Annotated in this window: 34 protein-coding genes, 1 rRNA gene, 1 pseudogene and 1 riboswitch (1 of these 37 cut by a window edge); of the genes and pseudogenes, 27 read left to right on the top strand and 9 right to left on the bottom strand. The window is 70.1% G+C overall.

All coding sequences use genetic code 11. The features are described from left to right. Positions 1-103 precede the first annotated feature (103 nt). The 3 genes and pseudogenes from ACIBCM_RS31890 (at position 104) to ACIBCM_RS31880 (ending at position 2621) form a co-directional block, all read left to right on the top strand. Positions 104-1627 (top strand): Eco57I restriction-modification methylase domain-containing protein, encoded by a 1524-nt coding sequence (locus ACIBCM_RS31890; protein WP_399249361.1) that lies wholly within the window; start codon positions 104-106, stop codon positions 1625-1627. Between the two features lie 19 nt (positions 1628-1646). After that, positions 1647-2087: pseudogene (locus tag ACIBCM_RS31885) on the top strand (restriction endonuclease); the annotation flags it as partial. A 39-nt stretch (positions 2088-2126) separates the two neighbouring features. Beyond that, on the top strand, positions 2127-2621 hold the full coding sequence (locus ACIBCM_RS31880; RefSeq protein ID WP_399249373.1) for a BsuBI/PstI family type II restriction endonuclease: 495 nt from the start codon (positions 2127-2129) through the stop codon (positions 2619-2621). Between the two features lie 57 nt (positions 2622-2678). Here the strand turns inward: ACIBCM_RS31880 and rrf are convergent. From rrf to gcvT, 5 genes are all read right to left on the bottom strand, one after another. Next, positions 2679-2795: ribosomal RNA gene (gene rrf, locus ACIBCM_RS31875) — 5S ribosomal RNA — on the bottom strand. Positions 2796-3079: 284 nt separating this feature from the next. Then, a complete protein-coding gene (locus ACIBCM_RS31870) occupies positions 3080-4447 on the bottom strand; it encodes an L-serine ammonia-lyase (protein WP_399249359.1) in 1368 nt (455 codons plus the stop codon). A 301-nt stretch (positions 4448-4748) separates the two neighbouring features. Beyond that, positions 4749-6008: a serine hydroxymethyltransferase gene (glyA, locus tag ACIBCM_RS31865; protein WP_399249357.1), complete on the bottom strand. Its 1260-nt coding sequence runs from the start codon at positions 6006-6008 to the stop codon at positions 4749-4751. Positions 6009-6034: 26 nt separating this feature from the next. Continuing rightward, positions 6035-6412 (bottom strand): glycine cleavage system protein GcvH, encoded by a 378-nt coding sequence (gene gcvH, locus ACIBCM_RS31860; RefSeq protein ID WP_399249355.1) that lies wholly within the window; start codon positions 6410-6412, stop codon positions 6035-6037. Positions 6413-6485: 73 nt separating this feature from the next. Beyond that, a complete protein-coding gene (gene gcvT / locus ACIBCM_RS31855; RefSeq protein ID WP_399249353.1) occupies positions 6486-7619 on the bottom strand; it encodes a glycine cleavage system aminomethyltransferase GcvT in 1134 nt (377 codons plus the stop codon). A gap of 151 nt (positions 7620-7770) precedes the next feature. Further along, a riboswitch (glycine riboswitch) is annotated at positions 7771-7864 on the bottom strand. Positions 7865-8093: 229 nt separating this feature from the next. Here gcvT and ACIBCM_RS31850 point away from each other — a divergent pair. From ACIBCM_RS31850 to ACIBCM_RS31805, 10 genes are all read left to right on the top strand, one after another. Further along, positions 8094-8762: an AAA family ATPase gene (locus tag ACIBCM_RS31850; RefSeq protein ID WP_399249351.1), complete on the top strand. Its 669-nt coding sequence runs from the start codon at positions 8094-8096 to the stop codon at positions 8760-8762. A gap of 609 nt (positions 8763-9371) precedes the next feature. Next, a complete protein-coding gene (locus ACIBCM_RS31845; RefSeq protein ID WP_399249349.1) occupies positions 9372-10145 on the top strand; it encodes an enhanced serine sensitivity protein SseB in 774 nt (257 codons plus the stop codon). Between the two features lie 235 nt (positions 10146-10380). Continuing rightward, positions 10381-11163, top strand: a complete 783-nt coding sequence (locus ACIBCM_RS31840; protein ID WP_399249347.1) for an enhanced serine sensitivity protein SseB C-terminal domain-containing protein — start codon at positions 10381-10383, stop codon at positions 11161-11163. A gap of 762 nt (positions 11164-11925) precedes the next feature. Beyond that, the gene (locus ACIBCM_RS31835; RefSeq protein ID WP_399249345.1) at positions 11926-12930 is read left to right on the top strand and encodes an ABC transporter permease; all 1005 of its coding nucleotides are present in this window, start codon (positions 11926-11928) and stop codon (positions 12928-12930) included. A gap of 131 nt (positions 12931-13061) precedes the next feature. Further along, a complete protein-coding gene (locus ACIBCM_RS31830) occupies positions 13062-14834 on the top strand; it encodes an ABC transporter substrate-binding protein (RefSeq protein ID WP_399249343.1) in 1773 nt (590 codons plus the stop codon). A gap of 150 nt (positions 14835-14984) precedes the next feature. Next, positions 14985-15983, top strand: a complete 999-nt coding sequence (locus ACIBCM_RS31825; protein ID WP_399249341.1) for an ABC transporter permease — start codon at positions 14985-14987, stop codon at positions 15981-15983. Then, entirely contained in the window at positions 15980-17323 is a 1344-nt protein-coding gene (locus tag ACIBCM_RS31820; RefSeq protein WP_399249339.1) for an ABC transporter ATP-binding protein, read from the top strand. Before ACIBCM_RS31825 ends, ACIBCM_RS31820 begins: the two co-directional genes overlap by 4 nt. Beyond that, positions 17320-18684 (top strand): ABC transporter ATP-binding protein, encoded by a 1365-nt coding sequence (locus tag ACIBCM_RS31815; RefSeq protein ID WP_399249337.1) that lies wholly within the window; start codon positions 17320-17322, stop codon positions 18682-18684. Before ACIBCM_RS31820 ends, ACIBCM_RS31815 begins: the two co-directional genes overlap by 4 nt. A gap of 76 nt (positions 18685-18760) precedes the next feature. Continuing rightward, complete coding sequence (locus ACIBCM_RS31810) at positions 18761-19420, top strand: trimeric intracellular cation channel family protein (protein ID WP_399249335.1); 660 nt, start codon at positions 18761-18763, stop codon at positions 19418-19420. A 204-nt stretch (positions 19421-19624) separates the two neighbouring features. Next, complete coding sequence (locus ACIBCM_RS31805; protein ID WP_399249333.1) at positions 19625-20470, top strand: thioesterase family protein; 846 nt, start codon at positions 19625-19627, stop codon at positions 20468-20470. Positions 20471-20736: 266 nt separating this feature from the next. On the opposite strand, the gene ACIBCM_RS31800 is transcribed toward ACIBCM_RS31805, so the two are convergent. Next, positions 20737-21306 carry a TIGR03086 family metal-binding protein gene (locus tag ACIBCM_RS31800; RefSeq protein ID WP_399249331.1) on the bottom strand — a complete coding sequence of 190 codons (570 nt, stop codon included), beginning with the start codon at positions 21304-21306 and terminating at the stop codon, positions 20737-20739. A 172-nt stretch (positions 21307-21478) separates the two neighbouring features. Here ACIBCM_RS31800 and ACIBCM_RS31795 point away from each other — a divergent pair, with 172 nt between their 5' ends. Then, positions 21479-22486 (top strand): helix-turn-helix transcriptional regulator, encoded by a 1008-nt coding sequence (locus tag ACIBCM_RS31795; RefSeq protein ID WP_399249329.1) that lies wholly within the window; start codon positions 21479-21481, stop codon positions 22484-22486. 241 nt (positions 22487-22727) lie between these two features. After that, positions 22728-23891 (top strand): cysteine desulfurase family protein, encoded by a 1164-nt coding sequence (locus tag ACIBCM_RS31790; RefSeq protein ID WP_399249327.1) that lies wholly within the window; start codon positions 22728-22730, stop codon positions 23889-23891. 315 nt (positions 23892-24206) lie between these two features. Here ACIBCM_RS31790 and ACIBCM_RS31785 read toward each other — a convergent pair whose 3' ends face one another. Beyond that, on the bottom strand, positions 24207-24908 hold the full coding sequence (locus ACIBCM_RS31785; RefSeq protein WP_399249325.1) for an N-acetylmuramoyl-L-alanine amidase: 702 nt from the start codon (positions 24906-24908) through the stop codon (positions 24207-24209). A gap of 60 nt (positions 24909-24968) precedes the next feature. On the opposite strand from ACIBCM_RS31785, the gene mnmA reads away from it, so the two are divergent. Further along, a complete protein-coding gene (gene mnmA, locus ACIBCM_RS31780) occupies positions 24969-26093 on the top strand; it encodes a tRNA 2-thiouridine(34) synthase MnmA (RefSeq protein WP_399249323.1) in 1125 nt (374 codons plus the stop codon). A 101-nt stretch (positions 26094-26194) separates the two neighbouring features. Here the strand turns inward: mnmA and ACIBCM_RS31775 are convergent, their stop codons facing one another. Next, positions 26195-26992, bottom strand: a complete 798-nt coding sequence (locus tag ACIBCM_RS31775; RefSeq protein ID WP_399249321.1) for an alpha/beta fold hydrolase — start codon at positions 26990-26992, stop codon at positions 26195-26197. A 176-nt stretch (positions 26993-27168) separates the two neighbouring features. Here ACIBCM_RS31775 and ACIBCM_RS31770 point away from each other — a divergent pair, with 176 nt between their 5' ends. The 9 genes from ACIBCM_RS31770 (at position 27169) to gatB (ending at position 38987) form a co-directional block, all read left to right on the top strand. Next, positions 27169-27708, top strand: coding sequence for a TIGR00730 family Rossman fold protein (locus tag ACIBCM_RS31770; RefSeq protein ID WP_399249319.1), 540 nt, complete (start codon positions 27169-27171; stop codon positions 27706-27708). Between the two features lie 60 nt (positions 27709-27768). After that, on the top strand, positions 27769-28458 hold the full coding sequence (locus ACIBCM_RS31765) for an SDR family oxidoreductase (RefSeq protein ID WP_399249371.1): 690 nt from the start codon (positions 27769-27771) through the stop codon (positions 28456-28458). Positions 28459-28740: 282 nt separating this feature from the next. Beyond that, the gene (locus ACIBCM_RS31760; RefSeq protein WP_399249318.1) at positions 28741-29739 is read left to right on the top strand and encodes a methionine synthase; all 999 of its coding nucleotides are present in this window, start codon (positions 28741-28743) and stop codon (positions 29737-29739) included. A gap of 15 nt (positions 29740-29754) precedes the next feature. After that, a complete protein-coding gene (ligA, locus tag ACIBCM_RS31755) occupies positions 29755-31989 on the top strand; it encodes an NAD-dependent DNA ligase LigA (RefSeq protein ID WP_399249316.1) in 2235 nt (744 codons plus the stop codon). A 139-nt stretch (positions 31990-32128) separates the two neighbouring features. Further along, positions 32129-34453, top strand: coding sequence for a putative bifunctional diguanylate cyclase/phosphodiesterase (locus ACIBCM_RS31750; RefSeq protein ID WP_399249314.1), 2325 nt, complete (start codon positions 32129-32131; stop codon positions 34451-34453). Between the two features lie 881 nt (positions 34454-35334). After that, on the top strand, positions 35335-35631 hold the full coding sequence (gene gatC, locus ACIBCM_RS31745; protein ID WP_018845281.1) for an Asp-tRNA(Asn)/Glu-tRNA(Gln) amidotransferase subunit GatC: 297 nt from the start codon (positions 35335-35337) through the stop codon (positions 35629-35631). A gap of 5 nt (positions 35632-35636) precedes the next feature. Then, the gene (gatA, locus tag ACIBCM_RS31740) at positions 35637-37130 is read left to right on the top strand and encodes an Asp-tRNA(Asn)/Glu-tRNA(Gln) amidotransferase subunit GatA (protein WP_399249311.1); all 1494 of its coding nucleotides are present in this window, start codon (positions 35637-35639) and stop codon (positions 37128-37130) included. Between the two features lie 88 nt (positions 37131-37218). Further along, positions 37219-37458 (top strand): hypothetical protein, encoded by a 240-nt coding sequence (locus tag ACIBCM_RS31735; RefSeq protein WP_399249309.1) that lies wholly within the window; start codon positions 37219-37221, stop codon positions 37456-37458. A 17-nt stretch (positions 37459-37475) separates the two neighbouring features. Then, on the top strand, positions 37476-38987 hold the full coding sequence (gene gatB, locus ACIBCM_RS31730; RefSeq protein WP_399249307.1) for an Asp-tRNA(Asn)/Glu-tRNA(Gln) amidotransferase subunit GatB: 1512 nt from the start codon (positions 37476-37478) through the stop codon (positions 38985-38987). A gap of 609 nt (positions 38988-39596) precedes the next feature. Here the strand turns inward: gatB and ACIBCM_RS31725 are convergent. Further along, positions 39597-40505 carry a hypothetical protein gene (locus tag ACIBCM_RS31725; RefSeq protein WP_399249369.1) on the bottom strand — a complete coding sequence of 303 codons (909 nt, stop codon included), beginning with the start codon at positions 40503-40505 and terminating at the stop codon, positions 39597-39599. 409 nt (positions 40506-40914) lie between these two features. On the opposite strand from ACIBCM_RS31725, the gene ACIBCM_RS31720 reads away from it, so the two are divergent. Both ACIBCM_RS31720 and ACIBCM_RS31715 read left to right on the top strand, forming a co-directional pair. Beyond that, positions 40915-43167 (top strand): MMPL family transporter, encoded by a 2253-nt coding sequence (locus tag ACIBCM_RS31720; RefSeq protein WP_399249305.1) that lies wholly within the window; start codon positions 40915-40917, stop codon positions 43165-43167. A gap of 127 nt (positions 43168-43294) precedes the next feature. Then, positions 43295-43818, top strand: the 5' portion of a protein-coding gene (locus ACIBCM_RS31715; RefSeq protein ID WP_399249303.1) for a GNAT family N-acetyltransferase. It continues 76 nt past the right edge of the window; the window shows 524 of its 600 coding nt (coding positions 1-524); the start codon lies at positions 43295-43297; its stop codon lies beyond the right edge, outside the window.

The following is a 43818-nucleotide window of genomic DNA, read 5'->3' as shown; positions in this document are numbered from 1 at the left end:
GCACAACCTCAATCTCGCCGGATAGACGAACAGCCGGACGGGCCACCGACCACGTCCACACCCAACCAGAGATCATTTACGGGACAAGCCTTAGGCTGTGCCTATGGCAACAGAGGCACCAGCAGCGTCAGAGGATCTTGTGACGCGGACAGAAGCACGGAGGCAAGAGTCGTCCGCGTCGCTTGATTCCAAGGAGCGCGCGAAGCTCGGTCAGTACTTCACACCAGCCCCCGCTGCGGACTTCATTGCCTCCCTGGCCAGGCTGGAGGGCGCGGATCCGATACGAGTTTTGGACCCCGGGGCCGGAGCCGGTTCTCTCACCGCGTCTGTGGTGACACGGATTCTTCGACTTCGTCCTAGAGCTCGGATTAGTGTCACCGCCTGTGAGATCGACCCCCAACTCCACGGTGCCTTGGCGGCCACGCTTGCAGACTGCGTCAGCACGGCCCAGGCAGTTGGAGGCCATGTCGAGACGAACCTGGTGCAGGATGACTTCATCACGTGGGCCACTCAGGCTGATGGCTTTTTCGCCGAGACACCTGGCCCGTTCGACCTAGTGGTCATGAACCCTCCATACAAGAAGCTCGCTGCTGGCTCGCGCGCACGCAAGGCAGTTACGGCGGCATGCGCGGAGACCTCCAATCTCTACTCGGCGTTCTTGGCCCTCGGCGTTCATCTTCTCGCGCCAGGTGGGCAGCTTGCGGCTATCACGCCTCGCAGTTTTGCTAATGGTCCTTACTTTCGACCGTTCCGAAGGTATTTTCTGGATCACATGCAAATTGACCACATGCATGTCTTCGAAGCCAGAAATAAAGTGTTCGCAGACACGGATGTACTCCAGGAAAACGTGATCTTGTCGGCGACAAGAACGGACTCACCGAGCCGTGCGCCGGTGACGATTTCGACGAGCCGTAGCTACTCAGAAGATGTGCGCAGTCGAGTCGTCCCGTATGAAGAGATGGTTCACCCGGCCGATCCTGAGCATTTTATTCACATCAGTGCCGACGAGGAAAGTGATCAGTTGGCCGCAGCGCATTCGAATCTCCCGTCTACGCTGTCTGGGATCGGCCTTCAAGTTTCGACAGGACGTGTGGTTGACTTTCGAAGCAAAGATCATTTGCGACCCGACCCGGTAGAGGGCTCGGTTCCTCTGATCTACCCTCTCCATATGAGGGAAGGGGGGATTCTCTGGCCTGTTCCTGGTGCGAAAAAGAACAATGCCATCATGCTTAACGGTGATACCAGGAAGATGACATTCCCGGCTGGGAACTATGTCGTCGTTAAGCGTCTCTCCTCCAAGGAGGAGAAGCGTCGAGTGGTCGCCGTTGTGTTTGACTCGGGTGTCACCGAATGTGAGCGGATCGGCTTCGAGAATCATGTGAACGTATTCCATGCCGATGGGCAAGGTTTCTCGAGAGAGGTGGCTCGCGGACTCTGCCTTTGGCTGAATTCTACGTTGCTTGATCGATTCATTCGACGGTTCAGTGGACACACGCAGGTGAATGCCACCGACCTGCGAAACCTCCGTTATCCAAGCCGCGAGCAGCTGTCCAAGATGGGGCAGTGCTGGGACGGTACATGGCCGGATCAGGAAATGCTCGACAAGATTGTTGAGCAGAACATCTAGAATCGGAGTCGACAACTAAATGGCCGAGCAGACAGTCGAAATTTATGAAGAGGGACGCGAGGAAAAGCTCACGGAGGCGCGCCAGCTCCTCCAGCTGCTTGGGTTCGACTCTGAGCGATCCAATGAACGTTCGGCCTACGTCCTTCTAGCCCTTCTTGAGCTCGAGCCGAACCAGGACTGGACGCAAGCCGAGAGGTCAATGCTCCGAACCGTCCAGATTATGCAGTGGCTGCGGGAAGTCTACGAAAAAGATTACGCGGCAAATAGCCGAGAGACCATCCGCAGGTTCACGCTGCATCAGTTTGTCGATGCTGGTCTGGTTGTTTAGAATCCCGACCAGCCAGACCGTCCAGTAAACTCGCCTAAGTGGTGCTATCAGATAGAGCCCGCAGCGTTTGGTCTCATTACATCATTCGGGCAAGAGGGGTTTGATGAGAGGCTCGCGGAGTATCTTGAAGAGCGCCCCGGTCTCCAGGCGATGTACGTGCGTGAGCGTGAAATGAACAGGATTCCGGTTCAGCTCCCCGGGGGCAAGGAGATCGCCCTCAGTCCCGGCGGCCAGAACACCTTGATCGTCCAGATCATTAGAGAGTTCTGTGAGCGTTACACGCCGAGGGGTGAGGTGCTTTATATCGGTGACGCCGATAAAAAGTGGGCCATCTTCGAAGAGGAAGCGCTTGCGCAGCTCGGTGTCACGGTAGACTCACATGGCAAAATGCCGGATGTCGTCGTTTTTCTCCGGGAGAAGAATTGGCTTGTCCTCATCGAGGCGGCGTCCTCTCATGGTCCGGTGGATTCCAAGAGGCACAGGGAGCTCAGTGAGCTCTTCCGGGGGTCAACGGCCGGACTTGTCTTTATCTCTGCGTTGCCGTCACGCGTTGAGTTGCGGAAGTACCTGAAAGAGATTGCCTGGGAGACCGATGTTTGGTGCGCCGACAACCCAACGCATCTGATCCACTTCAACGGGGAACGCTTCCTGGGCCCGTACAACTAGAGCGCTACACGAAGAAAGGGTCCCTCCATCAGAGATGGAGGGACCCTTTCGAGCTAGATTCGGCAACGACCTACTCTCCCACGAGGTCCCCCTCGCAGTACCATCGGCGCTGGCAAGCTTAGCTTCCGGGTTCGAAATGTTGCCGGGCGTTTCCTCGCCGCTTTGGTCACCGAAAATCTGGTGAGCGCCCCCAGGGGAGGCGCTTTCTCCGGATGAGTATACCGGTGCGGGGGGTGCTGAGTGCACTCGGAACCCCTCGAGGGGTTGCACCCGATGCATGCGCGAGAGGCCACGGGGCCGCTGCCACCTGCGTTGACTCTTGCTTCCGGGGCTGGGCGGGGGTGTACCAGGGACTTTCGCGTCTGTCCCAGGGCCGATCCAGGGACTTTCCGCCGTGCAAGCAGGGAAGGCCCTGACAGCGCTGAAAGATACAAAAGCGCTGGTCAGGGCCTACGCCGTCAGCACTCGATGATGTTCACCGCGAGCCCGCCCCGCGCCGTCTCCTTGTACTTCACCGACATGTCGGCGCCCGTGTCCTTCATGGTCTTGATGACCTTGTCGAGGGAGACCAGGTGGCTGCCGTCGCCGCGCATCGCCATCTTCGCGGCGGTGACGGCCTTGACCGCTGCCATGCCGTTGCGTTCGATGCAGGGGATCTGGACGAGGCCGCCGACCGGATCGCAGGTGAGGCCGAGGTTGTGTTCCATACCGATCTCGGCCGCGTTCTCGACCTGCTCGGGGGTGCCGCCCAGGACCTCGGCGAGGGCGCCCGCGGCCATGGAACAGGCGGAGCCGACCTCGCCCTGGCAGCCGACCTCGGCGCCGGAGATGGAGGCGTTCTCCTTGAAGAGCATGCCGATGGCGCCGGCGGCGAGCAGAAAGCGGACGATGCCGTCCTCGTCGGCGCCCGGGACGAAGTTCACGTAGTGGTGCAGGACCGCGGGGATGATGCCGGCCGCGCCGTTGGTGGGGGCGGTGACGACCCGGCCGCCCGCGGCGTTCTCCTCGTTCACGGCCATGGCGTAGAGGGTGATCCACTCCATCGCGCGGGCCGCCGGGTCGCCCTCGGCGCGCAACTGGCGGGCCGAGGTGGCGGCCCGGCGGCGGACCTTGAGGCCGCCGGGGAGGATGCCCTCGCGGGCCATGCCACGGGAGACGCACGCCCGCATGACGCCCCAGATCTCCAGCAGGCCCGTGCGGATCTCGTCCTCGGTGCGCCATGCCTTCTCGTTCTCCAGCATCAGCGCGGAGATGGAGAGCCCGGTCTCCCGGGTGAGCCGCAGCAGCTCGTCGCCCGTGCGGAAGGGGTACTTCAGCGGGGTGTCGTCGAGCTTGATCCGGTCCTCGCCGACGGCGTCCTCGTCGACGACGAAGCCGCCGCCGACGGAGTAGTACGTCTTCTCCAGCACGGTCTCGCCCCTGGGGCCGTACGCGAGGACCGTCATGCCGTTGGCGTGGTACGGCAGGGCCTTGCGGCGGTGGAGCACCAGGTCCTCGTCGGCGTCGAAGCCGATCTCGTGCATGCCGAGGAGGCTCAGCCGGCCGGAGTCCTTGATCCGCTGGACCTGCTCGTCGGCCGTCTCGACGTCGACCGTACGCGGTGAGTTGCCCGCGAGTCCGAGTAGGACGGCCTTGGGGGTGCCGTGGCCGTGACCGGTCGCGCCGAGGGAGCCGTACAACTCGGCCCGTACCGAGACGGTGTGGGCCAGCAGGCCCTCGTTCTTCAGCCTGCGGGCGAACATCCGGGCGGCGCGCATCGGGCCGACGGTATGAGAGCTGGAGGGGCCGATGCCGATCGAGAACAGGTCGAAGACCGAGATGGCCACGTGAACTCCTAAGGAGGCTGGTAGACGCCGTTGTCTGCCGGTGGTGCGGAGGAAGCGGGGTGGTGCGGAAGCGGGCGCGTTACGGAAGCGGGGCGGGGGCTGCGGCGGTCCGGAAACTGCGGGGCGGCGGGGCGGTGGTGCGGACGAGCGGGCGGCCCGGGAGCGGGCCGAGGTGCGCGCGGGGCCACCGCCGCTCGTGAGGCCGGCGTTACGGACGGGGCCGGCGCTACGGGTGGGGGCACCGCGCTCACCGTCCAGTGTGCGCGATGCCCCCGAGCCGTATGCGGTACCCGCGTACGGGCTACAGCCCCGGGTACAGCGGGTGCTTCGCCGCCAGCGCCGACACACGGGCGCGCAGGCCCTCGGCGTCGTACGACGGCTTCAGGACCTCGGCGATGATGTCCGCGACCTCGCGGAAGTCCTCCTGCTGGAAGCCGCGGGTGGCGAGGGCCGGGGTGCCGATCCGCAGGCCCGAGGTCACCATCGGAGGGCGGGGGTCGTTCGGGACGGCGTTGCGGTTGACCGTGATGCCGACCTCGTGGAGGCGGTCCTCGGCCTGCTGGCCGTCCAGCTCGGACGCGCGCAGGTCGACAAGGACCAGGTGCACATCCGTACCGCCGGACAGAACGGACACGCCGTGCCGCGTGACGTCGTCCCGGACCAGGCGCTCGGCCAGGATCCGGGCGCCGTCCAGCGTGCGCTGCTGGCGCTCCTTGAACTCCTCCGTCGCCGCGACCTTGAAGGAGACCGCCTTCGCGGCGATGACATGCTCCAGCGGGCCGCCCTGCTGACCGGGGAAGACCGCGGAGTTGATCTTCTTGGCCAGTTCCTGCGTGCTGAGGATCACTCCGCCGCGGGGGCCGCCCAGGGTCTTGTGCGTGGTCGTGGTCACGACATGGGCATGCGGCACCGGGTTGGGGTGCAGACCCGCCGCGACCAGGCCCGCGAAGTGGGCCATGTCGACCATCAGATACGCGCCGACCTCGTCCGCGATCCGGCGGAAGGCGGCGAAGTCCAGCTGACGCGGGTACGCCGACCAGCCGGCCACGATCAGCTTCGGCCGGGACTCCTTGGCGAGCCGCTCGACCTCGGCCATGTCGACCTGGCCGGTGGCGTCGTCCACGTGGTACGCGACCACGTTGTAGAGCTTGCCGGAGAAGTTGATCTTCATTCCGTGGGTCAGATGCCCGCCGTGCGCGAGATTGAGGCCCATGATCGTGTCGCCCGGCTTCAGCAGCGCGAACATCGCCGCCGCGTTCGCCTGCGCGCCCGAGTGGGGCTGGACGTTCGCGTGCTCGGCGCCGAAGAGGGCCTTGATGCGGTCGATCGCGATCTGCTCGACGACGTCGACGTGCTCACAGCCGCCGTAGTAGCGGCGGCCGGGGTAGCCCTCGGCGTACTTGTTGGTGAGGACCGAGCCCTGGGCCTCCATGACCGCGACCGGAGCGAAGTTCTCCGATGCGATCATCTCAAGGGTGGACTGCTGGCGGTGGAGCTCGGCGTCGACGGCGGCGGCGACGTCCGGGTCCAGCTCATGGAGAGGGGTGTTGAGGAGCGACATCTCTGATCCCTGGGGGTCTGGTGAGGTCAGTTGCTGGAGAATTCCGTGTACTCGTCGGCGGTGAGCAGGTCCTTCGGCTCCTCGCCGACCCGTACCTTGAACAGCCAGCCGCCCTCGAAGGGGGCGGTGTTCACCAGCGACGGATCGTCCACGACGTTCTGGTTGATCTCCGTGACCTCACCGGAGACCGGGGAGTACAGGTCGCTGACGGACTTGGTCGACTCCAGCTCGCCGCAGGTCTCGCCCGCGGTGACCGTGGTGCCTGCCTCGGGGAGCTGGGCGTACACGACGTCACCGAGCGCGTTGGCCGCGAATTCCGTGATCCCGACCGTCGACACGCCGTCCTCGGCGGCCGACAGCCACTCGTGCTCCTTGCTGTAGCGAAGCTGCTGGGGGTTGCTCATGACCTGAATTCTCCTGTACGCGGGAAGTGCGGATGTACGGGCAGGGGGGTGGGGCGCGACGGTGTGCCGAGGGTCACTTCCGGCGGCGGTAGAACGGCAGCGCGACGACCTCGTACGGCTCGTGGGTACCGCGGATGTCCACACCGACACCCCCGGTGCCGGGTGCGGCGTGCGCCGCGTCCACATAGGCGATGGCGATCGGCCTGCCCAGGGTGGGGGAGGGGGCTCCCGAGGTGACCTCGCCGATCACCTCGCCGCCGGCGACGACCTCGTATCCGGCGCGGGGGACCCTGCGGCCCTCGGCGATCAGGCCGACGAGCCTGCGCGGCGGGGCGGTCTCGGCGCGCTTCGCAGCGGTGGCCAGGGCCTCGCGGCCGACGAAGCGGCCGTCGTTGGAGGTCTTCTCGAACTTCACGACCCGGCCGAGACCGGCGTCGAAGGGGGTCAGCGCGGTGGTCAGCTCGTGCCCGTACAGCGGCATGCCCGCCTCCAGGCGCAGCGTGTCCCGGCAGGCCAGACCGCAGGGGACCAGACCGGCGGCCTCACCCGCGGCGGTCAGCGCCCGCCACAGCCCTTCCGCGTGCTCCGGCTGCACGAACAGCTCGAAGCCGTCCTCACCGGTGTAGCCGGTGCGGGCGATCAGGGCCGGGACGCCCGCGACCGTGCCGGGCAGGCCCGCGTAGTACTTCAGGCCGTCCAGATCGGCGTCGGTGACGGACTTCATGATGCCGGGGGACTCGGGGCCCTGGACGGCGATCAGGGCGTAGGCGTCCCGGTCGTCGCGTACCTCGGCGTCGAAGCCGTCGGCACGTTCCGTGAGGGCGTCCAGGACAATCTGGGCGTTGCCGGCGTTGGCGACGACCAGGTACTCGGGGGTTTCGGCGGTGCCGAGGCGGTAGACGATCAGATCGTCGAGGATGCCGCCGTCCTCCCGGCAGATCATGGTGTAGCGGGCACGGCCGGCGCCGACGGTGCCGATGTTCCCCACCAGCGCGTAGTCCAGGAGGGCGGCGGCCTCGGGGCCGCTGACGGTGATCTCGCCCATGTGGGAGAGGTCGAAGAGGCCGGCCCTGGTGCGTACGGCGTGGTGTTCGTCGCGCTCACTGCCGTACCGCAGGGGCATGTCCCAGCCCGCGAAATCGGTCATGGTCGCGCCGAGCGAGCGGTGCAGGGCGTCGAGTGCTGTATGACGGAGAGGGGTGCTCATGGACGGGGCTCCCAGGGCATGGCCGACGAGGACGATGATCCTCCCCATCTGTCATCGGAACCTGAGAGGTTCGTCGCGACCGTACGTACAGGTGGTCGTGACTTGCACCTTGGGTGGAGCCCACGGGAGCGGCTCGCTTTTCAGATCTGCCTCATCACGCGCGGTACGGGGCCTGAGAGATTCAAGGGAGGATCTTGCTCCTTCGGCGTCCGGCCGGGTGGCCGGAACTCTCCCGCGCGGATTCAAGCGGCCGGTATGCAGTTGGCGGGCACATCATTGCACGCATCCCGGCTGAGTGGGGTTCTCGGGCCCGACCGGTTCCGCCGGGGCCGTTCCCGGAACCGGAACCAGGGCCTTCCCCGGAACCGGAACACGGGACCAGACGCTCTTCGGAGGGAAAACGGTTGTGCCGCATTACCATTTCTTTACGCTTCATGGGCAAGGGTTGTGTGAGCTGACATGGGGGAGGGTGTGATGACGTTGCAGCACTCCGGTGCTTACGCGACGACCGCGGGGGTGCCCGCTCAGCCACAGGCGCCTGTCCGGGAGCGGCTGAGGGAGCCCGCGCCGGTTCTGCGTGATCTGAGGGGCCGCTCGGGGCGCAGCCCGCGGCGGGTGATGTTCGGCGCGGGCGATCTCGTGGTGGTGTCCGGGCTGCCCGGCAGCGGCAAGTCCACGCTGATCAAGCGGGCGGCGAGCGGCGGCCGGATCGACTCGCAGGACACCCGGGACCGCTGGGACGCGCGGATGCCGGGGCTTGTGCCGTACGGGGTCTACCGGCCCTTCGTCCGTGTGGCGCACTACGCCGGGCTGCGGCGGGCGCTGCGGTCGGGGGAGAGCGTCGTCGTCCACGACTGCGGGACGCAGGCGTGGGTACGGAGGTGGCTGGCGCGGGAGGCGAGGCGGCGGGGGACGGCGCTGCACCTGGTCCTGCTGGACGTCTCGCCTAAGATCGCGCGCCAGGGGCAGCGGGAGCGGGGGCGGGGTGTGTCGGGGTACGCGTTTGCGCGGCACCGCAGGGCCGCGGGGCGGCTGATCGCGGATGCGGAGGCGGGGAGGCTGCCGGTGGGGTGCGCGTCCGCGGTGCTCCTGGACCGTGACGCGGCCACGGTCCTCACCCGCCTGGGCTTCACCCCTACGTGACGCCCGGGGCGCTGTCGGGGGCACTGCCCCCGAACCCCGGCGCCTCAATCGCCGGCGAGGCTGGTACTCGGAGCCGGACCACCCGCCCCACTCGGCCTCCCGGGACCGGCCGGTGCCTGCGGGCTGGGGTGATGTATCCAGCCCGTCCGGCGTTTGAGGACAGAGGGCCTGCGGGCGGGGCGCCCATCCGAGCCTGTCCGGCGTTGGGGACGGTGGGTGCCTGCGGGCGGGGGCGATCTTTCCAGCCTGTCCGGCGTTTGAGGACGGACCTGTGGCCCGGGCGGCGGGCGGGTGGGATGGAGCCTGGGGTGGAGCGCTGGCGGGGGCCCGGAGTTCAGGGTCTGTGCCGGTGGCCGGGGCGGTGGTGAGCCACATCAGCCTGTCCGGCGTTTGAGGACGGACCTGTGGCCCGGGCGGCGGGCAGGTGGGATGGAGCCCGCGGTGGAGCGCCCGCGAGGGCCCCGACGGACCGGGCCCGGGTCCGCGGCCCGGCCCCCGGTGGGGCGCGGGGTCCCCGTGGACCCCGCATCAGAGGCACCCGCGGACGCTAAGGTCGGCACACGCAGTCGTACCGCGCCCGGCCCCACCGCCGGGGGAGAGGGCAGCAGGATGACCATTCCGGAGCAGGCGCACACGCACCCGTACGGGGAGTGGCCTGTGAACGAGCTCGAAGAGGTGCTCGCCGCATCGCTCGGGAACCCCGCCGCCGGGGCGCGGCTCGTCGAGGTGCTCGGCCGGAGCAGCCTCTGGGTCCCGCTCCCCAACGGCGGGAGCCCCGAGAGCGGGGACCTCGATCTGCCCGCGATGGAGATCGACGGCGGCGCCTACGTCCCCGTGTTCAGCTCCGAGCAGCAGTTCATGGCCTGTGTCGGCGGCCATATGTCCTTCACCATCGCCCCGGCCCGCGAGTTCGCCCGGGGCCTGCCCCCTCAGCTCGGTATCGCCGTGAACCCCGGCGGCACGGTCGGCGCCCCCCTGCCCCCGCCCGCCGTCGCGGAGCTGTGCCGCGCCGGGCGGACACCGCTGGACGGACCGGCGAGCGGCGGACGGGTGCGGATGTTCGAGCCGGACTGGCAGGAGGACCCCGTCGACTTCCTGGCCGCGGCGGCCGGGGAGTTCGAGGAGACCGGTGTCGTGCTCAGCGCCCGCAGGGTACTCGCGTCCGTCGAGGGCGACCCGCCGACACTCTTCGTGGGCGTCCAGCTCTCCTCCCTCGACCCCGACGACCGTGCCGCTCCCCTGGACGCGCTCGGCCGCGCGCTCGGCCGGGTTGCGGCCGCCTGGCCGGTCAACCTCGTCCTCCTGGACGTGGCCCAGGACCCCGTGGCGGACTGGATGCTGGAGAAGGTGAGGCCGTTCTACCGGCGGGAACCCACGGCGTAGGACGGGCCCCGGCGGGCGAGGCCGCCAAGTCGGCGCCGGGACGGCCGATTAAGCTGGTTCCCGGCCCGTGCCGTGCACCGGGGCGGGGCCGGGCCGGGTCTCCCGTCGGCCGGAGGCACGACCACCGCACGCCGGTCGGGGCCGAACCGGACGGATATCGATCCGGCGGGCGGGGAAGACCGGACGGAGAAGACGGCCGACGGACACGACGGTCGGACAGAGGGGCGGGACCAGGGTGAGCGCGTCAGGCACCGCGGCGGCCGGGCAGGTCGAGCACATGCTCCGCCAGGTGACTCCCGGACGCTACGACGCGTACGAGGCATTGCTCAAGGCGCTCGCCGACCCCCCGGGCGGCCAGGTCTGGATGCTGCTCTGGAACGGCCGGGCGGGCTCCCCCGACGCCCAGTACGGGAACATGGAGATCGAGGGCGTCGGTTACGCCCCCTGTGTCACCTCCGCCCAGGAGCTCTCCGTCTCCGGCTGGAACCGCGCCCACGAGGTGGTCAGCGGGGTCGACATCGCCCGCGCCCTCTACCCCGACCGCTGGGGCATCTGGCTGAACCCGCACGCGCCGGGCGGCGGCGTCGGCGTCCCCTGGCCGGATCTGCGGCGAATCGCCACCGGTCTCGACCGGATGCCGGCGGGCCCGCTGCGGCTGTCGGAGCCGGCCATCGAGATCCCGCACTTCTACGCCCTGCTGTCCCAGAACGCCCACCGCACCACCGCCGTCCGCTCCCTGCGGCGCGCCTGGGTGCAGCCCGCGCTGGGCGCTCCGTATCTCGCCATCGGGCTCGATCTGTACGACACGGGCCGGCAGTCCGTCGACACGGTGCGCGCGATGATGCAGCAGTCGATCGCCGCGGTACCGGAGGGGCTGCCGGTCTCGACGGTCGCCATGTCCGACGAGTACGACCCGGTGACGATGTGGCTGCGGGCCAACACCCGCCCGTTCTACGACCGTGACGCCCAGGGCGCGCCGGGCGGCGGCTACGGCTACCCCCCGCCGCAGGGCCGTTGACCCCGCGCCGCGCGCACCGGGAACCGGGCACCGTCGGTACTGGTACTGGTACCCCGCAGCCGACCGCCTGACCGTCGGCCTCTGGCGGCCGGGCGCCGGCCGGACACGTACCGCCCGGCCGCCCCGCGCCCGCCGACGTACCAACATCACCCGGGGATCATCCGCACCGGCATCGCCCTCGGCGGCGGCCGCCGCCGAACCGGCGCTGCTGACCGACCACGCCGCTGACGGACCGCTATCGCCCACGGATCGGCGTCCCGCACGGACCCGCACCGCCCCCCCAGCCGCCGTCCACCCATCGGATCCGGCCAAACCGGGCCACCTGGTGTGCGCTCACCGTGAAGGGCCGCACACCCCGGCTCCGTACTCCGTCACGCTGTACTACACAACTGCCGTCCCGTTTGCACATTTCTGCGGCGCCATGCCCCGCTCATTCCCTGGACGCGATGGTGACCGTATGTCGGACCATCACTCAACTTTCGTCCCTTTCAGGCCAATTGATGATCCGCTGAGTCGGTGATCTCGTCCGGATAACGGAACTCCCTGATGTGCATCACGTTTGAGCAAACATTGCCCATGGGGTCTGGCGGGTGATTGCGGGCCGTTGAAGACTCCCGCTCCAAGAGGCGGCACGCCCCGCGTACGGCCGGGTAACACGTCCTTCCGTACCAACTGCTCCACACGCACCGGATGTTGTGAACGAAGCCGCCACAGCGGCGGGTACGGGCCGGTCACCTCCGGCCGAGAGGGGTCCCCACCACGATGACGGCACCATTGCACGACACCGGCGCGGACGCGGCCGGGACCGCGCCCGGCGACGTCGCGGCGGCTGTAGTCGGGAAGCCGGTCGAGGGGCGTTCGCTGAAGCGGATCGCCTGGACCAGATTGAAGCGGGACAGGCCCGCACTGGCGGGCGGCATCGTTGTCATACTCCTCGTCGTCGTCGCGGTCTTCGCCCCGCTGATCGTCGGTCTGCTCGGTCATCCGCCCGACGAGTTCCACCAGGACAAGATCGATCCGCTGTTCGGCACACCCATCGGCTCCTTCGGCGGCATCAGCTCCGAGCATCTGCTCGGCGTCGAGCCGAACAACGGGCGCGACGTCTTCAGCCGGATCGTCTACGGCGCCCGTATCTCGCTTCTGGTGGCCTTTCTCGCCGCGCTGGTGGCCGTGCTCCTCGGCACCGTCCTCGGCATCGTCGCCGGGTACTTCGGCGGCTGGGTCGACTCGCTCATCAGCCGGGTGATGGACATGCTGCTGGCCTTCCCGCAGCTGCTCTTCATCATCTCGCTGGTCTCGGTGCTCCCCAACGATCTGCTGGGCATGACCGGCACCACTGTCCGGATCGCGATCCTCGTCACCGTGATCGGCTTCTTCGGCTGGCCGTACGTCGGACGGATCGTCCGCGGCCAGACGCTCTCGCTGCGGGAGAAGGAGTACGTCGAGGCCGCCCGCAGCCTGGGCGCCGGACGGCGGTATGTGCTCTTCAAGGAGCTGCTGCCGAACCTGGTCGCCCCCATCACCGTCTACGCCACCCTGATGATCCCCACCAACATCCTCACCGAGGCCGCGCTCAGCTTCCTCGGCGCCGGAGTGAGGCCGCCCACCGCCTCATGGGGACAGATGCTCTCCTCGGCCGTGAAGTCCTACGAGTCCGATCCGACCTTCATGGTCGTGCCCGGTCTTGCGATCTTCCTCACGGTGCTGGCCTTCAACCTCCTCGGGGACGGCGTGCGGGACGCGCTCGACCCCAAGGGCACCCGTTGACCACTCCCGGACCCGCGGCGCAGTCCCGGCCGCGGACAACTGAACCCGCCCCTGCCACAGATGTCAGGCGGCACCCCGATGGTCTCCCGGCACCGAGCAGGGACCGCGCTATCCCGGAGGTTGCAGGAACGATGACTCCCCAACGTTCGTCCAGGACCAGGCGTATCGCCGGAGCGGCACTCGTCGTGGCCGCCCTCACGGCCACCGCGGCGTGCGGCGGCGGTTCGGGTGACGGCGGCAAGGGCGGGGGCAAGGGCGCCGGCTTCAACGCCGGGGCCAAGGGCGTCGCCAATCCGTCCACCAAAACCGGCGGCACACTGAAGTTCATCGGCAAACAGGATCTCGACTCCGCCGACCCGCAGCGCCAGTACTACGGGATGGCCTGGGACTTCTCCCGGTTCTACGCGCGCCAGCTGGTCTCCTACGCGACCAAGCCGGGCGCCGCGGGCGCCGAACTCGTCCCCGACCTCGCCAAGGCGAAGGGCGTCGTCTCCAACGGCGGCAAGACCTACACGTACCAGCTGCGCGACGGGATCACCTGGGAGGACGGCTCGCCGATCACCTCCAAGGACATCAAGTACGGCATCGAGCGCATCTGGGCCTCGGACGTCATCACCGGCGGCCCGCAGTATCTGCGCCAGGTCCTCGACCCGGGGGAGCAGTACAAGGGCCCGTACAAGGACACCACCCCGGACAAGCTCGGGCTGAAGGCCATCCAGACCCCGGACGACAAGACCATCGTCTTCAATCTGGCCACGCCCAACGGCGACTTCGAGCAGATGCTCGCCATGCCGTCCGGCTCCCCGGTGAAGAAGGACCGGGACACGGCGGCCAAGTACCAGCTGAAGCCGTTCTCCTCGGGGCCGTACAAGTTCCAGTCGTACACGCCGAAGAAGAGCATCGTCCTCGTCCGCAACGACAAGTGGCAGAAGGCGTCCGACCCGATCAGGCCCGCGCTGCCGGACAAGATCACCGTCACCATCAACACCAATCTCGAAGCGATCGACGAGTTGCTGATCAAGGGCGAGTACGACCTGGATCTGAACGCCACCGGCATGGCCCAGGCCGGCCGCAGCAAGGCGCTCAAGGAGCACAAGGAGAACGTCGACAACATCGAGACGAGCTTCGTCCGCTATGTCGACATCGCCACCAAGGTGGCGCCCTTCGACAACATCGAGTGCCGCAAGGCCGTCATCTACGCGACCGACTACACCTCGCTCCAGACGGTCCGCGGCGGTCCGCAGGCCGGCGGGGAGATCGCCACCAACATGCTGCCGAAGGGCATCAAGGGCGCGGACGACTACGACCCGTACGGCATCAAGGCACGGAACGGCAAGCCGGACGTCGACGCGGCGAAGTCGGCCCTGAAGGCGTGCGGCAAGCCCAACGGCTTCTCCACCAACATCAGCGCCCGGAGCAACCAGCCCAACGAGGTCCAGGCGGCCGAGGCGCTCCAGCAGTCCCTGGCGGCCGTCGGCATCAAGACCGAGGTCGAGGCGATCGACGGTGCCGAGTCCGCCAGCATCACCGGTTCGCCGACCGTGGTGAAGCAGCGCGGACTGGGGCTGGTCATGACCGGCTGGGGCCCGGACTTCCCCACCGGCCAGGGCTTCTCGCAGCCTCTCGTGGACGGCCGGTTCATCACCGGCAACGGCAACTACAACGTCTCCGAGACGGACGACCCGAAGATCAACAAGTTCTTCGACGACGCGCTGAAGGAGTCCGACCCGGAGAAGGCCGGGGGCATCTACCAGCAGATGAACCACGCCGTCTCGGATCTCGCCGTGCAGATGCCGTTCCTCTACGAGAAGAACATCACCTGGCGCAGCTCGCGGCTGACGAACGCCTACTCCACCACGGCGTACAACGGCCGCTACGACTACGTCTCCCTCGGCGTCGAGTAGCTCCCCGCCTGCCGTCCCGCACCGTCTCCCCTTTGTTCCGCCGTCTCCCACCATCGCCCAACCGCCAGTCCCGAAGGGCAGGTGATGGCCTCGGGCGGTGGCCGGGGAGCCCGATATCCGGGTTCCCCGGCCACCGCCGGGCCGCGCACAGTGCTCGCTTACGTCATCCGGCGATTGTTCGCCGTCGCCATGATGCTGATGGTCGTGACCCTGACGACCTTCGTCATCTTCTTCGTGCTCCCCAAGTGGGCCGGGTCCGATCCGGCGTATCTCTTCGCGGGCAAGCAGACCGACCCCGCCGCGATCGAGGGCATCCGGCAGAAGCTGGGCCTCGCCGATCCGGTGCTGGTGCAGTTCTGGAACTTCGTCCAGGGGCTGTTCGCCGGCCGGGAGTACGCCAACGGCGCGGATGTCACCCGGTGTCCCGCGCCCTGCTTCGGATACTCCTTCCGCACCGAGCAGGAGGTGTGGCCGCAGCTGACCGACGCCATCCCGGTCACCCTCTCGCTCGCCGGGGGAGCCTGTCTGCTCTGGGTCGTCGGAGGTGTCAGTACGGGCGTCGTCTCGGCGCTGCGCCGGGGCAGCCTGTGGGACCGGGCCGCGATGACCGCCGCGCTGGCCGGTGTCTCGCTCCCGATCTACTTCACCGGACTGCTCTCCCTGGCCGTCTTCAGCTATCAGCTGGACTGGGTCAGCGGTGAGTACGCCGCCCTGGGGGAGGATCCTGCCCAGTGGTTCCGGACGCTGATCCTGCCGTGGATCACCCTCGCCTTCCTGTACGCGGCGATGTACGCGCGGCTCACCCGCGCCACCATGCTGGAGATCATGGGGGAGGACTACATCCGCACCGCCCGCGCCAAGGGCCTCACGGAGCGGATCGTCATCGGGCGGCACGCGATGCGCTCCACCTGGACTCCCGTGCTGACCCTTCTCGGACTGGACCTCGGGGCGCTGCTGGGCGGGGCGGTGCTCACCGAGTCCACGTACAACCTGCCCGGACTCGGGCGGCTCGCGATCGAGTCCATCCAGACCAAGGATCTGCCGCTGATTCTCGGGGTGACTCTCTTCGCGGCCCTGTTCATCTGTGTCGCGAACCTCGTGGTGGACCTGCTGTACGCCGTCGTCGACCCGCGAGTGAGGATCGGATGAACCATTTCGACAAGCCCGGTGGTACGACGGGGGGCTCCGGCGGGGACGGGGCCGGTGACGACCGCCTCGGTAGTGGTGGCCGGGCGGTTGGTTCCGGGGGCCATGGTTCCGGTGAGGGTGGCCCGGAGGCCGGTTCCGGGAGTGACCGTTCCGGTGGGGGCGGCCCGGCGGGCGCCTGCGGTGACCGGTCCGGCCCGGGTGACGCCTCCGGCCGGGGCAGCTGTGCCGCAACCGACGACGACGGTCTGTTCCCGGGCGGCGGTACGGCGCCGGGCGAAGTCGCCGCGGCCGGATCGCCCCCGCCCCGCGCGTTCCTCGAAGTACGTGACCTCAAGGTCCACTTCCCCACCGACGACGGCCTGGTCAAATCGGTCGACGGCCTCAGCTTCCGGCTGGAGAAGGGGCGGACGCTCGGCATCGTCGGCGAGTCCGGCTCCGGCAAGTCCGTGACCTCACTCGGCATCATGGGCCTGCACACCGCGGGACAGTACGGCCGCCGCAGGGCGCGTATCTCCGGCGAGGTCTGGCTCGACGGCCGGGAACTGCTGAGCGCCGACCAGGACGAGGTACGCAGGCTCCGCGGCCGTGACATGGCGATGATCTTCCAGGACCCGCTCTCCGCACTCCATCCGTACTACACGATCGGCCGTCAGATCACGGAGGCGTACCGCGTCCACCACGACGTCGACAGGAAGGTCGCACGCAAGCGGGCGGTCGACATGCTCGACCGGGTGGGCATTCCGCAGCCCGACCGGCGCCTGGACAGCTACCCGCACGAGTTCTCCGGCGGGATGCGTCAGCGCGCGATGATCGCGATGGCACTGGTCAACAACCCCGAACTGCTTATCGCCGACGAGCCGACGACCGCGCTGGACGTCACGGTCCAGGCCCAGATCCTCGACCTCATCCGCGATCTCCAGCGGGAGTTCGGCTCGGCGGTCATCGTCATCACCCACGATCTGGGCGTCGTCGCCGAACTCGCCGACGACATCCTCGTGATGTACGGCGGCCGGTGCCTGGAGCGGGGGCCCGCCGAGAAGATCTTCTACGAGCCCCAGCACCCCTACACCTGGGGGCTGCTCGGCTCCATGCCGAGGATCGACCGCGACCAGACCGAACGGCTCATCCCGGTCAAGGGCTCCCCGCCCAGCCTGATCAACGTCCCCGAGGGCTGTGCCTTCAACCCCCGCTGCCCGTATGCCGATGTGCCCCGGGACAACGTGACGCGTACCCTCCGCCCCGAACTCCGCGAGGTGGGCAGCCGGCACTTCTCCGCCTGCCATATGGCGCGCGAGGAACGGACGCGGATCTGGACCGAAGAGATTGCGCCCAAGCTGTGAGTGACGATGTGAGGATCCCCCGGCAGTCGGCCGGGGAGGAGAAGGCCGCCCCGGACGCGCTGCTGAAGGTCGAGGGCCTGGTCAAGCACTTCCCCATCAGGAAGGGGCTGCTCCGGCGGCAGACCGGGGCCGTGCAGGCGGTCGACGGGCTGACCTTCGACGTACGCCCCGGCGAGACCCTGGGGGTGGTGGGCGAATCCGGCTGCGGCAAGTCGACGATGGGCCGGCTGATCACCCGGCTGCTGGAGCCGACCGGCGGCAGGATCGCGTTCGAGGGGCATGACATCACCCACCTGGGGGTCGGGGGGATGCGTCCGCTGCGGCGTGACATCCAGATGATCTTCCAGGATCCGTACTCCTCGCTGAATCCCCGCCATACGATCGGCACGATCGTCTCCGCGCCCTTCCGGCTCCAGGGCATCACGCCCGAGGTCGGGGTGAAGAAGGAGGTCCAGCGGCTGCTCGAACTGGTGGGCCTCAACCCCGAGCACTACAACCGCTATCCGCACGAGTTCTCCGGCGGCCAGCGGCAGCGCATCGGTATCGCGCGGGCCCTCGCGCTGAAGCCCCGGCTGGTGGTGGCGGACGAGCCCGTCTCCGCGCTGGACGTCTCCATCCAGGCGCAGGTGGTCAATCTCCTCGACGACCTCCAGGACGAGCTGGGGCTCACCTATGTGATCATCGCCCACGATCTGTCCGTCATCCGGCATGTCTCCGACCGGATCGCGGTGATGTACCTCGGCAAGATCGTGGAGCTGTCGGACCGCAAGGCGCTGTACGAGACCCCGATGCACCCCTACACCAAGGCGCTGCTCTCGGCGGTGCCGGTGCCCGACCCCCGGCGGCGGGGTGCCAGGAGCGAGCGGATTCTGCTCACGGGCGATGTGCCGTCGCCGATCTCCCCTCCGGCGGGCTGCCGCTTTCACACCCGGTGCTGGAAGGCCACCGAGATCTGTACCCGGCGGGAGCCGCCTCTGCTGGCCCTGCGGCCCGGCCGGCAGGTCGCCTGCCATCACCCGGAGAACGCGCCCGACCAGGCTCCCGAGGAGACCGTGCTCGAATCGGCCCGCGAGGCGATCGAGGTGGTGACGGCGGTTCCGAAGTCGGCGGTTCCGGTGGCGGGGCCCACGGCGGGCGGTACGGAGTCGGTGGGGTTGGAGGCAGGGGCTCCGGTGGCGGGGCCCCCGGTGGGCGGTTCGGAGTCGGTGGGGTCGGAGGCGGCGGTTCCAGTGGCGGGGAATCCGGCGGACGAGGCGGGGGAGGCAGAGGAGGTAGGGGAGGCGACCGCCGGGGGCGGGGAGCCGGGCGGGTCCGGTGGGTCGGACGGAGGACGCGGGGGCCGGGAGCCGGGCGGAGGGTGACGGGGGGTGACGGGCCCCGGATCCAGGAGCGGGCGGCCACGGCGGGGGCGGGGAGCGGAACCGGCACAATCGTTCGGTGTTCCAAGAACTCTTCACGCCGTCCGTCCAGCACGCGCTCGATCTCGCGGGAATCTTCGTCTTCGCGATCTCCGGCGCACTGCTCGCCGTACGCAAGAACTTCGATGTCTTCGGTATCGCGGTCCTTGCCGAGGTGACCGCGCTGGGCGGAGGGCTGCTGCGTGATCTGATCATCGGGGCCGTACCGCCGACCGCCTTCACCGATCTCGGGTACTTTCTGATGCCCCTGGTCGCGGCCGCCCTGGTCTTCTTCCTCCACCCCGAGGTCGAACGCATCCAGACCGGCGTCAATGCCTTCGACGCGGCGGGCCTCGGGCTGTTCTGTGTGACCGGTACCACCAAGGCGTACGAGTACGGTCTCGGCCTCACCTTCTCGGCGGCGCTCGGTCTCGCGACCGCCGTCGGCGGTGGTGTGCTGCGGGACGTCCTCGCCAACGAGGTCCCCTCGCTGCTGCGCTGGGACCGCGATCTCTACGCCGTTCCCGCGATCGTCGGGGCGGTGATGACCGTGCTCTTCATCCGGTTCGACACGCTGAACGCGGTAACCAGCGGGCTCGCCGCCGTGACCGCCTTCCTGCTGCGGCTGCTGGCCATGCGCTACCACTGGCGCGCGCCCCGGGCCTGGAACCGTCGCTCGTCCGCGACCGAAGAACCCTGACCGCCCCCATGCCGGTGGAGACCGCCCGCCCCGGAAGGCAGCCCGGGCGGAACGCAGACCATCCCGGAAGGTTCAACGGATGGCGGGGGCGTCCGGGAAGGTTCAACGGAAGGCGGGGGCGTCCGGGAAGGCGGTGCATCCGGGCCGGAGCAGCCATTCCAAAAAAAGCTACCGCTTAGTATCTTCTCGATGTATCGTGCCGCTATGGCACAGGCGGTTCAGGCATCCATCGGCGACAGCGAGTTCGACCGCGACACCGCGGTCACCCTGCGCTCACCCGGCGTCTACGACGCAGAACTCTCAGCGGGCTGGACGGTGCTCCAGGCGGTCAACGGCGGCTATCTCCTCGCGCTCCTCGGCCGGTCCCTGCGGGACACGCTGCCGCACCCCGACCCCTTCACCGTCTCGGCGCACTATCTGAGCGCCTCCCAGCCCGGTCCGGCGGTGATCCGCACCCAGACCATCCGCACCGGCCGCACGCTCTCCACGGGACAGGCCTCCCTCTTTCAGTACGGCGAGGACGGCACCGAGACCGAGCGCATCCGTGTCCTCGCCACCTATGGCGACCTCGACGGGCTGACCGACGAGGTGCGCACCTCCGCGAGGCCCCCGGCCATCCCGCCGTACGAGAACTGCCTCGGCCCTCAGGACGCACCCGAACCCACCTTCGCCCGCGTCTCCGCCATCACCCGGCGGCTGGACATCAAGCTCGACCCGGCCACCGTCGGCTGGGCGATCGGGGCGCCCTCCGGCAAGGGGGAGATGCGCGGCTGGTTCTCCCTCGCGGACGGCCGTGACGCGGATCCGCTCTCCCTGCTGCTGACGGTCGACGCGCTGCCCCCGACTTCGTTCGAGCTGGGCCTCAAGGGCTGGACGCCCACGGTCGAGCTGACCACCCATGTCCGCTGCCGCCCGGCTCCCGGTCCGCTCAGGGTCGCGATCACGACCCGGAATCTGGCCGGCGGCTTCCTGGAGGAGGACGCGGAGGTCTGGGACATTCGCGACCGGTTGGTCGCCCAGTCCCGCCAGCTCGCCAAGGCCCCCCGCTGACCCGTCGCCCCCGACGACGGCAGCGGCGGGCCGACCCGCTGTTCCCTCCATGCGGGCCGACCTGTCGACACCCCGGGGCGGACCCTGCCGGCACCGGGGGCCGACCCCACCGACCGTGCGAGCGGACCCCGCCGGCACCCGGGCCAAGCACAGACCCTCCCGAGGCTGGGGGCCAAGCGAGGATCGTGCCGGTGCCGATCGTGCCCGGGGCCGTGCCCATACCGGACACGAGACGATTCCGCCCCAGCCGCCCCGGGCGGTGGACGCTACACCTCGCGGCCCAGCCAGGCCGCCAGCTGTCCGTAGGCGTCCGCGCCCGCCGGCGCCTCCCGGACGGCCTCGAACGGCACCTCCCCTCCCCGGCTGCCCGCCGGCAGCGACGCCTGGGCGACCGGGAGTACGGCCTCCGCCAGTGCCTGGTCCAGCGGCAGCGGATGCCCGAGGGCCTTGGAGAGATCCCAGGTGTGGACCACCACCTCCATCACAAAGCCCCCGACCGCGGCGGCTCCCGGTACCCGGCCCCACGGCATCGTCACCTCCTGCCCGAGCCGCGCGTCGTCCGCCCACGCCCCGGCGAACCGGTGGCGGGCCTCGTCGTACGCCGCGCTCCAGCCGTCGTCCGCGACCCCCTCCACATCCAGGGGCGTCGCCGTCGCCTCGCCGCCCTCACCCACATCCGCGATCCGGTGGGCCCCGCCCACCACATGGGACAGCAGGGCCCGGACGTCGTACTCCGAACAGGGCGTGGGGTCGCCGAGCCGGTCCGGCGTCACGGTCTTCAGCACGGCCGCGAACTGTTCGGCGGCCCGCTCGTACTGGGGGCGAGGGTCGTTCATAGGTCCATCTCCTTGGTGCGCATCATCGTGTCGTACGGGCTTCGCCGAGCCCGGCCGGCCGGCGCACGGACCCTCGGGGACCCTGTCCCACCTGGTCCGTTCCAACCGGCGCAGTGGACTGTTCCCGGATAACCTGACAACTACCGTCATATTTTTCGGAGATCCTGATCCCGTGAAGTCCGAACGGCTGCTGTCGATCCTGCTGCTCCTCCAGACCCGGGGCCTCGTGCCCGCCGCCGAGCTGGCCGAACGCCTGGAGGTCTCCGTACGGACCATCTACCGCGACATCGAAGCCCTCTCCTCCTCGGGCGTTCCCGTCTACGCCGAGCGCGGCCGGCACGGCGGTATCGCGCTGCTGCCCGGCTACCGCACCGATGTCACGGGCCTCACCGAGGACGAGTCCCGCGCCCTGTTCGTGCTGGCGGCCCAGGGGGCGCACACCGACCTCGGCCTCGACGAAGCGCTCGGGTCGGCCCTGCGCAAGGTCATGGCCGCGCTGCCCGAACCGCACCGGCCCGCCGCCGAAATGACCAGCCGACGGATCCTGGTGGATCAGGCCCCCTGGCTCACCCGGCAGCCCACCGTGGACCTGAACGTTCTCAGCGCCGCGGTCTTCACCGACCGGCGGCTGCGTATCCGCTACCGCCGCCGCGGAGCGTCCGAGCCCGCCGGCTACCTCCTCGACCCCTACGGCCTGGTCGTCAAGGCGGGTGTCTGGTACCTCGTCGCCGACAAGGCGGGCTCGCCACGGCTGTTCCGCGCGGACCGGCTGGACTCCGCCAAGGTCGTCGACGAGCCCGTCCACCGCCGCCCCGGCCTGGAACTCGCCGATGTCTGGGAAACTCTCCGCGTCCGGCTCGAACAGCGCCCCCGGGAACTCCGGGTCACCGCACTCGTACGCAGTGCCAGTCTTGACCTCCTTGTACGGCTCAATGGTGTCCGCCTCACCGCCGATCCCGTCCCGGATACCGAAGACGGAGAATGGACCCGTCTCGAACTCGGTTACACCTCCCTCATGGAAACCCGCACCCTCCTCACCTTCGGCACGGACGTCGTGGTGCTCTCTCCCCCCGAGGTCCGCGAACTGCTGGCCGACACCTCCGCCGCCGTAGCCGGTCTCTACGCGGACCCCGACCCCCGGAGGACCCCACCCGGTCCCTGGCCGTCGCTGTCCTGCTGACTCCCGCAACCGCAACCGCAACCGCGCCCGCAACAGCAATCGCACCCCCACCCGGCGCCCGCAACCGCGACTGCGCCCGCAAGGGCAATCGCACCCTCACCCGGCGCCGAGCCGCGCACGCGCACCCGGCGCCGGAGCCGAGCCGTCACCCGGCCCCGGAACCGGGGCCCGGGGGCATCCCCCTGTCCACCGCCTCTCCCCGTCCGCGCCCCCCGATCCGCCTCGTAGAATCGAGGCCACCATGGCCTACCTCGATCACGCCGCGACCACTCCGATGCTGCCGGAGGCCGTTGAGGCGATGTCCGCCCAGCTGACCGTCACCGGCAACGCGTCCGCGCTCCACGCCGCCGGCCGCCGGGCCCGCCGCACCGTCGAGGAAGCGCGGGAGACCCTCGCCGAGGCCCTCGGCGCCCGGCCCAGCGAGGTGGTCTTCACCTCGGGCGGGACCGAGGCGGACAACCTCGCCGTGAAGGGCCTGTACTGGCAGCGGCGCGATGCCGACCCCGCCAGGACCCGGGTCCTGGCGAGCCCCGTCGAGCACCATGCCGTCCTCGACGCGGTGGAGTGGCTCGGCGAGCACGAGGGCGCCACCGTGGAGTACCTGCCCGTCGACGCCTACGGGCGAGTGCACCCCGATGCCCTGCGGGACGCCATCGAGCGCAACCCCGACGATGTCGCCCTCGCCACCGTGATGTGGGCCAACAACGAGATCGGCACCGTGATGCCGGTCGCCGGGCTCGCCGCCGTGGCGGCCGAGTTCGGCATCCCGCTGCACTCCGACGCCGTCCAGGCCGTCGGCCAGCTCGATGTGGCCTTCGCCGGGTCCGGGCTCGCCGCCATGACGGTCTCCGGCCACAAGATCGGCGGGCCGTACGGCATCGGCGCGCTACTCCTGGGCAGGGACCACTCCCCGGTACCGGTCCTGCACGGCGGCGGCCAGGAGCGGCATGTACGCTCCGGGACCCTGGACGCCCCCGCGATCGCAGCTTTCTCCGTGGCCGGCAAGCTGGCCGCCGAACGCCGTGAGGAGTTCGCGCGAGAGATCGGCTCCCTTCGGGACCAGCTTGTGACCGCCGTGCGCACGGCGGTCCCGGACGCGATCCTCGGTGGCGACCCCGAGGACCGGCTGCCCGCCAACGCGCACTTCACTTTCCCCGGCTGCGAGGGCGACTCTCTGCTCCTGCTCCTGGACGCACAGGGCATCGAGTGTTCCACGGGGTCGGCCTGTACGGCTGGAGTGGCCCAGCCCAGCCACGTACTTCTCGCGACCGGCACCGACCCGGACCTGGCGCGAGGGACCCTCCGCTTCACCCTCGGTCACACCTCCACCACGGCGGACGTGGAGGCGGTCGCGAAGGCGATCGGCCCGGCGGTGGAACGGGCCCGTACGGCGGGTCTGAGTTAAGCCTGACACCCCGCCTCGCCCGCCACCAGCGCCTGGCGTCCGTACGCCACAACCGGAATCGCCCCCACCAGCGCGGGCCGCGAGGGTGCCTGGCCGGACCTGCCGTCCGGCCGCCCGGCGTGCGAGGCCCACCCCGGACCCTTCCCGGGAGGTCGCCCGTCCCAGCCCCTGCCCGGATGGCGCCCGCCCCCGACCGCCCCGGACCTCGACCCGGCCCCGCCCGCTCAGCCGCCGCTTCCCCCTGGGCGCCGGCACTCCGCCCGGGGGCGGCTGCCCGCCGTCCACTCCGCGTCGGGGCCTCGCCGCCCGCCGTCTCTACTCGGCCTTGGGGCTCGCCGCCTGCCGGGCCGCCGGCACCGCTTCACGTACGAGCTTCATGTACCGGTCCCAGTCCCAGTGCGGCCCCGGATCCGTGTGGTCCGTGCCGGGCACCTCCACGTGCCCGATGATGTGCTCCCGGTCCACCGGGAGGTCGTAGCGCACGCAGATGCCCGCCGTGAGTCTCGCCGACCCCGCGTACATCGCGGCCGTGAAGTCCTGGGGCCGGTCCACGAACCCCTCGTGCTCTATGCCGATGCTGCGTTCGTTGAACCCCCGGTTGCCGGCGTGGAAGGCCACGTCCAGTTCGCGGATCATCTGGGCGACATGCCCGTCCTTGCGTACGACGTAGTGGGTCGCGGCCCCGTGCCCCGGATTCTTGAAGACCCGCAGGGCCGTTCGGTAGCTGCCCTGCACCACGTGGATGATCACCCGGTCGATGCGGTAGTCGCCGGGACGGTCCGCCAGCCGCCAGTTCGCCCGGGCGGCCGCCGTCCACTCCGCGCCGATGTGGTCCAGCTCACCTTCCTTGCGCGGCTTCGTCATTCCCGGCATCCGCCACCACAGCCGCCGCAGCTCGTCCTGGGCCAGCGCGCCACCGCCCACCAGAACGGCGGCGCCTCCGGCGAGCACCGCCCTCCTGTTGATCCGGGCCCTGCCGCCGGACCGGTCCCCCTCGCGCTTCGCATCGCTTCCCATGCGCTGTTCAACGCATACTCGCGAGCCCCCGGTTCCCCGGGCCCGTACCCTGGTAGGGCTATGACTCAGACTTCCCAGCGCCCGCTCCGTGTGCTCGCCGCCATGTCGGGCGGCGTGGACTCCGCCGTCGCCGCCGCCCGTGCCGTCGAGGCCGGACACGATGTCACGGGTGTGCATCTGGCACTCTCCGCGAACCCGCAGTCGTTCCGCACGGGCGCGCGCGGCTGCTGCACCATCGAGGACTCGCGTGACGCCCGCCGCGCCGCCGATGTCATCGGCATCCCGTTCTACGTATGGGATCTCGCCGAGCGCTTCCGTGAGGACGTCGTCGAGGACTTCATCGCGGAGTACGAGGCGGGCCGCACCCCCAACCCCTGTCTGCGCTGCAACGAGAAGATCAAGTTCGCGGCGCTGCTCGACAAGGCGCTCGCGCTCGGTTTCGACGCGGTCTGCACGGGCCACTACGCCACCGTCGTCCTCAAGGAGGACGGAAGCCGCGAGCTGCACCGCGCCAGCGACATGGCGAAGGACCAGTCGTACGTCCTCGGGGTGCTCGACGAGCGCCAGCTCGCGCACGCGATGTTTCCGCTCGGCGACACCCTCACCACCAAGGACGAGATCCGTGCGGAGGCCGAGCGCCGGGGCCTGGCCGTGGCGAAGAAGCCGGACAGCCACGACATCTGCTTCATCGCCGACGGAGACACCCAGGGCTTTCTCGCTGCGCGCCTCGGTACAGAGGAGGGCGACATCCTCGACGAGTCCGGTACGAAGGTGGGCACCCACGAGGGCGCCTTCGGCTTCACCATCGGCCAGCGCAAGGGTCTTCGCATCGGCCACCCGGCCCCCGACGGCAAGCCGCGCTACGTCCTGGACATCTCCCCGGTGAACAACACCGTGACGGTCGGTCCGGCGGCAGCCCTCGATGTCACCGGGCTCACCGCGATCCGCCCCCGCTGGTGCGGAGCCGCCCCCTCCGGCCCGGGCACGTACACCGCACAGCTGCGCGCCCACGGCGGTGAGACGGCCGTGACGGCAGCCATGGAGGGCGACGAGCTGACGGTGAACTTCAGCGAGCCGGTCCGGGGTGTGGCCCCCGGTCAGGCGATCGTGCTCTACGACGGCACCCGCGTGGTGGGCTCGGCGACCATCTCGGCGACCCGGCGGGCGGCGGCTTCCCTGGCCTGAGACTCGGCCCCCCCCCGCCCGGGCACACGGGGACCAGGACCGGGGCCGCCCGTGCGGTACACCGCCCGGCGGCTCGGACCCGTGGGCAACGGGCCCGCCCTTCACCCTCTGAAGAAGCCCTCCAGCACCGGTGCCAGCACATGTGGTGCCGCCTCGTGGGTCTGGCCCGTCAGGGTGCGGTGGCGGCCGCGGGGGAGGGCGTCGGCGATCAGTCGGGCGGCCTCACGCCTCCAGGCGGGGCTCGCGCCGCCGTCGACGATCATCACCCGCATGGCGACCTCGTGCAGCAGACAGACCGGAACCGCGCCGTCGCCCATCACCGCGCCGTCGTACGCGAGGGTGTGCGCCACCGCCTCCAGGTCGGTCCAGCCGGGGGACTGGCGCATACTCGCCACCATCTCGGGGGACATCCCGGTTTCGCCGAGGAAGTCCGCGAGAGCGTCACCGCGTCTGCCGTCCGCCAGCAACCCGTGCATCCGTGTCACGGCCGGGGAGTGCTGCCGTCCGGGTCGGGCCAGTGGGTCGAAAGGCGGCTCGTACACGGACAGCAGGCCCATGGGAACCCCCGCGGCGGCCGCCCGCAGCGCGAGAGCGCCTCCTGACGACGTGCCGTGCACACGGGCGCTGCCGCCCGCCTCGTCGATCACGGCCGCCAGATCCTCGATCTCGCGCTCCACGGCGTACGGAACGGTGTCACCGCTGCCGCCCCGGCCCCGGCGGTCGTAGGTGAAGACGCTGAAACGCGACGCGAGGAGCGCGGCGAGCGGTGCATCCGTCGCCGCCGTGCACAGGGCGCCGCCGACGAGCACCACGGAGGGGCCCTCGCCCCGCTGTTCGTACGCGATGACCGTGCCGTCCGCCGACCGGGCCTTGTTGAGCGTACGGCTCATGTTGTCCATGCGAGTGCTGACCGCGGCTCCGAGCGGAACTCATCGCCGGACGGAGAATTTCTCCGGCGGGCCGGTGCCGGACGTCGGATGCCGACATCGCCTGACAGACGAACCGTTCGGGAAGGACGAAGAGCGAGCCCGGAAGGCGGCACTGGGCATGCGGCACGGCACCGTACGGTGACGCCATGAACATCTGCGTTTTCCTCTCCGCCGCCGACCTCGACGAGCGCTACACCCGCCCCGCCCGTGAATTCGCCGAGTTGGTCGGCAAGGGTGGCCACACACTGGTCTGGGGAGGCTCCGAGAGCGGCCTGATGAAGGTCGTCGCCGACGGTGTACGGGAGACGGGCGGACGGCTCGTCGGCGTCTCCGTGGACTTCCTCTCCGCCGTGGCCCGTGCCGACGCCGACGAGATGGTCGTCGCCCGGGATCTCGCCGAGCGCAAGGCCCTGCTGCTCGCCAAGTCGGACGCCGTGGTGATCATGGTCGGCGGTACGGGAACGCTGGACGAGGCCACCGAGATCCTGGAGTTCAAGAAGCACGGCAAGCACACCAAGCCGGTCGTCCTGCTGAACACCGCGGGCTTCTACGACGGCCTGAAGGCGCAGTTCCGGCGCATGGAGGAGGAGGGCTTCCTCCCGCTTCCCCTCACCGAGCTGGTGTTCTTCGCCGAGGACGGGGTTTCGGCGCTCGCGTATCTGGAGGAGTCGGCGGGAGTGCGGTAGCGCCCAAGGGCTCGCTCGGTCGGTTTGGGCGACCGGTTCGGGGGTGCGAGCATGGCCGCCATGCCAACCCATCTGATCACGGGCGCCGGTTCCGGAATCGGCGCCTCCGTCGCGCGCCTACTCCACGAACGGGGCGACGATCTCGTCCTGCTGGCGCGTGACGCCGGGCGTGCGAAGGAACTCACCGCGCGGTACCCCGGCTCCCGGACCCTCGTCGCGGACCTCGCCGACCCCGACCGCATTTCCTGGGCGTTCTCGCACCAGCCCATGCCGGACCGGCTGGACTCCCTGCTCCACGTGGCCGGAGTCGTCGATCTCGGCCCGGTCGCCGAACTGCGGCCCCGGACCTGGCACCAGCAACTGAACACCAACCTCGTCGCACCCGCCGAGCTGACCCGGCTGATGCTGCCGCAACTGCGCGCCTCCCGGGGACACGTGGTGTTCGTGAACTCGGGCGCGGGTCTGCGGGCCCGTGCCCAGTGGAGCGCGTACGCCGCCTCCAAGCACGGCCTCAAGGCACTGGCGGACTCCCTCAGGGAGGAGGAGCACGGCAACGGGGTACGCGTCACCTCCGTCTACCCCGGGCGCACGGCCACCCCCATGCAGGCGAAGGTGCACTCCCAGGAGGGCAAGGAGTACGAACCGTCCCGCTGGATCTCCCCGGACTCGGTCGCCACCGCGATCCTCACCGCGATCGATCTGCCGCGTGACGCGGAGATCAACGATCTGACGGTACGGCCGGGACGCTGAACCTCCGGCGCGGACGCCGGTCCTCCGGGTGACCTCCGGCGTGGACGACGATCCTCCGGGAGCCGGGCGGGGCCGGCACGAGCGGGCCTCGCCGACGCGGGGCCGCCCGGACCGGCGGGCCCCTGGATCGCCCTCCGTGGGGCCGTCGAGCCGGCTCGCCCGTGTGCCGCTGCCTGCCGGGACGCCGGGACGCCGTGCTCCCGGCCGTTCGCCACCCGCCGCCGAGCCGCCGGTCGCCGAGCCACCGGCCGCCGTGGCCGGAGGGGCACGTACGCTTCCCGGGTGAGTGAGAAGACCGAGTTCAGCTGGGGCCCGGCCACCGGGGTCGGCTCCATGCCCGGCGGCGACGCACGCGAGGCCGCGAAGACCGTCACCGGGTCCTTCGAGGACTTTCCGCATCTGCCCGAACTGCCCGCCCGCGGGCCCGGCTCCGACATGATCGGGCGGACCCTGGGACTGCTCGTCGAGATGTACGCCCATGTCGAGCCGAGCGGCTGGCGCGTGAGCGACCGGCCCGGGCGTGACACCCGGCGCGCCCGCTCCCTGCTCGGCGAGGACCTCGACGCGCTTGAGGAGTTCACCCAGGGGTATGAGGGCCCGCTGAAAGTCCAGTCCGTGGGTCCCTGGACGCTCGCGGCGGCGCTGGAGCTGCGCAACGGCGAGGCCGCGCTCTCGGACCCCGGCGCCTGCCGCGATCTCGTCGGCTCGCTCGCGGAAGGACTCCGTACGCATCTGGCGGAGGTACGCCACCGGGTGCCCGGGGCCGAGGTGGTGCTCCAGCTCGACGAACCGTCGCTGACCGCCGTGCTGCGCGGGCGGATCAGGAGCGCCAGCGGATACCGCACCCACCGGGCCGTCGACCGGCAGCACGTCGAGGCCACGCTGCGGGAGGTCATCGCGGGTGAACGCGTCGTCGTCCACTCCTGTGCCGCCGATGTCCCGTTCGCCCTGCTGCGGCGGGCCGGGGCGGCGGCGATCTCCTTCGACTTCGGTCTGCTCACCGAGCGTGATGAGGAGTCGATCGGCGAGGCGGTCGAGGGCGGCACCACGCTCTTCGCGGGAGTCGTGCCCGCCACCGACACGGCATTGTCGGACCCGGCAGGTAGCGTCATGGGTGTCAGGATGCTGTGGCGCAGGCTGGGGCTGGATCCGGGGACTCTGAGCGAGTCCGTGGTGATCACACCCGACTGCGGCCTCGCGGGCGCCTCCCCGGCGTACGCACGGGCCGCGCTCGCCCACTGCGTTCGGGCCGCGAGATCACTCGCCGACAACCCTGAGTGATGGGTGATGGGGAAGATGCCGGGAAATCGGGAGGATGAGACGGTGACTGGCGAAGAGCGCACGGAGCTGCCCGCGCAGGACGACGCGGACCTGCCCGCACAGGCACGGGAGCGGCATGCCCAGCTGGCCGAAGAGGTCGAGGAGCACCGCTTCCGGTACTACGTGAAGGACCAGCCGGTCATCAGCGACGGCGAGTTCGACAGGATGCTGCGCTCCCTTGAGGAGCTGGAGGAGCGGTACCCCGCGCTGCGTACGCCCGACTCGCCGACCCAGAAGGTCGCCGGGCACTACGAGACGGACCTGACGAAGGTCGAGCACCGCGAACGCATGCTCTCCCTGGACAACGCCTTCGACGAGGACGAACTGACGGCATGGGCCGAGCGCGTCGAGCGCGATGTCGGCACCTCGGACTTCCACTTCCTGTGCGAGCTGAAGATCGACGGCCTCGCGGTCAATCTGACCTACGAGAAGGGGCGCCTGACCCGCGCGGCGACCCGGGGCGACGGCCGCGTCGGTGAGGACATCACCCCGAACATCCGCACCATCTCCGACATCCCGGAGCGGCTGCGGGGCGACAGGGTGCCCGAGCTGGTGGAGATCCGCGGCGAGGTCTTCTTCCCCATGGACAAGTTCCAGGAGCTGAACGCGAGACGGGTCGCGGCGGGCGAGCAGCCCTACGCCAACCCCCGCAACTCCGCCTCGGGATCGCTGCGCCAGAAGGACCCGAAGGTCACGGCGACCCTTCCGCTGCACATGGTGGTGCACGGAATCGGCGCTCGCACGGGCTTCGACATCGACCGTCTGTCACAGGCGTACGGCCTGCTGCGCGAGTGGGGTCTGCCCACCGCCCGCCACAACAAGGCCGTGGACTCCCTGGAAGGGGTACGGGAGTTCATCGCCCACTTCGGCGAGAACCGCCACTCCATGGAGCACGAGATCGACGGCGTCGTCGTCAAGCTCGACGAGATCCCGCTCCAGGGGCGGCTCGGCTCCACCGCCCGGGCCCCGCGCTGGGCGATCGCCTGGAAGTACGCGCCGGAGGAGGTCAACACCAAGCTCGTCAACATCCGGGTGGGCGTAGGCCGCACCGGCCGTGTCACTCCGTACGCACAGGTGGAACCGGTGAAGGTCGCCGGCTCCGAGGTGGAGTTCGCCACCCTGCACAACCAGGACGTCGTCAAGGCCAAGGGCGTGCTCATCGGCGACACCGTGGTGCTGCGCAAGGCGGGTGATGTGATTCCGGAGATCCTGGGGCCCGTCGTGGATCTGCGGGACGGCACGGAGACACCCTTCGTGATGCCCCTGGAGTGTCCCGAGTGCGGGACCGCCCTGCGGCCCATGAAGGAGGGCGACATCGATCTGCGCTGTCCCAACGCCCGCTCCTGTCCCGCCCAGTTGCGGGAGCGGCTGTTCTATCTCGCGGGCCGCAGATCCCTCGACATCGAGCACTTCGGCTATGTCGCCGCGGCGGCGCTCACCAAGCCGCTGGAGCCCTCGGATCCGCCGCTGAAGGACGAGGGGGATCTCTTCGACCTCACCGTCGAGCAGTTGCTGCCCATCAAGGCGTATGTCCTCGACCAGGACAGCGGACTGCCCAAGCGGGACCCGAAGACGGGCGAGGAGAAGATCGCGACGGTCTTCGCCAACCAGCAGGGGGAGCCCCGGAAGAACGCGGCGGCGATGCTGGAGAACATCGAAGCGGCGAAGAACCGCCCGCTCGCCCGGATCCTCACCGGGCTCTCCATCCGCCATGTGGGGCCGGTGGCGGCGGAGGCACTGGCCCGTGAGTTCCGGTCCGTCGAGCGGATCGAGCAGGCGAGCGAGGAGGAGCTGGCCGCCACCGACGGGGTCGGTGCGATCATCGCGGCCTCCCTCAAGCAGTGGTTCGCGGAGGAGTGGCACCAGGAGATCCTCCGCAAGTGGCGGGCGGCCGGGGTCCGTATGGAAGAGGAGGGCGCGGGCGAGGATCAGGGGCCCCGTCCCCTCGAAGGTCTCACCGTGGTCGTTACAGGAACGCTGGAGAACTACACCAGGGATGGCGCAAAAGAAGCCCTTCAGAGCCGTGGCGCGAAAGTGACCGGATCTGTTTCCAAGAAAACGGCGTTCGTCGTGGTCGGTGACAACCCCGGTTCCAAGTACGACAAGGCGATGCAGCTGAAGGTGCCGGTTCTGGACGAGGACGGCCTGGTGGTCCTCCTCGAACAGGGACCGGATGCGGCCCGTGAGGCCGCTGTGCCTGAGGAGGCGTGACGAAGGGGGCGTACGCGGGGCGTGGTCCGGGCTTGTACAGGGAGGCGAATGGGGCGCACAGGGAGAGAACAAGACGTCCTTCGGCCAGCGGGAACGACCGGTAACAGTCACCCGTTCAGCGCATAGCAGATGGAGAAGGGTGGCCGGGTCTCATTCGGGCAAGAGCTGTAGAGCGCTGCCCGTCGAAGCCTCCTGCCGCCTACTGTTGAGACGTGCGCCTGTCGTGCACGGCTGCGTGGTGGGATTTCAGTCGTGGTGGCATGACAACGGGAACCATCGCGAGACATCGGCACCGCCGGCTGTGAGAGGGACGGGAATGGAACCGACCGAGAGCGCCGCCCCGGTCTCACGGCCGCGTGGATTCGCGGCCCTTGCCGGCGGCCTTGCGGGCATGTCGCCGGGACTGCCCGCCGCGGGCGCCGCGCTCGTCCTCGTCACCGGGGTCGTCAGTACGGTGCGCGACGGCCGCGCGCTGTTCCCGGATTCCACACTGGGCTGGGCACTCGCCCTGCTCACCGGGATCATCGTCGGCCATCTGGTCGCCCTCGGCCGGGACCGCTGGTGGGGCGGTACCGGCTCCGGCGCGGCCCTCACCATCGCCGTCCTCCTGCTCTACGGATGGGTCCCGGCCGGACTCGTCAGCCTGGCCGTGGTCACCCTGGTCGGCGCCGCCCGACGCAACCGCTGGCGGAACGGGCTGCTGCACGGCTCCGTGGACATCCTCGGCATCGGAGCCGCGGCCCTCGTGCTCTCGTTCTTCGGGCGGGAGCCCAGCGTCGAACGGCCCTGGTCCCCACTCGACTGGGGGATCGGGGCCGTACCGGAAGTGGTCCTCGTGGCCATGACGTATCTCGCGGTCACCCGACTGCTGCTCTGGTACGTCCTGGCACCGCAGGGCGGCGGACTGCCCACCGTCGCCCGGACGGCCCTGCTGCGGCAGGGCCTTGTCGCGGTCGCGCTCCTCGGCATCGCACCGCTCATCTGCGTCGTCGCCGTCGCGCTGCCGCTGGCGCTGCCTCTCTTCGCCATACCGCTGATCGCGCTTGACTCCACCCTGTGGATCGCCAGGGCGCGGGCCGAGGAGCAGTTGCGGGACCCGCTCACCGGGCTCCCCAACCGTCAGTGGCTGCTGGAGCGGACCTGGGCGGCCCTGGAGGAGGCGGAGAGCAACGGCAGCCGTGCCGCGCTCGTCCTGATCGACCTCGACCGGTTCCGTTCCGTCAACGACACCCTCGGGCATCTCGCGGGCGACCGGCTGCTGTTGCAGATAGCGCACCGGCTGCGGCACGCCCTGCCGCGCGGTGCGGAGGCGGCACGGCTCGGGGGCGACGAGTTCGCCGTACTGCTGCCGACGGCCGACTCCATCACCAGCGCCCAGCGCATCGCCCGGCAGCTGGCGGCCGAACTGTCCTCCCCGCTCGATCTGGACGGGCTCACCCTCGTTCTGGAGGCCAGCGCCGGAGTCGCCGTCTTCCCGGAGCACGCGCTGGACGCGGAAGGGCTGCTGCGCCGCGCCGATGTGGCGATGTACCAGGCGAAGCGCGACCGCACCGGCGTCGAGGTGTACGAGTCCAAGCGTGACAGCAACACCCCGGACCGGCTGGGTCTGCTCGGAGATCTGCGCCGGGCGCTGGACGCCGGCGAGGTGGAGCTGCACTACCAGCCGAAGGTCCGCTTCGACGGCCATGTCGCGGGGCTGGAGGCACTGGTCCGCTGGGTGCACCCCGAGCGCGGCAGGGTGCCTCCCGACGAGTTCATCGCGATCGCCGAGTCCTCGGGTCTGATGCCGCACCTCACCGAGTACGTCCTGGACACGGCGCTCGGCCAGGTCGCCAAGTGGCGCGCGCAGGGGCTGAACGTGCCGGTCGCCGTGAACGTCTCCCCGCGCGATGTCCACACCCCCGGATTCGCCGGGTCCGTCGCCGCGCGCCTCGCCCGGCACGGTGTCCCGGCGGGGGCGCTCCAACTGGAGATAACCGAGCATGTGCTGCTGGAGGATCCGCAGCGTGCCGCGGACACCCTGGCCGGACTCACCGACCACGGGGTGCGGATGTCCCTCGACGACTTCGGCACGGGGTACTCCTCACTCGTCCACCTCCGCCGTCTCCCCGTCAGCGAGCTGAAGATCGACCGCTCGTTCGTCGCCCGGCTCGCCGTCGACAACCAGGACGCGGAGATCGTCCGCTGCACGGTGGACCTGGCGCACTCGCTCGGCCTCCTTGTCGTCGCGGAGGGCGTCGAGGACGACGAGACCTGGGAACGGCTGCGGGACCTCGGCTGTGACGCGGTCCAGGGCTGGCTGGTCGCCGCGGCGATGCCGCCGCAGGAGACGACGGCATGGCTGCGGGCACGGGGGGAGCGGGGCTGGCACCGCCAGCGCGAGTCGTCCCCGGCCGAGCCCGCGGCGGCACCGGCCCCGGCCCCGGCGGAGGCCGGCGAGCCCTCGGGCCAGGCGGTCCCCTGATCCAAGAAGTCCCGATGACGGGGGTCTCCGGCGGGGGCGGCGTCGCCCGCCGGGCGCGGGTCCCACACGTGCCATCCCGAGTGCCGAGTGCCGCTCCGGGGCGCGGTTGCCTGCCGGGCGCGAGTCCCATGCCGAGTGCAGGTCTCTCCCAGTCGGCCCCGCCCCGCCGGATGCGGGCCTCCAGGCAACGGCGGCGCTCGCTGGCGTGGGGCCTCCAGGTTGCGGGGGGCCTCCGGGTCGGGTGCCTCATGCCGTACGCAGGGGTCAGCCGGGCGCGGACAGCGGTTACTGGGGTCATGGGAAAGGCCGGCCGGGGCTCCGCCCGAGGGCCCTCCCCTCCGACGCCCGAGCGCCTGGTCCGGTCGACGCGAGACCGGGTAACGACGACCGTAGAGGGCCTGGTCCGGTGACCGCGGGTCCGCGTGCGACGACCTGAAGGACCGGCGTACGGGCAGTGCCGCTACGGGCCGCGGCAAGGCTCAGGAGGCGGAGAGCGCCCCTCCCAGGGCTGAGGCCGGGCCCGGACGGCCGGAGCAGGGTAGTGGCAGCAGACAGCAGACAGCAGACAGCAGGAACGGACCGGAGCCGGATGCGTCCCGGCGCACGTTCACCCGGTCCGGCAGCGCCCCCGCCGGACCCTGGGCGTCCCGCCGTACCTTCCCGAACCCGCCGGGCCCCGCCGAACCCCCGCCGTACCCTCCAGGCTCCGCAGAACCCTCCGGCACCGCAGGCCGCAGGCCGCGGGACCCGTGCCCCGCGCCTTCGCCGGGCCGCGGGGCCGTCCGTGCGGCCGTCCGCCCGACCGGCCGTTTCGTGACCATGCGGGCCCGCCCCATAGGATTGGGGCCAAACCACATTCACTCACCCCTGAGGATCGCTGCATGCCTGGCATTACGCGCGAGGAGGTCGCCCACCTCGCCCGGCTGGCACGCCTGGAACTGTCCGGCGAGGAACTCGATCACTTCGCAGGTCAGCTCGACGACATCATCGGCGCGGTCGCCCGCGTGGCCGAGGTCGCCGACCAGGACGTGCCCCCGACCTCCCATCCGCTGCCGCTGACGAATGTCATGCGCGCGGACGAGGTCCGTCCGTCGCTCACCCCCGAGCAGGCGCTCTCGGGCGCCCCGGCCCAGGAGCAGCAGCGTTTCAAGGTGCCGCAGATCCTGGGGGAGGACTAACCGCCATGACGGACATCATCAAGCTCACCGCGGCCGAGATCGCCGCGAGGATCGCCACGGGCGACCTGACGGCCGTCGAGGTCACCGAGGCCCATCTGGCCCGTATCGACGCGGTCGACGAGAAGGTGCACGCGTTCTTGCACATCGACCGGGAGGGCGCGCTCGCCCAGGCCCGCGCCGTGGACGCCAAGCGCGCCGCCGGTGAGAAGCTGGGCCCCCTCGCGGGCGTACCGCTCGCGCTGAAGGACATCTTCACCACCGAGGGCGTTCCGACGACCGTCGGTTCCAAGATCCTCGAAGGCTGGATCCCGCCGTACGACGCCACCGTCACGCGCAGGCTGAAGGACGCGGACGTCGTCATTCTCGGCAAGACGAACATGGACGAGTTCGCCATGGGGTCGTCGACCGAGAACAGCGCGTACGGCCCCACGGGCAACCCCTGGGACCTGGCCCGGATCCCCGGCGGCTCCGGTGGCGGGTCGAGCGCCGCTCTCGCCTCGTACGAGGCCCCGCTCGCCATCGGCACGGACACCGGCGGCTCGATCCGCCAGCCCGCGGCCGTCACCGGAACGGTCGGTGTGAAGCCCACCTACGGGGGGGTCTCGCGCTACGGCATGGTGGCGTTCTCGTCCTCGCTCGACCAGGGCGGCCCCTGTGCCCGTACGGTTCTGGACGCCGCGCTGCTGCACGAGGTCATCGCCGGGCACGACCCGCTGGACTCCACCTCCATCGACGCCCCGGTTCCGTCCGTCGTCGAGGCCGCCCGCAACGGCAGCGTGGAGGGCATGCGCGTCGGCGTCGTCAAGCAGTTCCGCGGCGAGGGCTACCAGGCAGGCGTGGTCCAGCGCTTCGACGAGGCCGTCACCCTGCTGAAGGAGCTGGGCGCGGAGATCGTCGAGCTGGACTGCCCGTCCTTCGACCTCGGGCTCTCCGCGTACTACCTGATCGCGCCCTCCGAGTGCTCCTCGAACCTCGCGCGCTTCGACGCCATGCGGTACGGCATGCGAGTCGGCGACGACGGAACGAGGTCCGCGGAGGACGTCACCGCCCTCACCCGTGAGGCCGGATTCGGCGACGAGGTCAAGCGCCGCATCATGCTCGGTACGTACGCGCTCAGCTCCGGCTACTACGACGCGTACTACGGCAGCGCCCAGAAGGTCCGTACGCTCATCAAGCGGGAGTTCGACCGGGCGTTCGAGCAGGTCGACGTGATCGTCTCGCCGACGACCCCGACGACCGCGTTCCCCATCGGCGAGCGCGCCGACGACCCGATGGCGATGTACCTCGCCGATCTGTGCACGATCCCGTCCAACCTGGCGGGCAACGCCGCGATGTCGCTGCCGTGCGGTCTGGCCCCGGAGGACAACCTTCCGGTCGGTCTGCAGATCATCGCCCCCGCCATGAAGGACGACCGGCTGTACAAGGTCGGCGCCGCCGTCGAGGCCGCCTTCGTGGAAAGGTGGGGGCACGCGCTGCTGGAGGAGGCCCCGTCACTGTGAAGGACACATCCACGGCCGCCGGCCCGCGGACGACCATGAACGCCGTGCCTCTGCGCCGTGCGGGCGGAGAAGCGAACGGAGGGACACCATGAGCGCACTGAACAAGGCCAAGAGCTTCAAGAAGTCGAAGACGGGGACCTACCTGTCGATCGGTACCACCGCGTTCGGCGCGGTCAATGTGCTGAAGCAGGCGAAGAAGGCCCGCAGCGAGCACGACACGCTCCGGCTCGTCGACGCAGCGATCTCCGCCGCCGCCATCATCACGGGCGTCGCTCTGCTGGTGCGCGAGCTGAAGCGCATCGGCGACGACGACGTCCTGTTCGGCTGAGAGGGATTGTTTTCACCGTGACCGTCACTGAACTGGTGTCGTACGAGGCGGCTCTCGCCGGGTACGACCCCGTCATGGGCCTTGAGGTCCATGTCGAACTCGGTACGAAGACCAAGATGTTCTGCGGCTGTTCCACCGGGCTGGGCGCCGAGCCCAACAGCCAGACCTGCCCGACCTGTCTCGGTCTGCCCGGATCCCTCCCGGTCGTCAACGCGATCGGAGTGGAGTCCGCCGTCAAGATCGGTCTCGCGCTGAACTGCGAGATCGCCGAGTGGTGCCGCTTCGCCCGGAAGAACTACTTCTATCCGGACATGCCGAAGAACTTCCAGACCTCCCAGTACGACGAGCCGATCGCCTTCAACGGCTATCTGGACGTCCAGCTGGAGGACGGGGAGACCTTCCGTGTGGAGATCGAGCGCGCCCATATGGAGGAGGACACCGGCAAGTCGACCCATGTCGGCGGCGCCACCGGCCGTATCCACGGCGCGTCCCACTCCCTGCTCGACTACAACCGCGCCGGCATCCCGCTGATCGAGATCGTCACCAAGCCGATCACCGGCGCGGGTGCGCGCGCGCCCGAGGTCGCCAAGGCGTACGTCGCCGAGCTGCGCGAGCTGATCAGGGCGCTCGGCGTCTCCGAGGCCCGTATGGAGATGGGCCAGATGCGGTGCGACGTCAATCTGTCGCTGATGCGGAAGGACGCGGACCGCTTCGGTACCCGGAGTGAGACCAAGAACGTCAACTCCCTTCGCTCGGTCGAGCGCGCCGCCCGGTACGAGATCCAGCGGCACGCCGCGGTGCTCGAATCCGGTGGCACGATCGTGCAGGAGACCCGTCACTTCCACGAGGAGGACGGCTCCACCACCTCCGGCCGGGTGAAGGAGGAGGCCGAGGACTACCGGTACTTCCCGGAGCCCGACCTCGTCCCCGTCGCACCGTCCCGTGAGTGGGTCGAGGAGCTGCGGGCGTCCCTGCCGGAGCTGCCGCGGGTCCGCCGCAACCGCCTCCGCGAGGAGTGGGGCGTCTCCGAGCACGACATGCAGTCGATCCTCAACGCGGGCGCGGTCGATCTGATCGTCGCCACGACGGACGCGGGCGCCCCGGCCGACCAGGCGCGCAAGTGGTGGATGGGCGAGCTGGCCCGGAACGCCAATGAGTCCGGCCGCCCGCTGGACGAGCTGCCGATCACGCCGGAGCAGGTCGCCAGGGTCACCGCGCTGGTGGCCTCGGGCGATCTCAACGACAAGCTCGCCCGTCAGGTCATCGAGGGTGTGCTCGCCGGTGAAGGTGACCCGGACACCGTGGTCGACAAGCGCGGTCTGAAGGTCGTCTCGGACGAGGGCGCCCTCGGGACGGCCGTCGACGAGGCCATCGCCTCCAACGCGGCCGTCGCGGACAAGATCCGCGGTGGCAAGGTCGCCGCCGTGGGCGCGCTGGTCGGCGCGGTCATGAAGGCCACCCGGGGCCAGGCGGACGCGGCTCGGGTCAAGGAGCTGATCCTGGAGAAGCTCGGAGTGTCCGAGGGCTGACGGCCCTTCCGCCGACGGCCTCCGTGAGCAGGCGGTGGCCGTCGCCGGGAAAGCGACGGCCTTCGTCGACAGACGTCGGCAGACGTCGGCTTCCGCCCGGCGGTGGGCCTCCGTGAACACACGGTGGCCTCCGCCGGAAACAGCCGCAGTGACACCCCAGGGGCGGGCCCGCGCCATCCGGTCGCGGCCCGCCTCCGGTGCGTACCGCTTTGGCTTGTACGGCTCTTGCGCCCGCGGCCCCCGGCCGTCACCCGTCCCGCGACACCTCCCCGGCCCGGCCCTGAACACCGGTCGGGCTCCTGGGGTCCGGGCCCCGAACGGCGGTGTGTACGGGGTCTTGTGCGGTCCGTCCCGATTCGCGCCGCCGTCCACGGAGTCCGTACGCACTGGCTCGTATGGCCCTTGCGCAGTCCGTCCCCTGCGTGTCCCGGTGCTCGGGAACCCCTCGTGCCACCCGGATCGCCGCTTGTGCGGACCCCCGCCGGCCCGGGGCCCTCGTACCGGGCCGCCTCCCGCCAGGGCTCCCCGTACCCGCCCCTGCTCCGGTCTCCCGTCCCGGACAGCCTTTCCCGCCGGTCCGGGACGTCCGGCCGGGCAGGACGGACGGCGTCAGTGCCGTATACCCAGGCCCGGAAGCAGCAGCTCGCCGCGGTCCTTGCAGCTGACGTCCCGCGCCCGCAGTTCCTTCGGCTCGCGTGTGCCCCGTGCCCGCAGCTCCGCCATCGCCAGCCGGGCCGCCTCGGTCGTCTCGGCCCGCTCGGGCTCCGGGAACTCGGCCTGCCACCAGCCGCGGTCCCGGGAGTGCCAGCCGCGCGAGTGCATCATGCGGGCGTGCTCGGAGCTGTCCCCGCCGTCGCGGTCGTCCACCGAGACATGCAGACCGTCCCCCAGGGCGTACGAGACCTGGAGCTGACGGCCCCGGTCGGCCGTACTGGTCAGACTGAAGCCCGCCCAGTCGCGTCCGACCTGCACCGGAAGCTGCTCCACCCAGGCGGCGAGCATCAACTCCAGCGCGCTCTCGAAGTGTTCGAGACAGGAGGCCATCCGGCCGCCCGTGCGCTCCGCCGGCCGTTCGCCGGGGCCGCCGCGGTCCAGCTGCCACAGATACGGCAGCAGGTCGAAGTCGTGCGGCTCCGCCGCCGACCAGCCCCCCGTCCATGCGAAGCTGCGGTGCTCCGCCCGTTCCAGTTCGTCCGTGTCGTGCACCGAGAGCAGGGCCCAGTGCGCGGTCCCGTGGAGCAGGACGGTCCTTCCGGCATCCCGCCAGCGGACATTGGGCCCGGACGCCGAGCCGCCGTAGATCGTCGGCTCCCCGACGCGGGCGACGATCGCCGCGTACACACCGTGAAAGGCGTCACGGCGCTCCCGGAGCGAGGCCCGTGGCTCATAGGCGAGCACCGGCACCGGGGCCCGTCCCAGATGTGCCTCGGGTGTGTCGTGCAGCATCAGCGCGAACTCCGCGGCGCGGCCGTGGTCAAGGGCCGGCAGGTTGGTCCCCGTGGTCTCCATGCCCTCCATCGTGCCAGCCGCCACCGACAATCGACCGGCCCGTGACGAGCCACAGTCACGGACGTACGGCGGCCCCGCCCGGCGCCCCGGACGCCCGGACCGCCACGCCGCCCCACCGTGCCGCACCCCCGTGATCAAGCCGATGATCAAGCCGATGGCCTGAGTGGGGGTACGGACCCGGAGTAATCCCATGAGCAAATCTCGGAGCAAACTCAGCGGCGCGCTGGAGCGGACCCCCGGGGTGAGCCTGTGAGTAAGCCCACGAAACGGGCCTGAAAGGGGCAAACGATCACGATTGGCTGCCAGAGTGGTTCTCGTAGGCCATGAGTTCTTTGCGTTCCAAGAATCATCGCGTTCCAAGAATCTTTGCGGGCTGTTCCCAGTCAAAGATCCGCGAACCACCCAGGGAGCACGTCCGTTGGCAGCCATCGCCCGGTGGTGCATCACGCACCGCCTCGTCGCTCTACTGATCTGGCTGCTCACCTGCGCGGGCGTCGCGGTCGCGGCGGGCATCGCCGGAACCTCGTACTCCAACGACTACGAAGTACCGGGCACCGAGTCCGGCCGGGCCACCGCCCTCATCGAGGAGGGCTTCCCGGGGCAGAGCGGCGACAGCGACACCATCGTCTGGCACACCATGGAGGGCAGCGTCCGCGCGACGCCCGTCCAGGAACGCATGTCGGACATGCTCGACGAGGTCGCACGGCTCGACTCGGTCGCCTCCGTCAGCAGTCCGTACGCGGCGGAGGGCGCCGCGCAGATCAGCGACGACGGGCACACCGCCTACGCCACCGTCACCTTCGACCAGGGCGCCGACGCCATCCCCGCATCGCATGTCACCGCGGTGATCGACACGGCGGAGGCGGCCCGGACCGATGGCGTCCAGGTCGAGATGGGCGGTACGGCGATCGCCCTGACCGAGTCGTCCCCCGGCCACCTGGCCGAGGTCGTCGGCGTGGCCGTCGCCGCCGCCGTCCTCTTCCTGGCCTTCGGCTCCCTCGCCGCCAGCCTGCTCCCGATCGCCACCGCCGTCGTGTCCGTCGGCACGGCGTACGCGGGAATCGTCCTCCTCGGCCATGTGATGACCGTCGCCGACTTCGCCCCGATGCTGGGCATGCTGATCGGTCTCGGCGTCGGTATCGACTACGCCCTCTTCATCGTCACCCGCCACCGCAAGGGCCTGCGCGCGGGGCTGGGAGTCGCCGAATCGGCCCGGAACGCCGTCGCCACCACCGGCCGGGCCGTCGTCTTCGCCGGAGCCACCGTCTGTATCGCGCTCCTCGGGATGCTCATCCTGCGGCTCAGCTTCCTCAACGGTGTGGCGATCGCCGCCTGCCTCACCGTCGTCCTCACGGTGGCCGCGTCCGTGACCCTGCTGCCCGCGCTGCTCTCGTACATCGGCATGCGGGCGCTCAGCGGGCGTGAGCGCCGGAGGCTGGCCGAGCACGGGCCCCGGCCCGAGGTGCCGACGGGCTTCGCGGCCCGCTGGTCCGCGTTCGTGGAACGCCGGCCCAAGCTCCTCGGAACCGTCGCCGTCGTCGTGATGGCCGTCCTCGCGCTGCCCGCCCTCTCACTCCACCTCGGCACCTCCGACCAGGGCAACAACCCGGCCTCGTCCACCACCCGCAAGGCGTACGACCTGCTGGCCCACGGCGGCCCGGACCAGGGCGAGGGCTCCGGGGGAGGCTTCGGCCCCGGCGTCAACGGCCCGCTGACCCTCGTCGCCCGGCTCGACGGCGCCGCCGACCGGCTCACCATGGACCGGCTCCCCGAGGCGCTCAGGGGCGCCGAGGGCATCGCGTCGGTCGGCCCGGTCACGTACAACGACAGCGGTGACACGGCCCTGCTCACCGTCGTACCCGACTCGGCGCCCCAGTCGAAGGACACCAGCGCGCTCGTCGACCGGCTCCGCGACGATCTGCTGCCCGCGGCGACCGACACCGCCGCGGACGGTACGCCCCTGAAGGTCCATGTCGGCGGTGTCACCGCCGGGTACGACGACTTCGCCGAGATCATCGTCGGCAAACTGCCCCTCTTCGTCGGTGTCGTCATCACCTTCGGCTGTCTGCTCCTGCTGCTCGCCTTCCGGTCCATCGGCATCCCGCTGAAGGCCGCAGCAATGAACATCGCCGCCGTCGCCTCCTCCTTCGGCGTCGTCGTCGCGATCTTCCAGTGGGGCTGGGGGAGCGAACTGCTGGGCCTCGGGAGAGCGGGCCCGATCGAGCCGTTCCTGCCGGTCATCATGGTCTCGGTGCTCTTCGGGCTCTCCATGGACTACCAGGTCTTCCTGGTCAGCAGGATGTACGAGGAGTGGCTGGAGACCGGCGACAACCGCCGGGCCGTCCGGGTGGGCCTCGCCGAGACCGGCCGGGTGATCAACTCCGCCGCCGTGATCATGATCTCGGTCTTCCTCGCCTTCGTGCTCAGCGGCGACCGGGTCATCGCCATGTTCGGGATCGCGCTGGCCGCCGCCGTCGCCCTCGACGCGTTCGTCCTGCGTACGCTCCTCGTCCCGGCTCTCATGCATCTGCTCGGTGGCGCGAACTGGTGGCTCCCGCGCTGGCTGGACCGGCGCCTTCCCCGGATCAGCATCGAGAACCCCGGCCGGGGAGTGGATGCGAGGATCCCCGAACAGCAGCACACGAGCGGCGGCACCCGGCTGGTGCCGTGACGCGCGGGGCCCGTGCCGTGACCGGCGGGGCTCGTGCCTGATCCGTGCGGTTCCTGCCCGGCCCGTGGAGCCCGTGCCTGACCGTGCGGCGGGTGCCGTGACCTATGGAGTGAGGAGAGACAAGGCGATGTTCGCGATCCCCCTGGATCCGGCGGGCGAACCGGATCCGACGCGCGCCGGGGCAGCGGAACTGCGCCCCCTGGAGCCCTGGCAGGCCGAGGAGTTCCTCGCCCACATCGACCGGGGGCGCGCGTTCATCGGACGCTTCATCGGCCTGGCGGACGCCGCGAAGGACCTGGAGTCGGCGAGGGCCTTCCTCCAGTCGTACGCCGAGAAGCAGGCGGCCGACGGCGGCCGGATCTACGGCATCTGGCGGGAGGGGACCCTGGTCGGCGGTGTGCTCTTCCGGGTCTTCGACCCCGCCGCCGGCAACTGCGAGGCCGGCTGTTGGCTGGAACCCGCCGGTGTGGGCCGCGGACTCGTCACCCGCGCGGCCGAGTTCATCATCGACTGGGCGGTGGAGGAACGCGGAATGCACCGAGTCGAATGGGTGGTCGCCACCGGCAACAGCGCCAGCGTCCGGGTCGCCGAGCGGCTGGGGATGCGGCGGGACGGGATTCTCCGGGAGGCATACGCGTACGGCGGTGTACG

Origin of the sequence: Streptomyces sp. NPDC051018 (assembly GCF_044456085.1) — a bacterium.
GTDB lineage: Bacteria > Actinomycetota > Actinomycetes > Streptomycetales > Streptomycetaceae > Streptomyces.
The sequence above is the reverse complement of the archived record's forward strand: the minus strand, read 5'-3'. Positions and strand labels throughout refer to the sequence as shown.

What these genes read in the sequence shown, in the direction of transcription:
- ACIBCM_RS31830 (WP_399249343.1), top strand. Translation starts at nt 13,062, where the DNA reads ATGACTCCCCAACGTTCGTCCAGGACCAGGCGTATCGCCGGAGCGGCA.
- glyA (WP_399249357.1), bottom strand. Translation starts at nt 6,008, where the DNA reads ATGTCGCTCCTCAACACCCCTCTCCATGAGCTGGACCCGGACGTCGCC.
- ACIBCM_RS31790 (WP_399249327.1), top strand. Translation starts at nt 22,728, where the DNA reads ATGGCCTACCTCGATCACGCCGCGACCACTCCGATGCTGCCGGAGGCC.
- ACIBCM_RS31805 (WP_399249333.1), top strand. Translation starts at nt 19,625, where the DNA reads ATGGCACAGGCGGTTCAGGCATCCATCGGCGACAGCGAGTTCGACCGC.
- ACIBCM_RS31845 (WP_399249349.1), top strand. Translation starts at nt 9,372, where the DNA reads ATGACCATTCCGGAGCAGGCGCACACGCACCCGTACGGGGAGTGGCCT.
- gatC (WP_018845281.1), top strand. Translation starts at nt 35,335, where the DNA reads ATGCCTGGCATTACGCGCGAGGAGGTCGCCCACCTCGCCCGGCTGGCA.
- gatA (WP_399249311.1), top strand. Translation starts at nt 35,637, where the DNA reads ATGACGGACATCATCAAGCTCACCGCGGCCGAGATCGCCGCGAGGATC.
- ligA (WP_399249316.1), top strand. Translation starts at nt 29,755, where the DNA reads ATGCCGGGAAATCGGGAGGATGAGACGGTGACTGGCGAAGAGCGCACG.
- gcvH (WP_399249355.1), bottom strand. Translation starts at nt 6,412, where the DNA reads ATGAGCAACCCCCAGCAGCTTCGCTACAGCAAGGAGCACGAGTGGCTG.
- ACIBCM_RS31770 (WP_399249319.1), top strand. Translation starts at nt 27,169, where the DNA reads ATGAACATCTGCGTTTTCCTCTCCGCCGCCGACCTCGACGAGCGCTAC.
- ACIBCM_RS31725 (WP_399249369.1), bottom strand. Translation starts at nt 40,505, where the DNA reads ATGGAGGGCATGGAGACCACGGGGACCAACCTGCCGGCCCTTGACCAC.
- ACIBCM_RS31800 (WP_399249331.1), bottom strand. Translation starts at nt 21,306, where the DNA reads ATGAACGACCCTCGCCCCCAGTACGAGCGGGCCGCCGAACAGTTCGCG.
- ACIBCM_RS31850 (WP_399249351.1), top strand. Translation starts at nt 8,094, where the DNA reads ATGACGTTGCAGCACTCCGGTGCTTACGCGACGACCGCGGGGGTGCCC.
- ACIBCM_RS31785 (WP_399249325.1), bottom strand. Translation starts at nt 24,908, where the DNA reads ATGGGAAGCGATGCGAAGCGCGAGGGGGACCGGTCCGGCGGCAGGGCC.
- ACIBCM_RS31835 (WP_399249345.1), top strand. Translation starts at nt 11,926, where the DNA reads ATGACGGCACCATTGCACGACACCGGCGCGGACGCGGCCGGGACCGCG.
- ACIBCM_RS31890 (WP_399249361.1), top strand. Translation starts at nt 104, where the DNA reads ATGGCAACAGAGGCACCAGCAGCGTCAGAGGATCTTGTGACGCGGACA.
- gcvT (WP_399249353.1), bottom strand. Translation starts at nt 7,619, where the DNA reads ATGAGCACCCCTCTCCGTCATACAGCACTCGACGCCCTGCACCGCTCG.
- ACIBCM_RS31820 (WP_399249339.1), top strand. Translation starts at nt 15,980, where the DNA reads ATGAACCATTTCGACAAGCCCGGTGGTACGACGGGGGGCTCCGGCGGG.
- mnmA (WP_399249323.1), top strand. Translation starts at nt 24,969, where the DNA reads ATGACTCAGACTTCCCAGCGCCCGCTCCGTGTGCTCGCCGCCATGTCG.
- ACIBCM_RS31735 (WP_399249309.1), top strand. Translation starts at nt 37,219, where the DNA reads ATGAGCGCACTGAACAAGGCCAAGAGCTTCAAGAAGTCGAAGACGGGG.
- ACIBCM_RS31880 (WP_399249373.1), top strand. Translation starts at nt 2,127, where the DNA reads ATGAACAGGATTCCGGTTCAGCTCCCCGGGGGCAAGGAGATCGCCCTC.
- ACIBCM_RS31775 (WP_399249321.1), bottom strand. Translation starts at nt 26,992, where the DNA reads ATGGACAACATGAGCCGTACGCTCAACAAGGCCCGGTCGGCGGACGGC.
- ACIBCM_RS31765 (WP_399249371.1), top strand. Translation starts at nt 27,769, where the DNA reads ATGCCAACCCATCTGATCACGGGCGCCGGTTCCGGAATCGGCGCCTCC.